We start from the raw sequence: 56,137 nt of genomic DNA on the forward strand, positions 1-56,137 counted from the left end.
CGAGCAGCGGATGTACTCGGACACGGTGATCGGCATCGTCGTGGACATCGGCAACGACATGGTCGAGTCGGCGCTCACACGCACGGAGAACAACCAGCCGCTCTCCGGCCTGGACGCCGACCAGTGGGACACCGCGTCGACGTACACGGTCAATCTCGCCCACCAGGTGCAGCAGGCGCTGCTCGTCCAGCTCCAGGACAAAACGGACGCGCGCGCCGCCAGCGCCCGCGCGTCGACGATCTGGGACGGCGGAATCGTCATCGGCGTCCTGCTGGTCGCCGGGGTGCTTTCGGTGGTGATCGCGCGCTCGCTGCTGCGGCCGTTGCGGATCCTGCGCCGCACCGCGCTGGAGGTCGCCGACCACCGGCTGCCCGAGGCCGTGCAGCGGCTGCTCACCGAGCCCGACCCGGCGCCGGAGAACCTGCGGCACCGGGCGGCGGTCGCTCCGGTGCCGATCTTCACCCGCGAGGAAGTCGGGCAGGTCGCGCGTGCGTTCGACGCGGTGCACGGCGAGGCGGTCCGGCTGGCCGCCGAACAGGCGATGCTGCGCGAGAACGTCAACGCGATGTTCGTCAACCTGTCGCAGCGCAGCCAGGACCTGGTGGAGCGGCAGCTGTCCGTGCTCGACCGGATGGAGGCGGGCGAACAGGACCCGGAGACCCTCGGCGGGCTGTTCGAACTCGACCACCTCGCCACCCGGATGCGGCGCAACAGCGAGAACCTGCTGGTGCTGTCGGGCACCGACCTGGCGCGCGAGGACACCGGACCGGTGGTGGCCGACGAGATCATCGGGGCCGCACTGTCCGAAGTGGAGGATTATCAGCGGATCGAGATCGGCCCGGCCCCGGCGCTCGCGGTGCGCGGCGACGCGGTCAACGACCTCGTGCACGTGGTGTCCGAGCTGCTGGAGAACGCCACCCGGTACTCCGGGCCGCAGACGGCGGTCACCGTGGACAGCGCGCGGACGCCGGAGGGGGCGTGGCGGATCGAGATCACCGACCGCGGCGCGGGCATGCCGCAGGCGGAGATCGACCGCACCAACGCGCGGCTGGCGCATCCGCCCGAGGTCGACGTCGAGGTGTCGCGCCGGATGGGCCTGTTCGTGGTCGCGACGCTGGCCGAACGGCACGCCATCGCGGTGAAGCTGAGCCCGGCCGAGGGACGCGGCCTCACCGCGACGGTCGTCGTTCCGCCCGCGTTGATCACCGAAGCCCCGCCGCTGCCGCAGCTGCCCCCGCCGGTCGAACCGGAGCCCGCGCCGGAGCCGGAGCTGCTCGCCCCGCTCGCGCCGCTGGCCCCGCCCGAGGAACCGGAGGAGCCCGCCGAACTGGTCGCGCCGACCCTCGACGCCGGTCCGCTGCGGCGGGCGCCGGTGGTCGAGGAAACGCCGTCGTGGCCGGTCGAATCGGCGCGGTCGCATCTGGAGATCGACGCGCCGACGGACCGGATGCCCGCGTACCGCGACGTGCTGTCCCGCTGGTTCGATCTCTCCGCCCCGCCGGAGGAGCAGGTGGCCCCGGAGCCGCGCCTGGTCGCGCCGATGCCGGAGGTGCCCGCGTTCGAACCAGAACCAGAACCAGAGCCGGAACCCGCGCCCGAGCCAGCGCCGGAGCCCGACCACCAGGCCGCCGAGCCGCGGCACGCCTACGAAGCGCCGCCGGAGTTTCCGACCGAAGACCCGGACGACGCGGCCCCCGCCTGGCCCACCCCGGCGCACCTGGAACAAGAGGACGGGGCCGAGGACACCTGGCCGTTCCTGCGGGTCGCCGACGTGACCGGCGGCCCCGCCGCGGAGCCCGGGCAGCGGCCGATACTCTCGCTTTCCCCCGACGCGGTGCGCGCCCGGATGACGAGCCTGCAAGGCGGCTTCCGGCGCGGCAGGCACGCCAGGGGGGAAGACACCCCGCCACTGGATCGAAACGGATGAGGCATGAGGTCGAACACCGCCCTGCTGGAAGTGATCGCGCTGGGCGCGCAGGATGCGGAGCGGGCGCAGGAGGGCGGAGCGGACCGGCTCGAACTGGTCGCCGACATGGCCAGCGACGGGCTCACCCCGAGCGAGGCGACGGTGCGCGAGGTGCTCGCGGCCACTGATTTGCCGGTGCGCGTGATGCTGCGCGCGGAGAACACTTTCGACGCTCGCGCGATCGACGACGTGCGTGCCTCGGCGGCCCGGCTGGTGTCCGCGGGTGCGCGGGAATTCGTGTTCGGCTTCCTGACCGAGGAGGGCGAGGTCGACGCCGAAGCGTGCCGCGCGCTGCTGAAGGAGATCGACGGCCAGCTATGGACGTTCCACCGCGCCATCGACCGCTCGCGCGACCCGATCGCCGCGTACGACGTGCTGGCCGAACTCGGCTGCGACACCGTGCTGGCGGCGGGGCACCCGAACGGTGTCGCGAGTGGACTGTCGGTGCTGCAGCAGCTGGCCCGGCGAACCGACGGCCCGGCGCTGTTGGTCGGCGGCGGTCTGCGGGCGCAGCAGGTGCATTTGCTGCGCGCCGGCGGCGTGCGCGGTTTCCACGTGGGCGGCGCGGTGCGTCCGTCCGGGTGGGACGCCCCGGTGGACGCGGCGGCCGTGCGCGAGTGGGCCGAACTCGTCAAAGGCTGACCAGTCCGTGCGGGAAGGGAACCTCGCCGGGAATTCCAATTCCGGCAAGGTTCCCTTTTTTGCTTGACGAGCACAGGGCGCGTGTGTGCGCAACCGGTCCGGAATGTCCGCGGCGACCGTCTTCCGACGTCCGATGGTTTCCGGATGGGGCGGGACATCGCGGCGTCAATCAGTCATAAATCGTGCAAGTGGAAAACAAACCAACCGCGATAAGGTCAGCCAAAAGTAGGTTTCTTTGTTTCGAGGGGTTTTTTAGGGTCAGTGATACGGGTCGGTACCGCGATTTAGCCGGCCTGGTCCCCGCCTCTCGAGAGGAATTCTCATGCGCTTGCGCAAGCTCGTCGCCGCCGCGGTTCCGCTGCCGGCGTTGCTGTGCCTGTCCGTGGCCGGCGTCGCGAACGCCGATCCGCTGGTCGCCCTTCCCGGCAACGCCGCACCGCTCGCCGCCAGCGCGCGATCCGGCGATGTCGCGGCTGACCAGCTCATTCCCGCCGCCCTGTCCCTCAAACTGCACAATCAGCAGGCGCTGGCCCGCTTTCTTTCCGACGTGCAGGACCCGGCGTCGGCGCAGTACCGCCATTTCCTCTCTCCGGAGCAGTTCACTGCTGCATTCGGCCCAACGCAGGCCGAAGCCGACCAGGCGGTGAATTTTCTCAAGCGCAGCGGTGCGCAGGGTATTGAGGTTTCCGGAAACCGGCAGGCGATCACCTTCTCGGCGACTGCCGGACAGCTGGAATCCGCCTTCCATACACGGATCGGCAATTACACCGACACCGTCACCGGCCGGAAGTTCTACGCGAACGACTCCGCGCCGGAACTGCCCGCGTCGGTGTCCTCCGTGGTCGATTCGGTCGTCGGTCTCGACAACCACGCGGTGAAGCACCACGCCAAGGCGACGCAGGCGCCGCGCACGGTCAAGCCGGTGACCCCGACCATCCTCAAGACCGCGTACGGCACCAGCGGCATGTCCGCGACCGGCGCGGGCGTGAACGTCGGCTTCGTGGAGTTCGACGGCTACAAGACGTCCGACATCACCGCCTACGACACCAAGTACGGCCTCAAGGCGGGCACGGTCAGCACGGTGTCGGTCAACGGAGCCAACTACGACTCCAGCCCCGGCCAGGGCGAGACCGAGGTCGACCTGGACATCGAGGTCGTGCACGCACTCGCCGCGCCGGCGAACGACTACGTGTACGAGGCCCCGAACTCCAACGCGGGCGAGCTGGCGATGTACCAGAAGATCGCGTCGGACAAGAAGGTCAGCGTCGTTTCGATCTCGTGGGGCTCCTGCGAGGCGGCGGAAGGCTCGGCCGCGGCCAGCAGCGTCGACAAGGCGCTCGCGACCGGTACCGCCGAGGGCATCAGCTACTTCGCCGCGGCAGGCGACGACGGCACCACCGACTGCGCCCGCCAGACCGGCAGCAAGGCGCAGGCCGTGGACTTCCCGGCGTCGAGCCCGAACGTCTCCGGCGTCGGCGGCACGCAGCTGTCGGTGACCTCGTCGAACGGCTACAGCAGCGAGACGACGTGGAACGACGGCGCCACGGGCGGTGCCGGCGGCGGTGGCATCTCGACGCTCTTCGCCGCGCCGTCGTGGCAGTCCAAGCAGAGCACGACCAAGCGCAAGGTCCCGGACGTCGCCGGCGACGCCGCGCAGGGTTCGGCGTACACGATCATTTCCGGCGGCCAGACCGGGAACGTGTGGGGCACCTCGGGCGCGGCTCCGCTGTGGGCGGGCTTCGCCGCGCTGCAGAACCAGGTCCACAAGGGCAGCCTCGGCAACCTGAACCCGACGTTCTACAGCATCGGCAACGGTTCCTCGTACGGTTCCGGCTTCCACGACGTGACGACCGGCAACAACACCTTCAACGGCACCACCGGCTTCTCCGCCGGCAAGGGCTACGACCAGACGACCGGCTGGGGTTCGTTCAACGGCTCCGGACTGTCCGCCCTGATCGGCTGACCGAGGGCTCTCGCGAGTGCCTGCCCCGGGAGTTCCGGGGCAGGCACTCGCCGTGTCTTGTGGACTGAAGCACTGCGGACAACGGCTGATTGACCAAGATCCGGGACGCTGTTTTGATGACCGGGTGCAGCCTCTCCTGACGCCCAAGCAGCAGGCCCTCGTCGACCGCGCCGCCAAGCTCGCGGACGTTTTCGCCGAGCGCGCGGCCGAGCACGACCGCGACAACACCTTCCCGCACGAGAACTACGACGACCTGCGGGAAGCGGGCTTCCTCCGGCTGTCTGTCCCGGAAGAACTCGGCGGGTTCGGCGCCGGGCTGCCGGAGATCCTGCCGGTGCTGGAACGGCTGGCGATGGGCGACGGCGCGACCGCGCTGGCGTTCACCATGCACCTGTCGCCGCTGGGACAGTGGGCGAGTGTCTGGCGGCGCACGAAGGCGCCCCGGCTGGCGGAACTGCTGCGCAAAGCGGTGGACGGCGAACTGATCTGGGCGTCGATCACCAGCGAAACGGGCTTGCGCAACGACATGACGGACGCGAAAACCCGCGCCGTCCGCGTCGAAGGCGGCTTCGAACTGACCGGCCGCAAGAGCTTCGCGACCAACTCGGCCGTCGCCACGCATTGCTCGACCACCGCCCGCTACGAGGACGCCGACGGCGGCCCTCGGCTGCTGCTGTGTCAGATCGCGCTGGACCAGCCCGGCGTCACGATCCACCAGACGTGGAACACGATGGGCATGCGCGGCACCCAAAGCAACGACGTCGAACTGGACAAGGTGTTCGTCGAGGACGCGGCGGTCGTCCACTCGCTGCCGGTGAAACACCTCGACTCGCGGGTGCTGGAAACTGTCTGGGCCTGGGCGATGCCCGCGTTCTCGGCGGTCTACACGGGAATCGCGGCGGGCGCGCTGGACTGGACCGTGCGAACGCTGGTCCAGCGCGGCAAGGCGGAGGATCCGGTGCTGCAGGACGTGATCGGCGAATGCCAGATCCTGCTGGAAAGCTCCCGCGCGCTCATCTACCGCCAGGCCGACGAGGTGACGAGCCGCCGGTTGTTCACCGGAGACATCCAGGACGGCGTGGCCCGCAGCGCGATCGTGAAGTACACGGCGGCGAACAACGCGGTGCAGATCATGCAGCGGCTGGTCGACGCACTCGGCGGCATGTCCTACACGAAGGCGCTGCCGTTCGAGCGCATGTGGCGGGACGTGCAGGCGAGCACGTTCATGCCGATGGGCAACCTGGCGACCCGGAAACTGGTCGGGGCCAACGTGCTGGGCGTGCGGACGCTGCCGGAGATCGGCCCGGACGAGACCGGACCGGATTCCCGCGCGAAGGGCTGAACGGGTGAACCCGGTCGGAACCGGGTGAGTGTGCGCTGCTCACGGGCTATCTTGATCGCTTCGGTCTTGGTGTCCAGGGGAGGGGCAGCGAGTGGCGAAGCAGAAGTACGCGACCCGTCCGGATGGGACGGTGTACCCGATTACGCCCAAGAAAGGCGGCGGGGCAAAGGTTTTCGTAGCCGGAGCGGCAGTAGCCGTCGTGGTCGGCGGCGGGACCGCGGCCGGACTCGGCGGTGCGGCGAGCGTGGGATCCGGGGCGGTGGAGGCGCTGCCGGGAAATCTCGCCGGAGATGTCGCGGATTCCTTGCCCGGCCGGAGCCTCAAGGCACGCAAAGCCGAGGGCAAGAAGTCAGCTCAGCGTGGCCGCAAGGACGAGACCTTCAGCCGGTTCAAGCTCAAACAGCTGAAGCAGGCGGCGAAACACGAGCTCGACTGCCTGCTGAACTCCACCGACCGCGTCCGCGAGTATCTCGCACAGCACCGCTGCACCTCATTGGACCGAAACCTCTTCGCGGTCGGCGACGGGCACGGCAACGCCGCGGTGATTTCCGTTGCCCGCGTGGGGTTTTCGAAGAGGAGCGAGGCCGAGGGCTGCCAGAAGGTCGAGGAGGTGCAGGGCAGCGGGGACATCAAACCCCTCGGCGCCGCCCTGCTCGGCCTCGACGGCGTGAAATTCTCCGGCCACCACTTTCAGTCCAGAGTGGACGGTCGCGCGATGGTGGTCGCCGAAGCGGAAACCGCTGCCGGAAAACTTGATTCCGAAACCCTGGACGCCCTCGCTGACGTCTCGGTGTGGTTTCCGAAGCTCTGACTACTTCTTCTCCGAGACGACCGCGTCCGATTCGGACGAAGCCGCAGCGTCCGCCGCCTCGTGCTCCGCGAGGTCAGCCGCCGCCTGCACCGCCGGACCGTGCAGCAGCCGGGCCACTTCACCGCGCAGCGAAACGAATTCCGCCGATTCTCGCGTGGTGATCTGGTCCCGCTGGGCAGGCAGATCCACCTTCAAATCCGCCACGATCCGGGCCGGCGACTTCGACAGCACCAGCACCCGGTCGCCCAGGTACACGCTCTCGTCGATGTCGTGCGTCACCAGCAACACCGTCGTGCCCTGTTCGACCTGGACCCGGCGCAGCAGATCCTCCAGCTCAAACCGCGTCTGGGCGTCCACCGACGCGAACGGCTCGTCCATCAGCAGCAGCGCCGGACGGCTGGCCAGCGCACGGGCGATCGACACCCGCTGCTGCATCCCGCCCGACAGCTGCCACGGGTACTTGCTCTCCGCGGCCGACAAACCGACCGCGGCGAGTGCTTCGGCGGCCCGGGCACGCCGGGTCGCCTTGTCGAGTTTGCTCCAGCGCAGCGGGAATTCCACGTTCTTCGCGACCGACAGCCACGGGAACAGGGAGCGGCTGTAGTCCTGGAACACCACGGCGAGATCGTCCGGCACCGAGGTGACGCGGTCGCCGTGCAGGCTCACCGTGCCCGCGGTCGGCGGGATCAGGCCGGCGATCGCGCGCAGCAGCGTGGACTTGCCGCAGCCGGACGGGCCGACGATGCACGCCAGCTGCCCGGTCTCCACCGTGAACGACAGTTCGTTGACCGCGACGTGCGCGGACTCGCCGCTGCCGTAGCGGTGGCTGAGGCCGGAGACCTCGAGCATGGTCGACATAACGGGAAACCTTCCTAGTTCCGGCCGGGCTGCCAGCCGAGCACCCGGCGTTCGATGCCGAGGAGCGCGGCGTTGAACCCGTACCCGAGGATGCCCAGCAGCACGATCCAGGCCCACATCTGGTCGAAGTCGTACGAGCGCTGGGCGGCGAGCAGCGCGTAGCCGATGCCGTTGAGCGCACCCACCAGTTCGGAGATCGCCATCAGGATCAGCGCGATCGAGAGCGACAGCCGCAGCCCGGCGAAGATCTTCGGCAGCGCCGCGGGCAGCACGACCAGCCCGATCCAGTACCGCTTCGGCGTGCGGAACGCGCGCGCCGTCTCCGTCTTGACCTTGTCGACCGACCGGACACCGTCCACTGTGTTCATCAGGACCGGCCAGAGCGAACCGAAAATGATCGTCGCGGTCTGCATGCCCGGCCCGATGCCGAACAGGATGATGAACACCGGCACCAGCGCGGGCGGCGGGATGGCGCGGAAGAACGCGAACAGCGGCCCCACGTAATCCATTCCGGTGCGCGAGCGGCCCAGCGCCGTGCCGAGCGCGACGCCGATGACCACCGACAGCAGCCAGCCCCCGAGCACCCGGCCGAGGCTCGGCAGGATGTGGTCGAACACCGGATCGCCGAGGAACAGCTGCGAAGCCGGGCCGGAGAACCACAGTTTCGCCGCCGCGGCCGCGATCTTCGAAGGCGGCGGGAAGAACACGCTTTCGCTCAGCTGGGTCGCGATCTCCCACAACACCACCAAGATCGCGAACAGCAGCCACTTGCGGGCGAACCCGCTGATGCCGCGGCTCATCCGGCGCGTCACGGTGGACGGCTTCTCGACCACGCTCACGCGGCGGCTCCTTCGACGGCGCTGCTCCAGCGGAACAGCCGGTGGCCCAGCCGTTCCAGGCCCTCGTTGACGAGGTAGCCGAGGACCCCGGCGACGACCGTTCCGGCGAGCACCAGGTCCATCCGGCCCGGTCCGGAACTGGCCTCGAGCACGAACTGCCCGATGCCGAGTTTCGCCCCGGCCAGGAATTCCGTGCTGATCACCAGGATCAGCGAAATCGCCGCGGACAGCCGGATCCCGGTGAACACGAACGGCGCGGCGTGCGGCAGCGCGACCGAAGTCAGCACCCGCGCGCGCGGAGTTCCGTACGTACGCGCGGTTTCCAGCAGCAGCGGGTCGATTTCAGCCAGTGCGTAAATGGTGTTGAAGAGGATCGGCCACACCGCCGCGTACACGGCCAGCGTGATCTTCGCTTCCGGGCCGCCGCCGACCACGATCAGCACCAGCGGAATCAGTGCCACGGAAGGGATCGGCCGCAGGAATTCGACGATCGCCTTGGTCGCGTCGCGGAGCCAGCGGATGCTGCCGAGCAGCAGGCCGGCGGGGACCGCGATGGCGATCGAGATGAGCAGGGCGATCAACCAGGCGAGCACCGAGGCGATCACGTCGCGGACGAATTCGACGTCGCCGAGCAGCTCGCCGATCCGAGCGAACACGACGGTCGGCGGGGGAAGGTCGTTCTGGTCGATCAGACCGGCCCGCACGACGGCCTCCCAGATCAGGAGGAAGCCGAGCAGGCCGGTCAGGTTCCGGACGAGGCGCACGTCAGGACGCGTTCGCCTGCGGGACGATCATCGACTGCACGTCGATCTTCGACTGGATGGAACCGAACTGCTGCAGCAGGTCCGGCACGCGCTGGATGCGCCGGGCGTCCAAAGTGGACTGGAAGGTGAGCAGCGTGGTGAGCTTCGCGGTCGCCTCGTCCACCTTCGAGAACTGGATCATCAGCGGCTCGATCTTGGAGCGGTCGGCCGCTTCCTTGGTGGCCTTGAGCATCGCGCGCTGGAACGCGGCGACCGTCTTCGGGTTCGCGTCGGTGAACTTGCCGAGCGAACCGTAGCCCGCGGTCGGGAAGTCCTTGGTTCCGCCGGAAGCGGTGTCGATGACCTCGACGGTCCCGTTGACCTTCGCCGACTGGGTGATGAACGGCTCAGTCAGGAAGCCCGCGTCGACGTCGCCGCGCTTGACCGCGGGGCCGATGTCCGGGAACCGCAGCGAGACCCACTTCACGTCGTTGTAGTTGACGCCGTTGTCGCGCATGACCGACTTGGTCAGGGTGTCGCAAATCGTGTTGGTGGCGGTGATCGCGATCCGCTTGCCCGCCAGGTCGTGCACGTTCTTGATGTTGCTGTTCGGCATCGCCACGACCTCGGTGCTCTTCGGGCCGGCCGAAGACGCGTCGGCGACGAGCTTGATGTCCGCGGCGCCCTTGCTCTTGGCGATGAAGAACGGCGTGTAGCTGGCGTAGGCGATGTCGACCTCGCCCGCCTGCAGCTTCTGCAGCGACGCGTCACCGCTGGCCGCGTCGACGGCTTCGACGTCGAGCCCCTCGTTCTTGAAGTAGCCGTTCTGGACCGCGAGGTGGAAAGGCGCCACGTCGATCGTCGGCATGATCGAGACCTTGATCTTGGTCTTCTCGACCCCGGAGCCGCCGTTCGAACTGCTTGAACTGTCCGATCCTCCCAGCAGGCCGCAGCCGCTGGCGGTCATCGCGACACCGCCCGCCATCGCGAGCGACAGGAACCCGCGCCTCCCGTAACTGCGCCGGCCGCTCACCGCTTCATCAAACAAGGTCGCTCCTAGCAAATGGGCCCGCGTCTGGGATGGACGCGGGGGGAAGGTGGCTCATTGTCCGGAGTCACGCGGCTACTGTAGAGAACCAGGACGATCACTCACAATGGGTGTTCATATACGATTCAGAAGTGGCACTGGTCACTCGATCAGGTGATCGAATCGCCTGGTATGTGGGGGTATGTGGACGTCCTGTGGGTGCCCGGGAGGCCTTGATCCGCTGCCTGGGTGCTCTCCGGGCAACTTCTGGAGGGTTACAAACGGGCCGGGCGTTCGCTACCCTCTGCTCCTGCAATGTGAGGTGTGGACCACCGATGTAGTGAGAGCGCGACTTGGGAAAAGGCTCTCCGCGCACGCCGGCGACGAGCCGGCGCAGGGTGGCCTCGGCCGAACGGACTAAGAGATCGACCACGTGCGGGGACCGAACGTCATGCCAGACCTGAACCGATTCCGCGCCCGAGGCGACGGGCAGCCGCACCCTGAAGTCGATCTTTTCACTCGAAAGGGTGCACCAGGCCGGGCTGCGGTCCAGACCACTCGGGCGGCGGATTACCTGCCGGGAGCGTGCGCGTAGTGGCCACGGCAGGTTCGGAAACAACGGGCCCCTCGGGCCCGGACGGTGGTGCGGCGGTGCCGAACGAAGACACCGCGGGGGCGGGGGAGGCCTTCGCTCGGGAAGACGCGGGGACCGCGCAGCAGCGGTCCTGGCTCGCGCTCGGCAACTGGCGGTTGCGGTCCAAGCTCGCGCTCATTCTCCTCATCCCCACGATCACCGCGCTGGTGCTCGGCGTGCTGCGCGTGGTCGACGACGTGCGGTCGGCGGTCGACCTCAACCACACCGCCAGCCAGGTCGCCTTCGCCGAGAAGGTCACCGCCGTGGTGCACGACCTGCAGCGCGAGCGCGCGCTGGCCGTGGTCCGGATCTCCTCCGGCGACCCGCTGCGCCAGACCGGCCTCGACGCGCAGATGGCGAAGGTCGACCGCGACGTCGACGACCTGCGCAACGCCGCGGTCAACCTCGAGAACGACAACCAGGCCGCCAGCGACCGCTACGCGCACGGCCTCCAGCGCCTCGACGCGCTGCGCCCGCTGCGCGCGGCGATGACCACGTCGGCCTACTCCGACCGCGCGGTGCTCGACACCTACTCCTCGGTGCTCGACTCGCTGATCCAGCTCGGCCGCGAGGTCTCCACCGCGACCACCGACCGCGACCTGCTCCGCCTCGGCACGAGCACGCAGTCGATCAGCGAGGCGAAGGAGTACATCCTCCGCGGCGACTCCGCGCTGCAGATCGCCGCGTTCCGCGACGGCTTCCCCGGCAACCTGATCGACGAGACCCGGGCCGCCGAGGCCAGCGGCGACGCGTCGATCACCGCGTTCCTCGCCAACGCCACCGGCGACCAGGTCCAGCTCTACAACGACACCTACTCCGGACCCGAGGTCGACGAGCGTCGGCGGCTGCAGACGCAGGCCTTCTCCTTCGCCCAGCAGGGCCAGCCGCTCAACCTCGACGGCACCAAGCTCGGCCAGGACTCCACGGTCGCCGCCGACAAACTGCGCGCGGTCGAGGTCAACCTGCTGACCCAGCTGCGCGCGCAGGCCGACCAACTGGCCAGCAACGCGGTGCGCTCGGCCTGGGTCGGCGGGGTCATCGTCCTCGCCGCACTGGTCGCCGCGCTGATGCTGATGCTCGTCATCGCCCGGCTGATGCTGCGCCCGCTGCGGGTGCTGCGGAAGACCGCGCTGGACGTCGCCTACACCCGGCTGCCGGAAACCGTGCAGGCCATCCTCGACGACCCGGACCCGGTCAACGCCTCGAAGAAGGCGGTCGACCCGGTGCCGGTCCTCACCCGCGACGAGATCGGCGAAGTGGCGCGCTCGTTCGACGTGGTGCACGAGCAGGCGGTCAAGATGGCCGCCGAACAGGCTCTGCTGCGCGAGAACGTCAACGGCATCTTCGTGAACCTCTCCCGGCGGTCGCAGCGGCTGGTGGAACGCCAGCTCGGCGTCATCGACCGGCTCGAGGCCGACGAGCAGGACCCGGACCATCTCGCGAGCCTGTTCGAACTCGACCACCTGGCGACCCGGTTGCGCCGCAACGGCGAATCGCTGCTGGTGCTTTCGGGCGCGGGCCTCGCGAAGTCGGTGCCCAAGCCGGTGCCTGCGGCCGACGTGATCGGCGCGGCGGTGTCGGAGATCGAGCAGTACGCCCGCATCGAGATCGGCATCGTGCCCGAGGTCGCGGTGCAGGGCCTCGCGATCCACGACCTCGTGCACGTGCTCGCGGAACTGCTCGACAACGCGACCTACTTCTCCGAGCCGGAAACCAAGATCACCGTCCGCGCGGTCATCACGCGCAAGAAGGCGCTGGCGATCCAGGTCACCGATCACGGCGTCGGGATGAGCGAGGAACGCCTCGCCGAGGTCAACGAGCGCCTCGCCGACCCGCCGGACCTGGACGTGTCGGTGACCCGGCGGATGGGTCTGTACGTGGTCGCGCGGCTGGCCCAGCGGCACGGCATCGAGGTGCGGCTGCGCGAGAACGAGGACATCGAGGGCGGCGTGATCGCCCGCGTCGTGGTCCCGGCCGAACTGCTCACCCAGGTCCGGACCGTCCCGCCGGCGATGCGGAACACCCCGCCGCCGCAGAACCGCAACGAGGTTTCGCACCCGAGCCTCCCGCCGCTGAACCGCGAACCGGAGCCGCCGAACCCGCTTCCGCTCGCATCGCCGCCCGCGGCCGCCGAGCCGGCCCAAGCCACGGGTTCGACGGGTTCCGGCGGAGCGTCCGAGAACGGCGGCCTGGTCCCGCTCGACCAGCCGATCAGCCTCGACGACCTCGTGGCGGGCAACCGGGCGGCCGGTCCGTTCCTCAGCCCGGCGACGCCCGCGTCCGAAGCCCCGGCGTGGCCGACCGCGGAGGATCTCGCCCCGCTCACTCGCGAGTCGTACGGCGAGGGCGCGAGCATGGCGGAGACCGAATTCCCGCCGCTGGTGCTGCCGAAGCGGGAGCCGAAGTACGTCGCCCCGGAAGCGCCGAAGGAGCAGCCGCCCGCCGAGCCGGACGGTTCCGCCGCGCTCGAGGACGACGTGCCCACCCGGCGGCTGCCGATCTACCAGTCGGTGCTGTCGCGCTGGTTCAGCGAGGGCGAGGACAGCGACACCGGCACCGCCGGTTCCGCCGCGCCGGAGCCGGAAACCGCCGAGTCCGCCGAGTCCGAGGAGACTCCGGCCGAGCAGCCGAGGGAACGGAGGGCCGAAGCCCTCGAATCGACGCCGCTCTACCCCGGTTCCGACGAACCGGAGGACGACAGCTGGCACAGCGTCTCCGACGAGGGCTGGCAGGCGGCGCAGTCGCTGCTCGAATCCAAGAACGAGGAGATCACGCCCGCCGGGCTGCCCAAGCGCGTGCCCAACGCGTACCTGGTCCCCGGCTCGATCGGCAACGCGCCGGAACCGGCGCAGCAGCAGAATTCGTTCACCGACGCGACCGCTGGAATGCCCGGAACGGGTGCGATCACCCGCTCGGCGGCGGCTGCCCGCAGCCGGATGGCAAGCTTCCAGCGTGGGTACAAGTCCGGCAGGCACGCGCTGAAGGAGCGGCCGCCGGAAGCCCGGCTCGACGACGACGGGGTTCGCGTCACCGGGGCCGGGTATGTGAGCGACAGCAGTGAGGAGCGAGAGTGACACGGGCGGGAGTGCAGCCGGGAGGCGGCTCGGTGCAGCCGAACGGCAGGCAGGCCGGTGGCAGCGCGGCGAGCAGCTTCGCGTGGCTGATCACGGACTTCGTCCACCGGGTGCCCGGTGCGGCGCACGCGGTGGTCGTCTCGGCCGACGGTCTGCTGCTCGCGTCTTCGCGCGGGCTGCCGAAGGACCGGGCGGACCAGCTGGCGGCCGTCGCGTCGGGGCTGACCAGCCTCGCGCGCGGCGCGGCGAAGGTGTTCGAGGGCGGCCCGGTCGCGCAGACCGTGGTCGAGATGGCGAACGGGTTTCTCTTCCTGATGTCGGTGTCCGACGGGTCGTGCCTCGCGGTGCTCGGCTCGCCGGAAAGCGACATCGGCTTGGTGGTGTACGAGATGACTCTGCTGGTCGAACGGGTCGGCCAGCAGCTGACACCGGAGATGCGGGCACAACTGCAGGGCGCTGCGGTCCGTCGCTAGGCGGACCTAGGACTACAGGAGTAAACCGTGGACGACGGGCGCTTGCGCGGCGACGGCCGGCTCGGTGACGAGCACACCGGCGGCTGGGGCGATCGGGATCAGAGCCGGGAGGACTGGAAGTCCTTCCGGGACCGGGTCGACCGCGAATGGCGTTCGAGGGACGTCCAAGCCGCGGATTCCGAGCCGGTGCGCGAACCGCCGAACTGGCTGACCGATTCCAACGCCGGGCAGCAACCGGGCATCACCGCGGTGCCCGGGTACCGCGAGCGGCTGCTCGGCGGTCCCGGATCGGAGCTGTTCGGCGGGGCGAGCGGACCGCTCTACGACTCGGCCGAGTTCGCCGCGTTCAGCGCCCAACGCGACGGGTCGCCGGGACCGTCTTCGAACGAGCTGGCCGCCGCGCTGCCGATGCAGGCGGCGGGCGAATACGTGGACGAGCCCGCCGAGGTGGAGACCTCGGGGCTGGTCCGGCCTTACTTCCGCACCCGGGGACGCACGAAACCGACCTACGACCTCGCGATCGAGGCCCTGGTGTCGACGAGCGAGCAGGGCCGGGTGCTCGACCGCGTCCGCGTGCCGGAGCACCGGTCGATCTGCGACCTGTGCCTCGACACCCGGTCGGTCGCCGAGGTGGCCGCGCTGCTGCGGCTGCCGCTCGGCGTGGTGCGGGTGCTGATTGGTGACGTGGCGGGCCTCGGCCTGGTGCTCGTGCACACGAGCAGCAGCACGAACGCGGGCGACCGCCCCAGTATCGAGTTCATGGAAAGGGTGCTCAGTGGGCTTCGGAGAATTTGACTCCGACGCGAACACACCGCATACGGGTCCGACCTCGTCGGCCAAGATCGTGGTCGCGGGTGGGTTCGGTTCGGGCAAGACGACTCTGGTCGGGGCGATCTCCGAGATCGACCCGCTGACCACCGAGGCCATGATGACCGAGGCGAGCGTGGGGCACGACGACGTGTCGGCCACGCCGAACAAGACGACCACCACGGTGGCCATGGACTTCGGCCGGATCTCGCTCGACTCCGACTTGGTGCTGTACGTGTTCGGCACACCGGGCCAGCACCGGTTCTGGTTCATGTGGGACGACCTCGCCGTCGGCGCGATCGGCGCGGTCGTGCTCGTGGACACGCGGCGGCTCGCGGACGCGTTCCCGTCCATCGACTTCTTCGAGAACCGGAAGCTGCCCTACGTCGTGGCGATCAACTGCTTCGACCGGCTGCTGCACCACCAGATCGAGGACGTGCGGCACGCGCTCACCATCTCGCCGTCTGTGCCGATCATGGCGTGCGACGCGCGGGAGCGGGAGTCGGCCAAGCAGGTGCTGATCTCCGTCGTGCAGCACGCGATCGCGCACGACACGGCTTTGCGGGCGGGTTAGTCCCGCCTCCGTCCACCCGCCGCCGTCTGCGAAGGAGGCGCCAGCCGACTCCCAGATTCCCGATCCACCCCGGCTCGGGTGCGGCCGTTGGAGTGAACTCCACGGGCTTCACCCGCTTCGGGGAGTGGCGCCTCCGAGCGGGGCGGGCTGAGTAGTCCTGTCCCCTCGCGGCCGAGGCCGGCAGCCCCCGATCGGGGCGTCGGACCGGCGGTGACCTGCACGGACAACCCGCTGCGCACGGTGGCCGCCGCCACCACCGAGTGACCCGCGAATGCGTGGTTGTGCATGCGTTCGCGCGGCGTTACATCCGGCAGACACGTACCGTGCCCGGGCACACGCTCGACACGACCGGGTGCGTGAATACGCTGGAACGACGACTTCACCGCGGCCGGGCGAGGATGTGGCCTGACAGTGGCGAACGGGCGTCCGGCAGCGTTCGAGGAGCTTGGAGGGGCAGTGACCGATTCCGACCGGCCAGCGGACCAGGGCACGTTCAGCTGGCTGATCTCGGATTTCGTGCGCCGGGTCCCGGGTGCGGCGCACGCGGTGCTGGTGTCGGCGGACGGGCTGATGCTCGCGCCCTCGGAGGGGTTGCCGCAGGAACGCGCCGAACAGCTCTCGGCGGTGGCGTCCGGGCTGATCAGCCTCACCCAGGGCGCCGCGCGGTGCTTCGAGGCGGGCGGCGTGAACCAGACCGTGGTCGAGATGGAGCGCGGGTACCTGTTCCTGATGTCGGTCTCCGACGGTTCCTGCCTGGCCGTGCTCGCCGCGCCGACGTGCGACATCGGAACGGTCGCGTACGAGATGACCCTGCTGGTCGAGCGGGTCGGCGAGCAGATCACGCCGGAACTGCGCGCCCAGCTGCAGGGCGGCGGGGTGCTGGGGTAGCCGATGAAGATCTCGGGTTTCGGAGACCAGGACACGGGCGCCTGGGACGCCCTCCACAAAGGCACGGAACGGGAGTCGTTCGACTCGCCGAGCCGGTACGAGCTGAGTTCGCTGACCCTGCGGTTGCCGCATCGGCAGCCTCGGTCGACGCCTCCGCCGTCTTCGCAGCCTTCTCCGCGTGCTGCCCGGCGTCCGGAGCCCGCGCCTCGACCGGCTCCCGCGCCCGAGCCGCGTCCGGTGCAGCAGGCAGTTGCCCCGCGCCCGGTGGCCCCGCCTCCCGCGCCGGTTCAGGAGGAGAACTGGGACGACGGTTACGAATGGGTCGAGGACGGCGAATCCGGTTACTGGGAGGAGCCCCAGCAGAACCGGTGGGAAGAGCCGCGGCAGAACCACCGCTGGGAAGAGCCAGCGCCTCAGCCCAGCCGTCCCGCGGCACACGACCCGTATTCGTTCGACGAGTACGCCGGGTCGCCCGGCCCGGACGACCGGATGGCGCCGGAAGGCTCCGCGTACCAACCGCAGCACGTCGAACCAGCCCCCCGCAGCAGGCACGCGCTGGCCGAAGAGCCCGCAGCCGAGTACTCCGACCCGGGGCCCGCCTCCGGAGTGTCCGAATTGGACCGGTTCTGGTCCGGCGAGGAGCCCGTGCAGCCGGAACCGCCTGCCCAGCCGACGAAATCGCGCGTGCGGCCGTACGCCCGGACCCGCGGCCGGACCCACTCGGACCACAATCTCGCGCTCGAGGCCCTTGTCTCCACCAGCGACGAGGGCCGCCGCTACCGCGGGGTGCGCTCGATCGAGCACCGGCGGATCTGCGATCTGTGCCTGGAGACCCGGTCGGTCGCGGAGATCGCCGCGCACCTGCACCTGCCGCTCGGCGTGGTGAAGGTACTGGTGGGCGACATGGCCGACATCGGGCTCGTCATGCTGCACCAGACCGATCTGGTGCTGGGCGACCGCTCGTCGCGGGAGTTCATGGAGCGGGTGCTGCAGGGGCTGCGCAACCTCTGACGGCTGGCGCGTTCGCTTCCGCGGCGCGCTGCTTTGTCCTTGTCTTGTTCGGCTCCGCCCCTCTCGCGTCGCCCCCACCGCGGCCGATCAGGTCAGGCACGCCTCGGCAGAAAGCGCCCCAATGCCACATCGGGTGCTCCGCCCATGCCCCCGCCGCCCTCAATGGCGGCTTTCCCCATGCCGCGTTGGGCCGACCTCAGTCCTCGACCAGCGCCGCGGAAGTGATGCGGTGCAACGGATACCGCTCGTGGTTCGCGCCTTCCAGCACTCCGCCGCCGACGCGCAGCGGGCGTACTACTCGTTGGCTCGCCGTGCCGCGGGAGTCGACGAAGCCGATCCACACCTCGCGTTGTTCGAGCGTCGCGCGGGACAGCAGGTCGAGCGTCGCCGTCGTGTCGGCACCGCTGCCGCCTGGCGCGCGCACTGTCGAACCTCGCCGCCGGGCCGACGCTTGGTCGCCTGCGCGGAGATTCGACACGATCCGGGTCGCCTGTTCGTCGGTCAGCACTGCTTGTTCGCCCGGCCGGGCGCGCGCCGCGCGGGTGCGGGCGGGCAGGCGACGTCCAGTGGGCCGCAGGTCGACGACCCGGCCGTCCGGGCCCTCCGCCGCGGGTGCGAAACCCGCGCCGCGCAAGGCTTCCAGTACCTCCGCCAACGGCACGGAGCTGATCAGCACCGTCGGCGCGATCATCCGCAGGTCGTACTCCGCGGCCACCGGATTCGCGAGCACCTCGGCGAGCAGCGCCTCGTCGTCGCAGCGGAGGAAGGACCCCGCGGTACCGCCGCGCAGGCGGCCGTGGCGGCGGGCGACGTCGTCGATCAGGTACGTCAAGCCCTGCGGCACCGGGGTCGCCGACTTGTCGCGGAACATCGCGTGCAGTTCGTCGGCGGTCCGTCCGGTGTCGAGCGCGCGGCGCACGGACGGCTCAGTGACGCGGTAAACCGTTGCGTGGCCAGCGGATTCGACGTCCGCGACCGCGGCCATGTCCGCCGCCAGCTCCGGCTCCAGCGGACCCGGCGCGACGACCGTCAGGTCTGCCTGCACCAGCACGTGGTCGACCGGTGCGGGCAGCGCGTCGTGCATCGCCTCGACCGCGCCGGAACGGTCGTCCTCCAGCAGCAGCCTCGCGGCGGTGGTGAGGGCGCCGAGGCCGACGAGGCCCAGCGCGGTCGCCTCGGCCATCGTCCAGCGGACGGTTTCGTCGCGTAGCCGACCACCTCGCCGCGGTGCGCGCCAGGCAAGCACGGCCACCAGTTCGTCGACGCTTTTCACGCCTGCGCCCGGATTCAGCTCAGCCAGCGCGGAAAGCACGCGGTGCCGCGAAACCGGTGCGAGCGGCCGTCGCAACTCCTCGGACAACGGCGCGATCGGCTTGTCCTTCGCGTCCCGTCCACCGGCGAGACCGGGCAGCCGCGGCAGCTCCAGCCACGCTTGCGCGAGCGTCATCCATCGCTGCACCGACGGCGACGCGAGCCAGCTGTCGGTGAGCGTGGTGGGCACGTACTCCGGGGCGGTGTTTTCGCTGTCCGCGACGAGTCCCGCGCCGACGACCAGCTCCGCGAGCAGCGTCGCGCGGGTCTCGTCGACTTCGAGATCCTTGGCGGCCTTCTTCAGCTCGCGTACTCCGAGCCCGCCCGCCTTGAGCACCGGCGGCGGCGAATCCGACCACATCCGCAGCAGAGATTCCGTCTGCCGCAGAAATTCCATCGCCTCACCGGCGGCCGTCTTGTCCACAGTGTCCGTCCGATGTGGATGGACGGGCAGCTCCGGCTCGACCAGCGCGTCCGGCTCGAACGCGAGCCCGCCGCGCAGCAGCAGGCCGAGTTCGCGGGGCAGTTCGACGGTCTGGTCGTCACGGCGCAGCAACAGGCCGCGCGCGAGGAGCTTCTGCACCGGCGTGGCCGCGTCGGACAACCCGACGTCGAAGCTCGCGTCACGGGTGCGGCCGATCGGCGGCCCAGCGGCCAACGCGGTGAGCACGGCCCGCTCGTCGTCGCCGACCTCCGCGAGCCGCGCGTCGAGGTCGGTGCCGGCCAGCGCGGGCGACGGCGCCCCGAGGCCGGCGGGGAACGGACCGAGCGCGTCGCGGGCCGCGGGCGGCACTCGCAGCTCGTCGTCGGCGCCCCAGACGAGAGCCCGGGCGCGCAGCCGGGCGAGCGGTTCGCTCACGTCCCGGCCGACCAGCGCGGTGACCGCGGACACCGGCGTCGGCTCGACATCGGCACCGGCGACCAGCAGCGCGTCCATCACCGCGAGGGTGAACGTGTCGAGGTCCTCGCAGGCGCGAGCGACCGACCCCGGCGTGCCCGCGCGGGTGGCGAGCACGGTCGTGTCGGACGGAGGAGGGGTGGACAGATCGCGACGCGTGCGCAGCAGTTCGGCGAGTGCGTCGTCGGACTCCGCACGCAGCCAGTCCGCCAGAGAGGTCGCGGGCATAGACACCCAGGATACCGGGCGGGTGCACGCGCACGAGCGGCGTTCGGGCAGACTGGGTGCAGTTTGCCGGACGAGGGCCTCGGAGGAAGCAGTGGCGAAGGGCGACAAGCAGAGCAAGGGCATCGACCCGACGTGGCCGGGCGAGCCGGGCGAGCACCCGGTCACCGAACTGTCGTCGGACCGGCAGGGAGCGCTTTCGCCGTTCGGCGACCTGACCTTCCCGCTCGAGCAGGTGCCCTACGTGCACCCGGAAACCGAGATCAACCGCTGACCTGCGGACCGCGTTCGGGAGCGCCGTCGCGGCGGCGCCCCCGAACCTGAAGTTACTGGTCAGTCACCCGGTTGGGGTCGGGTGGCGCGGGTCACCGGACTAGATTCGAGCCGTCCGAACCCACACCACCTGCGGGGAGTACGTGTCATGCCGGTTCCCGGTCCCGGGTATTCGATCACCGTCCGGGTCGAGGCCCCGGCTTCGTCCACGGCTGCGGGGGACCTCACCACCGCGGTCGGCCGCGTCGGCGGCGTGCTGACGGCGTTCGACGTCGTCGAATCGCACGCGGACTCGATCGTGGTCGACATCAGCGCCAACGCGCTGTCGGAAAACCACGCGCAGGACATCACGGCGGCACTCGATTCGGTGCCGGGCGTGCAGGTGCGCAAGGTCTCCGACCGGACGTTCCTGATCCACCTCGGCGGCAAGATCGAGGTCAGCCCCAAGGTCGCGCTCCGCAACCGTGACGACCTCTCCCGCGCGTACACGCCGGGTGTCGCCCGGGTGTGCCAGGCGATCGCCGCGAACCCCGAGGACGCGCGCCGGCTGACCATCAAGCGCAACACCGTCGCGGTGCTCACCGACGGCTCCGCCGTGCTCGGCCTCGGCAACATCGGCCCGGCCGCCGCGCTTCCGGTGATGGAGGGCAAGGCGGCGCTGTTCAAGAAGTTCGCCGACGTCGACGCGTGGCCGGTTTGCCTGGACACCCAGGACACCGAAGAGATCATCATGATCGCGAAGGCGCTCGCCCCGGTGTACGCGGGCATCAACCTCGAGGACATCGCCGCGCCGCGCTGCTTCGAGATCGAGAAGCGGCTGCGCGAGCAGCTGGACATCCCGGTCTTCCACGACGACCAGCACGGCACCGCCATCGTCGTGGTCGCCGCGCTGCGCAACGCGCTGCGCGTGGTCGGGAAGAACATCGAGGACTGCAAGATCGTGGTCAGCGGCGTCGGCGCGGCCGGGTCCGCGATCATCCGCTTGCTGCTGCGCAAGAACCCGGGCGACATCGTGGCCGCCGACATCGACGGCATCGTCTACCCCGAGCGCGGCAACCTCGACGACAACCTGACCTGGATCGCCGAGCACACGAACTCCGACCGCAAGTCCGGCACCCTGCACGACGCACTGGTCGGCGCGGACGTCTTCATCGGCGTCTCGGCCCCGAACCTGTTCGGCGCGGAGCAGGTCGCCACGATGAACGACGACGCGGTCGTCTTCGCGCTGGCCAACCCGGATCCGGAGATCGACCCGCTGGAGGCGCAGAAGCACGCCGCGGTCGTCGCCACCGGCCGCAGCGACTTCCCGAACCAGATCAACAACGTCCTGGCGTTCCCGGGCGTCTTCCGCGGCCTGCTCGACGCCGCCGCGCACAACATCGACGACAACATGCTGCTGGCCGCCGCCGACGCGATCGCCGACGTGGTGGACAACGGCAAGCTCAACGCGTCGTTCATCGTGCCGAGCGTGTTCGACAGCGCGGTGGCCCCGGCGGTCGCGGAAGCGGTGCGCAAGGCCGTCCGCGCCGAACGCGCCAGCTGATCCAGCCTCGTTCCGTCCGTGAAGGGCTCCTTGAGGGAATCAGATTCCCTCAAGGAGCCCTTCACGGACTTTGGGCGAAGGTGCGCAGTAGCCTCGCGGGCGTGAGTGAACTCAGCCACGTAGACGAGTCCGGGGCGGCCCGGATGGTCGACGTCTCGGACAAGACGGCGTCGAAGCGCACCGCTTTGGCCGGCGGGACGGTCCACACCACCGAAGAGGTGGTGGGCCTCCTGTCGGCCAACGGCCTGCCCAAGGGCGACGCGCTGGCGACCGCGCGGATCGCCGGGATCATGGGCGCCAAACGCGTGCCCGAGCTGATCCCGCTGTGCCACCAGATCGCGCTTTCCGGGGTCAAGGTGGAGTTCGAACTGGCCGGGACCGCCGTGCACATCAGCGCGACGGCCAAGACCACGGACGTCACCGGGGTCGAGATGGAGGCGCTCACCGCCGTCGCGGTCGCCGGGCTCACGCTGCACGACATGATCAAGGCCGTCGACCCGGCCGCGACGCTCGACAACGTGCGGCTGATCCGCAAGGACGGCGGCAAGACCGGGACCTGGGAGCGGCCATGACCGGGACGAAGACCGCCGACGGACTCTCTCCCGCGGAGGCGGCCATGAACACCGCGCGCGTGATCGTCGCGTCCAACCGCGCCGCACGTGGCGTCTACGAGGACAAGACCGGGCCGGTGCTCGTCGCCTGGCTGGCCGGCCGGGGCTACGACGTGCCGCCGCCAGTCGTCGTCGAGGACGGCGACCCGGTGGGCGTCGCGCTGCGGGCCGCGGTGGCCGACGGCGTCCAGGTGATCCTCACGACCGGCGGCACCGGCATCTCGCCGACCGACCGGACCCCGGACGTCACCCGCGCGGTGCTGGACTACGAGCTGCCCGGCGTCGCGGACGCGATCCGCGCGGCCGGCCTGCCGAAGGTGCCCACCGCGGTGCTGTCGCGCGGCGTGGCCGGAGTCGCGGGCCGGACCCTCGTGGTGAACCTTCCGGGGTCGAGCGGCGGCGTGAAGGACGGTCTGCGGGTTCTGGAGGACATTCTCGAGCACGCGGTGGACCAGCTGGCCGGTGGCGACCATCCGCGCGCGGCCGCGCCGTCCGGCCCGGCGGTCCGGATCCTGCGCGCCGAGGTGAGCGACCAGCCGCTGTCGGTCGAGGAACACGCGCGGCTGGTGGAGGACGACGCGGCGGGCGCGGTGGTCACGTTCTCCGGCGTGGTCCGCGACCACGACGGCGGCAAGGGCGTACGCGATCTGACCTACGAAGGCCACCCCACGGCCCGGGACGTGCTCGCCGAGGTGGTGAACGACCTGGCCGCGCGCTGGAAGGGCGTGCGCGCGGTGGCGGTGAGCCATCGCGTCGGCGCGCTGACGATCGGCGACGTCGCGCTGGCCTGCGCGGTCGCCGCCGAGCACCGCGGCCAGGCGTTCACCGCGTGCGCGGAGCTGGTGGACGAGGTCAAGGCGCGGCTTCCGGTGTGGAAGCACCAGCACTTCACCGACGGCACCGACGAATGGGTCAACTCGCCCTGACCCCCGCGAGCGGCAGGCCGCTCACGAGCCCGGACATGACGAAGGGCCCCACCGCCAGGGGATTGACGCGGTGGGGCCCTTCGGCCGTTCTGTCACAGCAGCGGCTGCGCCGGAACCTGCCTCACGAGGAGGCGGGGATTCACTTGGTGGCGAGCTTCTGGCCGACCACGATGAAGTTCGCGTTCGACACGTACTGCTTGTTCAGCTCCTGCAGCTTCTGGTAGCCGCCCTGAACGTTGTGCTCCGTGGCGATCTTCGAAAGCGTGTCGCCCGCCTTGACGGTGTAGTCACCGTTCGGGTTGGAGTTCGCCACCGCGGCCACGGCCTGGGTGACCTCCTTCTTCGGGGCGATGCTCTTCGGGGTCGCCTTCTTGGTGCTCTTCGGGGTCGAGGTGTGCGCGGAGGCCGAGCTGCCGGCCTTCTTGCTGCACACCGGCCACGCGCCCGGGCCCTGGCCCTGCATCACGCGCTCGGCGACAGCGATCTGCTGCTCACGCGACGCGCCCTGCGGGCTGCCGGTGCCGCCGTAGGCCTTCCAGGTGCTCTGGGTGAACTGGAGGCCGCCGTAGAAGCCGTTGCCAGTGTTGGTGTTCCAGTTGCCGCCGCTCTCGCACTGCGCGATCGCGTCCCAGTTGGTCGCCGACGCGGGGGTCGCGGCGATCGCGAAGGGGGCGCCGACCGCGATACCCGCGACTGCGACACGGGCGATGGTGCGGGTGGCGGCGGACATCTTGCGGTGCTTGCCTCGGTAAGACATCTGAAAACTTCTCGCTTCCTGCGCCTACGAGCACAATGCTGCGGGTCGGGTTGGGAGCCCGTCCGCCCGTTGCCGGGCGGCTGACGCGGACGTCGCACGACGCGCCGTCTTCGTCCCCTCGTCTCTGTCCGGAAATGCTTTCGCTCGGGGTATGGGTCCGGGGATCCGTTGGACAGAGCTGGGCGCTACGGATTCCCGGTGTTGCGTGGTCGGTCGGGGCCAACCGAAAAGCGACGGTACGTAATTCGCGGCGTGATCGGAAATCATTCGGGGTGTGACCTACGTCACAGTAACGGCACGCAACCTGTCTCGATCCGCCTGTTTTCGCAGGTCAGAGCGTCGTTATCTGCCCGTTTTCTTGCCGAGATATTTCACGGATCGTGAGGCTTGGGTCACGTCGATAACGCGTCAAGGGACCATTCGCGGCAGATAAGGGCGGGCACTCTAAACCACTCGTCAACGGTCGGCCACTGACCGCCGAGTGGTTCTTTGAGCTGCGGAAATACGCCGTGAGCGAAACGCTTCGGAGAGTAGGGATAAAGCGTGTTGACCGCTCAGCGCGCCATTGCCGCCATTCGCCGTGGTACGGACCAATCGGCTGGAAACCGCCGCTCCGTCCGTCAGCGCGGCGCTCAGCCGCGTGAACGGCGGCTTGCCAGGCGGTCATCCGCCGGCGAACGGCGGAAGGACGTCCAGATGGGCCCCGTCACTGAGCGCGCGGCCGCGATCGCGGACCGCCATCTCGTTGACCAGGAAGCTCGCCGCGTCGAGAACGCGGGAAAGTTGCCCGGGGTGCAGCTCGCGCAGCACCTGGACGGCATCGGCCACCGTCGCGCCTGCCGCCAGCTCCACCTTCTCCTCCTCGGTGCCCGCCGCGGCCCGCGCCGAGGCGAAGTACCGGACGACGACCGTCACCGGGGAAGAGGACGCCGAGGGAGAGGTCATGGGCTCAACCGCCGATCGCGCTCATCGGCCGGATCGGCTGCGCGAAGCCGGCCTCGTTGATCTCGTGGCCCGCGAGCTTGCGCCACATCGTGGCCCGCCACGCGTCCGCCACCTCCTCATCGCGCGCGCCCGCGCGCACGAGGGAGCGCAGGTCCGTCTCGTCGTTCGAGAAGAGGCAGGAGCGGACCGCGCCGTCCGCGGTCAGCCGGGTGCGCTCGCAGGCGGAGCAGAACGGCCTGGTCACCGACGCGATCACGCCCACGTCGCCCGGTCCTCCGTCGACCAGCCAGCGCTCGGCGGGCGCGCCGCCGCGCGGGGCCGGGAACGGGGAGAGGGTGAAGGCCTCGCCGAGCATCGCGAGGATCTCCTCGGCGGTGATCATGTCGCGGCGGCTCCAGCCGTGCTGCGCGTCCAGCGGCATCTGTTCGATGAACCGCAGGTGGTAGCCCTCTTCGAGGCAGAACCGCAGCAGCGGCACCGCCTCGTGCTCGTTGTACCCGCGCATCAGCACGGAGTTGATCTTGACCGGCGACAGCCCGGCGTCGCGGGCGGCGGCGAGGCCGGCCAGCACGTGCGGCAGCCGGTCGCGGCGGGTCAGCTCGGCGAAGCGCTCGCGGTCGATGGTGTCCAGCGACACGTTGATCCGGTCGAGCCCGGCAGCGACCAGGCCGGGGGCGCGCTTGGCCAGCCCGATCCCGTTGGTGGTCATGGACACCCGGGGGCGAGGGTCGAGCGCGGTGATCCGCTCGACGATCTGCTCCAGTCCCGGGCGCAGCAGCGGTTCGCCGCCGGTCAGCCGGATGTCGGTGACGCCGAGCATCTCCACCGCGATCCGCATGAGCCGGACCAGCTCGTCGTCGGTGAGCACCTGCTCGGTCGGCATCCAGTCGAGGCCCTCGGCCGGCATGCAGTACGTGCAGCGCAGATTGCACCGGTCGGTGAGGGAGACCCGCAGGTCGGTCGCGACGCGGCCGAAGGAGTCGACAAGACCGGGGTGCTCGGGCCGGGGCGTGCCGGAAGGGCCTCGGTTGCCGGGGACACGAGGAAACCCGAGATGTACTGCTGTCATTAGGCTCAGGATAGCTTGCGACGTCGGAAAAGGCAGTCTTGCGAAAAACCTGGAAACCACCCTCGGTTCCGATGTGGAGGCACTCGGTGAGCACCGCTGAGACGAATAGTGAGCTGACTCACCTCGCCGCACTGGCGGCGCGGCTGCGCACGCATCTCGTCCTCCAGCATGCTCGCGACGCCGCCCTCGAGGGACTCTCGGCGACCGAGTTGCAAGCCCTCGAGCTCGCCGGGCACGCCGCGGATTCCCTTACCCCAGGCCGAATCGGGCAGCTCACCGGCTTGTCGACGGGTGCGGTGACCGGCGTGCTCGACCGGCTGGAGAAGGCCGGTCTGGTGCTCCGCGAACGCGACCGGACCGATCGCCGGAAGGTGCTCGTGACGATCACCGAGGCCGGTTCCGAACGGCTCGACGCGATCTCCGCGCGGGTCGCGCGGCGCCTTGCCGGGGTGCTCGGAGAGTTCACTTCCGCAGAACGGAAAGTCCTCGGGCGTTATCAGTTCGCAATGCTCGAAGCGTTACGCGAAAATGCGCGCCCCGCATAGCTTTTCCGCATCTGCGGGGATAATGTTCCGGCCATGCCGCAATTTCGGTTGTCCGAGGCCGCTCGGCTGCTCGGCGTCAGCGACGACACCGTCCGCCGGTGGGTTCGCGCGGGTCAGCTGGCCGCGACGGACGACGCCGCCGGCCGCAAGGTCGTCGACGGCGCTCAGCTCGCCGGGTTCGCGCGGGCGCAAGCCAGCGAGCCGGACGACCCGTCGGCGGTCGGCCGCTCCGCCCGCAACCGCTTCGTCGGGCTCGTCACCGAGGTCGTCGCCGACAAGGTGATGGCGCAGGTCGAACTGCAGTGCGGGGCGCACCGAGTGGTGTCACTGATGAGCACCGAGGCGGTCCGCGAACTCGGGCTGCGCCCGGGCGTGCTCGCGGTCGCCGTGGTCAAGGCGACCACCGTCGTGGTGGAAACCCCGGAAGGATCCAGATGAAGAAGCTCGCCCTCGCCGTCGCTGGAACCGCGGCGATCGCGTCGTTCGCCAGTGCCTGCAGCTCCGGCGATCAGCCCAGCTCCAACTCGGGCGCGGGTTCCGCGTCCGCACCCGCCCCGGCGGCCGGCGCGAGCGGCACGCTGACCGTGTACGCCGCGGCGTCGCTCACCGAATCGTTCAACGCGCTGGGCAAGCAGTTCGAGGCCGCGCACCCGGGCGTCAAGGTCACCTTCGACTACGAGGGCTCGTCCGCGCTCGTGCAGAAACTGGACAACGGGGCCAAAGCCGACGTGTTCGCCTCGGCGGACCAGAAGAACATGGACAAGGCCGTGCAGGACGGGGTCATCGACGGCCAGCCGACGGTGTTCGCCACCAACAAGCTCGCGATCGCCGTGGCCAAGGGGAACCCGAAGGGCATCAAGACCTTCGCTGACCTGACCAAGCCCGGCCTGAACGTGGTCGTGTGCGCGCAGCAGGTGCCGTGCGGTTCGGCCACGCAGAAGGTCGAGCAGAGCACCGGCAAGGCGCTCAAGCCGGTGAGCGAGGAGACGAACGTCAAGCAGGTGCTGGCCAAGGTCCAGTCGGGCGACGCCGACGCCGGCCTGGTGTACGTCACCGACGCGACGTCGGCGGCGGGCAAAGTGGACAAGGTCGACTTCCCGGAGTCCTCGGGTGCGGTGAACCAGTATCCGATCGCGGTCGTCAAGAACGCTCCGCAGGCGGCGCTGGCGAAGGAGTTCACCGACTTCATCCTCGGGGCGCAGGGCAAGGCCGAACTGGCCAAGATCGGCTTTGGTCCTGGCAAGTAAGGCGGGCGCGGCGGCCGAAACCCGGCCGCCGCACGCCCGGGTGCCGTTGCTCCTCTGGTTCCCCGCCGTGGCGGCGCTGGCGCTCGTGGTGCTGCCGGTCGTCGGTCTCCTGGTGCGGTCCGATCTCACCCGGCTGCCGTCGCTGCTGGTCACGACCTCGTCGCTGAACGCGCTCCGGCTGTCCCTGGTGACTGCCGCGCTGTCCACAGTGGCCTGTGTGGTGCTCGGCGTTCCGCTGGCGGTCGTGCTGGCCCGCTCCCGGGTGCCGGGCGTGCGGATGCTGCGTTCGATCGTGCTGCTGCCGCTCGTGCTGCCGCCCGTGGTCGGCGGCCTGGCCCTGCTGTACCTGTTGGGGCGCAAGGGTTTCCTCGGTATTCTGATCAACTGGCTGACCGGCGAGCAGGTGCCGTTCACGACGGCCGCGGTGGTCATCGCGCAGACGTTCGTGGCGATGCCCTTCCTCGTGGTCAGCCTGGAAGGTGCGCTGCGCGGCTCCGGCGACCGCTACGAGCAGGTCGCTTCGACGCTCGGCGCGCGTCCGTGGACGGTGTTCCGGCGCGTGACGCTGCCGTTGCTGCTGCCCGCGCTGGGTTCCGGTGTGGTGCTGAGCTTCGCCCGCGCGCTGGGGGAGTTCGGCGCGACCATCACGTTCGCGGGCAGTCTGGAAGGCGTGACCCGGACGCTGCCGCTCGAGGTCTACACACAGGCCGAAGTGGACATCGACAGCGCGGTCGCGCTCGCGCTGCTGCTGATCGTGGTCGCGATTCTCGTCATCGCGGTCGCGCGGCCGCGGTCGTGGGAAGGCGGTCTGCGTTGACCCTCTCCGCGCGGCTCGCGCTGACCCGCGGCGAGTTCTCGCTCGACGTCGAGTTCACTGTGCCGGGCGGCACCGTTCTCGCGCTGCTCGGTCCCAACGGCTCCGGGAAGTCCACTGTGCTTGGCAGCCTCGCCGGTCTGCTGTCGGTGACTTCGGCAGACGTCACGCTCGCCGACCGGCGGCTGGCCGGCAACGGGGTCGACTTGCCGCCGCACGAACGGCGGATCGGTTTGCTGTCCCAGGACGCATTGCTGTTCCCGCATCTGTCCGCAATGGACAACGTCGCGTTCTCGCCGCGCTCGACCGGGACCAGCCGCGCGGAGGCGCGGGCGATCGCCTCGCGGTGGCTGGCCGAAGTGGACGCGGCGGAGTTCGCGAACCGCCGGCCGAGCCAGCTGTCCGGCGGGCAGCAGCAGCGGGTGGCGATCGCGCGGGCGCTGGCGTCCGCGCCGGATCTGCTGCTGCTGGACGAGCCGTTCGCCGCGCTCGACGTGGACTCGGCACCGGCGATCCGCGGCTTGCTGCGCCGAGTGCTGCGCGACGGCCCGACGACGGTGCTGGTCACGCACGACCCGCTGGACGCGTTGGCGTTGGCTGATCATGTCGCGGTGATGAACGGCGGCCGGATCGTCGAACGCGGCCCGACCCGGGAGGTGCTGGCCGCGCCGCGGACGCCATTCACCGCGCGGATCGCCGGGCTGAACCTGGTGTCCGGAGTGGCGGTGGAGGACGGATTGCGCACGCCGCCGGGGGAAGTGGTGACGGGGTTGCTGACGCCCGACACCGTGGTGGGCGAGGCGGCGGTCGCGGTGTTCGCGCCGAACGCGGTCGCGGTTTATCCGCACGACGGCGAGCACCACGGCAGCCCGCGCAACACCATCGACGCAGTCGTCGCGGCACTGGAACCGCACGGGCCGGTGATCCGCGTCCGCACCGAGGGCGGCGGCTGGGCACACGGCCTGACCGCCGACCTCACCCCGGCCGCCGTCGCCGAACTCGCACTGGAGCCCGGCTCGGCGGTGACGCTGTCGGTGAAGGCCGCGACCGTGGCGGTGCATCCGGCCGCGGCCTCCTGATCCGAGCGCCGCACAGTGGCGTTGGTGGGGCTGGACGCGCCGAATACCGCATGGGGACGGAAGAGCCCCGGTCAGCCGCCGTGGTGGTGGCCGCCTCCCGGGTGGACGCGGAACTTCGCCACCTCGGGCGGGTGCACCACGAACGGCCGCATCATGCCCTCGTCCTCGTGGCCGAGGATGTGGCAGTGGTACCTGAACTCGCCGGTGCCGCCGCTGAACTGGCCGGCGACGCTCACCCACTGGCCCGGGTCCACGATGATCGTGTCCTTCCAGCCCTCCTCGTACTTCTCCAGCGGAAGGCCCCCTTGCCGCCCGGATCGGCGTCGACCTGTTCGAGGTCCCGCATCTCCGGGTGCCCGCTCGCGTTGAGCAGGAGCGCGACCCAGACGTGGTCATGGTCTTCCGGCAGCGTCGAACCGTGCTTGATCCGGACGTAGGACGTCGAGAGCTTCTCAGGCAGCTCGAACGCCGCCCAGGCGCGGATCGGCGTTGCGCAGCTTGAGTTTCTGCCCCCGGAACCGGCTGAAGTCGATCAGCACGTCGAACCGTTCGGCGGGCGCGACGGTCAGGCCGCCGGGCGGCAGCGGCGCCGGAGCGGGCAGCAATCCGCTGTCGGTGCCGATCAGGCGAACGGGATCATCGGCCCGTTCGGCACATACGGGAAACTTGTCCAGCAGCTGCCCGGTGAGCCGTCCGGTCGCCGGGTCGGTGTCGAGATTGCGGTCGGTCAGGATCAGCGGCAGTTCGCGATCGCCGCCGGGCAGGTCCGCGACGCCGTCGGCGATCGAGTAGCCGGGCCGGTCGAGCTCGCGGCCGGGGCGGCTGGTCGGCCCGTCGGCCACCGGTCCCCGCACGGCGACCAACGGGAATTTTCCTTCTATTTCATTCGACCACGAAATCGGCAGTTGTTTGCCGCTGCGCACGTCGATTGTCGGCCCGGGAAATGTCCGGCATAGGTCCGCGAGATGCTCGGCGGCAATTGCGAGTGCCTTCGCCGCCATCGGAATGGTGATCATGTCCTGGCTCGACCACGGCGGCCGCAGCACCGGCGGAACCGGCAGCGGGTCAAGGAACTTCGTCAGCCCCCGGTTCGGACCGGCGATCGGGCTCGCGACGGCAGGACGGTCGGCGATTTCTGTCATCAGGTTGTTCCCCCTTCAATGCGAGGGGCGGGAAGAATTGCGCAACGGCGAATACGCCGGTGTTTACGGAAAAGATTCCCCCGAACCCCCTCGGTGACCGGCGGCGCGACTCCCCTCGCGTTACCGGAAATTTCCACTGTAGTCGTTTTCGTCGTATGCCGCAGGCGTCTCGCGCGCGTGATAGGTTTTCGCGCATGAGCGAAGGCCGGTGGACATATCTCTCCGACATGGACGGTGTGCTGGTCAGGGAGGAACATCTCGTCCCGAGGGCGGACGAGTTCCTCGACGAACTGCGAAGCAACGAGATCGATTTCCTGGTGCTCACCAATAACTCGATCTACACCCCGCGCGACCTGCGCGCGCGGCTGCTGCGCACCGGATTGGACATCCCCGAGGAATCGATCTGGACCTCCGCGCTGGCGACCGCGAAGTTCCTCGCGTCGCAGCGGCCCAACGGCTCGGCGTTCGTGATCGGCGAGGCCGGGCTCACCACGGCATTGCACGAGGTCGGCTACGTGCTGACCGAACGCGATCCGGACTACGTCGTGCTCGGTGAGACCCGCACGTACAGCTTCAGCGCGATCACGCGCGCGATCCGGCTGATCGAGGGCGGCGCGAAGTTCATCGCGACCAACCCGGACGCGACCGGCCCGAGCGTCGAGGGCTCGATGCCGGCCACCGGGTCCGTCGCGGCGCTGATCGAGCGGGCCACCGGCCGCTCGCCGTACTACGTCGGCAAGCCGAACCCGCTGATGATGCGGTCCGCGCTGCGCCGGCTGGGCGCGCATTCGGAGTCGACGCTCATGATCGGCGACCGGATGGACACCGACGTGCACTCCGGGATCGAGGCCGGACTGCAGACCATCCTGGTGCTCACCGGCATCTCGAACGAGGAGTCGGTGGAGAGCTACCCCTACCGGCCGACGAAGGTGATCGGCTCGGTCGCCGACCTGATCGGGCGAACGCTCGACCCGTTCGGCGAAGGCTGACCGCCCACCGCCCGGGAACAGGGCATATCGTCGAACAATGAGCGTCTATGTGGTGGGCGACGTCCACGGGCACCGGGACGCCCTGGTTGACGCGCTGCGCGCCGAGGGCCTGGTCGACAGCGACGGCAACTGGGCCGGCGCCGAAGACCGATTGTGGTTCCTCGGCGACTTCACCGACCGCGGCCCGGACGGCGTCGGGGTGATCGACCTCGTGCGCGGGCTGCAGGCGCAGGCGGCCGAGGCGGGCGGGTCGGTGCAGATGCTGCTCGGCAACCACGAGATCCTGCTGCTGGGGATGTACCACTTCGGCGACCGCCCGGTGCCGTCCGACTTCGGGCCGCGCAGTTTCGCGCGCAGCTGGGAGATCAACGGCGGCCTGCTGTCGGACCAGGACCGGCTCACCCCCGAGCACATCGAATGGCTCACCGCTCGCCCGCTGGTCGCGGTCGACGAGGACCACCTGCTGCTGCACTCGGACACCCTCGAGTACCTCGACTGGGGCGAGGACATCGACTCGATCAACGCCACCGCGCACGACATTCTGTCCGGCAGCAACATCGAGGACTGGTGGGACGTGTGGCGGCGGATGACCACCCGCTACGCCTTCCGCGGCCCGGACGGCGAGGAGAACGCCGATCGGCTGCTGGACGCGTTGGGCGGTTCGCGGATCGTGCACGGGCACAGCGTCATCGCCGACCAGCTGGGCATCCACCCGACGCAGATCGAGGGCCCGTACCTCTACGCCGGCGGGAAAGCGTTGGGCATCGACGGCGGGCTGTTCGTCGGCGGGCCGTGCCTCGTGGTGAAGCTGCCTTTCGAGCCGGAGGATTAGCCGGCCGGGGCGTACCGCAGCTCGAGGATTCCAGACGGGAAGGCAGTGCTCTTCACCAGGCGCAGCCGCCGCGCTTCGTCCAGTTCGGGGAACAGCGCCGCGCCCTTGCCGGTGACGGCGGGGAGCACCCAGAGGCGGTACTCGTCGACCACGCCGAGCTTGATCAGCGAGTGCAGGAACGCGGTGCCGCCCGCGGCGACGAGGTCCTTGCCGGGCTCGGCCTTGAGCTTGGCGATCTCCTCCGCGAGGTCGCCGCTGGCGATCCGGGTCTCGGCCCACTCGGCGGTCGTGAGCGTTCTGGAGAACACGACCTTGGGAATCGCGTTCATCGCCTTGGCCGAGGGGTGGTCCGAGGTGGGCCAGAAGCCCGCCATGGCCTCGTACGTGGTGCGGCCCATGAGGAAGGCCCCGGCGTCCCACAGCTGGTCGACGAAGTATTTCTCCTGCTCGGGGTCGTCGATGGACATCATGACGTCCCGGATGCCGTTGTCGGCGTCGGCGCTCTTGCCGTCGAGGGAGACGTAGAAACCGAGGATCAGCTTTCGCGTGGTTGTCATGCGCTTAGGCTGCTGCCGATCGTTTGAGTTGTCAAGACAAAATTATTTTTCGGTCGGACGTGGTGACCTGCCACGAGGTGCACCGGGCAGCCGGTGCACCTCGTGCGAATCAAGCGAAGGCGGACCTCACGCTTCGACGATCTCCTTGCCCAGCGGCATCAGCGAGATCGGGATCATCTTGAAGTTGGCCAGTCCCAGTGGGATGCCGATGATCGTGAGGCACTGCAGGGCACCGGTGATCAGGTGGCCGATGCTGAGCCACAGTCCGGCGACCAGGAACCAGATCACGTTGCCGACGAACGAGCCGGCCCCGGCGTCGCGCCGGTCGATCACCGTCCGGCCGAAGGGCCACAGCGCGTAGTTCGCGATCCGGAACGACGCGATGCCGAACGGGATCGTGACGATCAGGACGCAGCAGACCACTCCGGCCAGCAGGTAGCCCAGCGCCATCCAGAAACCGGCGAGGACCAGCCAGATCACGTTGAGGATCAAGCGCATCAGACGTGCAACTCCCCGCTCACTACGGTGACGGCCTGGCCGCGCAGCAGCACGCGGTCGTCGCGGACTTCGGTGCGTACGGTTCCGCCTCGGGCGGAGATCTGCTGCCCGACGAGCGCGGATTTGCCCAGTTCCCGCGCCCAGTAGGGAGCCAGCGAGCAGTGCGCGGACCCGGTGACCGGATCCTCGTCGACGCCCACGCCAGGCCCGAAGAACCGGCTGACGAAGTCGTCGCCCTCCGCGGTGATGATGAGCCGTCCGGTCCAGGTGGCGCGGAGGGCGTCGAGGTCCGGCTCGGCGTTCCGGACCGCTTCGACGCTGTCGAGCACCGCGAAGAGGTTCTCGCGAGCCCGGCCGGTGAACTTCACGGGTGCCTTGAGGAGGTGGGAGAGGTCTTCACCGGTCTCGACGGGCGGGTCGGCCGGGAAGTCCATCTCGATCCAGCCGTCGGCCTTCGTGCAGGTCAGCTGGCCGCTGAGGGTGTCGTAAACCTGGTGTCCGCCAAGGACGTGCGTGGCCGCGATGGTGGCGTGCCCGCAGAGCGAGACCTCGTCGGTCGGGGTGAACCAGCGGAGCGATTTCGCGCCTTCGCCGGTGTTGACGACGAAAGCGGTCTCGGAGTGCTTCATCTCCGCCGCGACCTGCTGCATCCACGTCGCGTCCGCGGGTTGGTCGAGCACGACGACGCCGGCCGGGTTGCCGGCGAAGGCCTGGTCGGTGAAGGCGTCGACTAGGTGGAATCGCATGAGACCGATCCTGCCTTGCCGCGCGCGGCCGAGGCATCGGGGATTAGCCCTGAATTCTCAGCGCACGCCCTCTTCGATGGTCTCCAGCAGCCACTTCCGCAGGTGCGCGCCCGTCGAAGGCGTGAAGTGCAGCCGGAATCCGCCGTCGGGCAACGGCTCCGAGAACGTCAGGTACCGGCCGCCGTCGGTGTCCACGAACGTCGCCGTCGAGACCGGGCGGAGCGTGCCTTGCCCTGGCCGCAGCGAAAGTTCGACGGTTCCGTGCCTGTGCAGCGGCCACTGCGAGTACCCCGCCAGCGCGTCGCGGTCCCGGCGCGAGGGCGCCGGAGCCTCGCCGTTGCGTTTCGCCGGCGGGGCTTGGGTGATCGCCACCGGGGAGACGGGCATCGCGGGATAAGGCGGGAACATGCTCAGCAGCAGATCGACCAGCCGTTCCGGCCGGACCTGGCGGAAGCGAAGCCCGTCGTCGACCTGTTCCGAGAACACGCCGAGGCCCTCGCCGATGCACGCGCGGTACAGCACGGTCCCGGACGGCAGTTCGGCCGCGCGCACGATGATCAGCACGTCGGGCCTGGTCCAGGCGCGCAGGGTCGCTTCGACGTCCCGGTCGAGTTTCTCCGCGTCGGCGAGGCCGCGGCCGCGCAGCGCGTTCCACGCCTCGTCGGCCAGCCGGTTGTGCTCGGTCATCGTCGCGCCGGCGCTGCGGATCTCGAACGGATGCCACGACGCGGGCAGTCCGGTGCGCCGCACCGCCACGTCGGTCTCGGTCCAGCCCAGGGAGAATTCCTCCGGCAACGTCCCCGTCCCCTCGTGCACGAAACAACCCGCACCGAGGGTAGCGGAACGTGCACGACGATCAGCCGCTCGTGCGAGCGCACCCCACAAGGAGGGTGGCGGAAAGGTCCGAAATCGAGCTTAGACTCGGGCTCGTCGAAGAAGACCGCCACGGGAGGCACCCATGCCTGACGCGCCCGCACTGCCCAGTTACGCCTCCGGGACCTCCAGCGTCCCCCTGCTCGGCGACACGATCGGGGACAATTTCGACCGCACGGTGGCCGCGTTCGGCGACCGGGACGCGCTCGTCGACCGCGAGGCAGGCGCCCGCTGGACCTATCGCGAACTCGCCGCCGAGGTCGACACCCTCGCGCACGGGCTGCTGGCGTCGGGCATCGGCAAGGGCGACCGCGTCGGCATCTGGTCGCCGAACCGGGCGGAATGGACGTTCCTGCAGTACGCGACGGCGAAAATCGGCGCGATCCTGGTCAACATCAACCCGGCCTACCGTTCGCACGAGCTGCAGTACGTGCTCAAGCAGGCCGGCATCCGGATGCTCGTGGCCGCGGACAAGTTCAAAACCTCCGACTACGCCGCGATGATCGAGGAGGTCCGGCCGAACTGTCCCGGACTGGAAGCGGTCGTGCTGCTCGGCACCTCCTCGTGGACCGAGCTGATGGAGTCCGGCCGCGGCGGCGACCCGGAGCGGCTCGCGAAGCAGCAGGCCGGGCTGTCCGCGGACGATCCGATCAACATCCAGTACACCTCGGGCACCACCGGCTTCCCCAAGGGTGCGACGCTCAGCCACCACAACATCCTCAACAACGGCTATTTCGTCGGCGAGCTGTGCAATTACACCGAGGAGGACCGGGTCTGCATCCCGGTGCCCTTCTACCACTGCTTCGGCATGGTGATGGGCAACCTCGCGTGCACCAGCCACGGTGCGTGCATGGTCATCCCGGCCCCGGCGTTCGACCCGAAGGCCACGCTCGCCGCGGTCGCCGCCGAACGCTGCACGTCGCTGTACGGCGTGCCGACGATGTTCATCGCCGAGCTCAACCACCCGGAGTTCGTGACGTTCGACCTCGGCTCGCTGCGCACCGGCATCATGGCCGGGTCGCCATGCCCGGTCGAGGTGATGAAGCAGGTCATCGACCGGATGGGGATGACCGAGGTGTCCATTTGCTACGGGATGACCGAGACTTCGCCGGTGTCCACGCAGACCCGCGCCGACGATTCGGTCGAACGCCGGGTGTCCACCGTCGGCCGGGTCGGCCCGCATCTGGAGTCCAAAGTGGTCGATCCGGAAACCGGGCTGACCGTGCCGCGCGGAACTCCGGGCGAACTGTGCACGCGCGGCTATTCGGTGATGCTCGGTTATTGGGAGGAACCGGAAAAGACCGCCGAGGCGATCGACGCCGCGCGCTGGATGCACACCGGCGACCTCGCGATCATGGACGACGAGGGCTATCTCAACATCACCGGCCGGATCAAGGACATGGTGATCCGCGGCGGCGAGAACATCTACCCGCGCGAGATCGAGGAATTCCTCTACACGCATCCGGACGTGCTGGACGCCCAGGTGATCGGCGTGCCGGACGTGAAGTACGGCGAGGAACTGATGGCCTGGATCCGGATGCGCGAGGGCGCGGAACCGCTGACGACGGAGGCGGTGCGCGAGTTCTGCCAGGGGAAGCTGGCGCATTACAAGATTCCGCGTTACGTCCACGTGGTCGAGGAATTCCCGATGACGGTGACCGGGAAGGTGCGGAAGGTCGAGATGCGCGAGCAGTCGGTGACGTTGCTGGGATTGGAGCAGGCGGCCGCGCAGAAGCACGCGTGAGGGAGTTCGGCGGCCGTCCGATGTGGACGGCCGCCGGGCCCGGTCAGGCGGAAGCGGCCGCGGCGGCTTCGGCGAGTGCCTTTTCGTCCTCCTCGCCGAACGTTTCCTCGAGCTGTTCAGGCGAGTAGTCGAGGTCGATCTGCTCGACCGGCGTGCCCCGCGCGGATTCGATCGCACCGAGGCGGCGCTGGGCGCGGTCGGCGGCGTATTGGACCAATTCCTCGGGGTCGTTGTCGAACGGGACTTCCTCGAATTGGTCCTGCACCCACTGGATCATGCCGAGCGCGTGCGGCAGCAGTTCGCCCATGCGTTGCTGGACGGCGTCCCACATCGCGTCGTCCGCGGCGACGTGCCTGCGGCAGGTGAACGTGCCCCACGCCATGTGGCGGCGTTCGTCGTCGCCGATGCGGCGCACCAATTCCTGCATTCCCGGCAGGATCTGGTTCTGCGTGCAGATCAGCTGCCACGAGTAATACCCGGTGAGCGCGAGGCTGCCTTCGATCACGTGGTTGTACGTCACGCTGGCGCGGATCTGGTTGAGCGGACTGGGATCGTCCTCCAGCGCGCGCAGCGACTGCGGCAGTTCCTCGTAGAAAAGCTTGCGGTAGTGCGGGTTTTCCGCGACGTAGGAGTGCAGGTCGTCGTCCAGCCCGACGGCGTCCATCCAGCGCCGGAAGACCTCGACGTGCTTGGCTTCCTCGAAACAGAACTGCGTCAGGTACATCTCGTCGCCGAACCGGCCGGTGGCCGACATCGCGCGCATGAACGGCTGGATGTCCTCGGTCACCGCTTCCTCGCCCGCGATGAACTGCGCCACGAGGTAGGTGGTCGAGCGTTGCTGTTCCGGCGTCAGGCTTTCCCAGCCTTCGCGTTCCTTGCCGAAATCGAGGTCCGCCGGGTTCCAGAACTTCTTGTTGCCCTTGACGAACAGCCGCAACGGGAACGAGTCCCAGTTCAGCCCGCCCTTGCGCAGGGACGAGAATCCGCTGCGCAGCTCCGGAAGCGTCTCGGTCATGACTGGCCCTCTCGTTTCACTCCATTGTGGACGAATTGGTCGATGGCGGGGGCGAGCACCGCGAGGATCGAATCCGCGGCCTCGGACGCGGAATGCGTCGGCAGCACCAGGTGGCTGAGCGACAGCCGGACCACCGTTTCGGCGAGCAACGCGGCGGACTCGGGCGTGAGCCGTGGTTCGAGCGCGAGGTACTGTCCCGCCGCGAGATCGGCCGCCGCGGTGAGGATCGGCTCGCCGCGCGAGGTCAGCAGCGGGAGCAGGTCCTCGCCGGCCTCGGTGCCGAGCGCCGCCGCGATCAGCCGGTTCTCCCTGGCGTGTTCGATGGTGTAGACGACCGCGCCGCGGATGCCCGTGAGCAAACTCTCGGCGTCCTCGAACCGGCAGCGGATGCCGTCGAGGAATTCCGCCGCGACGCGCAGTGCGACGGCCTGCGTGAGCGCCGCCTTGCTGCCGAACTCGTTGTAGACCGTCTGCCTGCTGACCCCGGCTTTCGCGGCTACGTCAGCCATCCGGAGGCCCTGATGGCCGCGGTCGGGGAGCAGGTCCGCGGCCGCGTCCAGCAGCGTCTCGCGCAGCGTTGCTTTGGTCCGCTCGGTGAAGCTGGTCACACCGTCAGCTTGACACAGGATGAATCTGTGTCAAGAACCTTTACCGGGATGGCGCACGTGTACAGCAGCCGGGCGGAACTGTCGGTGCGGACGGCTACCGTGTGGGACGTGGGCATCACGGTGGGGTTCGACCTCGACATGACATTGATCGACCCGCGGCCGGGCATGGTCGCGGCGATGAACGCGCTGGGCGAGAAGTCCGGGCTGCCGTTCGACGGGGAGGCGTTCGCCTCGAACCTCGGGCCGCCGCTTGATCAGGCGCTGCGCGAGTTCGGCGCGCCGGAGGACCGGATTCCCGAGCTGATCTGGCAGTTCCGCGAGCTGTACCCGGAGCTGGTCGTGCCGAGCACGGTCGCGCTGCCCGGCGCGGCCGAGGCGCTGCGCGCGGTCCGGGCGGCAGGCGGGCGCACGCTCGTGGTCACCGGCAAGTACGCGCCCAACGCGCAGCTGCACCTCGACGCGCTGGGGCTGCGGGTCGACGCACTGGTGGGCGAGCTGTGGTCCACGCAGAAGGCCGCGGCCCTGCTCGAACACGAGGCGCGGGCATACGTCGGCGACCACCTGGGCGACGTCCGGGGCGCGCGAGCGGCCAACGCGGTGTCCGTGGCCGTGGCGACCGGGCCGTGCAGCCGCGAGGAGCTGGCCGAAGAGGGCGCGGACGTCGTCTTCGACTCGCTGGTCGATTTCCCCGAGTGGTTTGCCCGGACGTTCGTCGAGACTGTGGTCTGACTCGGCGGTAACCGCTGGTCAGCCGTGCTTTCCGGCGCGCGCTTCCTGGATCAGGGCGATCAGCCCGAGCAGCAGTCCGAGCGGGGTGATCACGCCGGCGGCCGCGCTGAGCCACACCGGGAGGTTCTCGAATCCGGCGGCGAACAGCACGAACACCGTCGCCACCGCGAGCATGCCGATGGCGAACAGGCCGATGCCGAGCCGCATGAGGATCGGTTTGCCGGTCTGCTTCGCTGCCTTCTCCATGGGGGTGAGAGTAACGGGACTATCCGCTTCTCCCCAGCGGCTGTGGCGAGATACGCTTGTCTGACGCGCGCCTCGAGTTCGCTCGGGGCGCGTTCGTCGTGACCTGCACAGCAGAAGGACTGGTGAGGGAAGTGCCGACCGGCAAGGTCAAGTGGTACGACGCGGAGAAGGGGTTCGGCTTCGTCACGCAAGACGGCGGTGCGGACGTCTACATCCGCAAGGCCGCGCTGCCCCACGGCGTGGAGGGCCTGAAAGCCGGGCAGCGGCTCGAGTTCGGCGTGGCCGACGGCAGGCGCGGACCGCAGGCGCTCTCCGTCCGGCTGCTGGACCCGCCGCCGTCGGTCGCCGAGGCGCGCCGTCGTCCCGCGGAGGAGCTGCACGGCCTCATCGAGGACATGATCAAGCTGCTGGAGCTGAAGGTCCAGCCGGATCTGCGGCGCAACCGGTACCCGGATCGCAAGAACACCAAGCAGATCGCCGAGATCATGCGCGCGGTCGCGCGTGACCTCGACCCGTGATCGCGCACGCCTGAAGAACAGGGAAGGGCTCCGTGCGGAATCTCCCGCGCGGAGCCCTTCCCCGTTGTGCGAAGAATCAAGCAGGCTGTACCTGCAGCGACCACAGCGCCGTCGTGACCGCCTCCGCGTCGTTCGGGTCGCCGGTCCGGCTGATCACCGACGCCTGCGCGATCTCGACCACCACGATCTGGTCGTCCTTCGCGGGCGGGGTCGCGGTGTAGGCGTAGCGGTCGCGGGAGGTGATGATGTCCTCCTTGAGCGGCTGGGGCTGGCCCTTGCCGTTCACGTACTGCACGGTGACCTTCCACGGCGTCTCGGCGATTTCCTTCGGCACCGAGATCTGCACCGACCGGCCCGGCCGCACCTTGAGCTTGCCGGTCGCGCCGGGGTTGGCCGCGCAGACGCCGGATTTGATGTCGCAGTTGCCGATCGGGGCGACGTTGACCGTGTGCCCGTCGGCGTAGAAAGTCACCTCGGCCGGACCCGGCGCGGAACAGCCGGCCACCGCGAAACCACCGGCCGCGAGCACGGCCACCACCCGGGAACGTCGCATGGCCCGAGATTACCGGCGGCCTCGCGCGGGCCCGGGAGCGGGGAAGCTGCCGGTCGGCTCCGGGCGCAAGGGGCGGTTGCCGCCGAGCCCGGGCAGGAGCGAACCGCCGCGCTGCACCAGGAATGTCTGGGCCAGGCCGAGCGCCAGCAGGAGCGTCACGACCAGGAAGCCGATCCAGTACGTCGGCGGCAGGAGCAGCCCGACCGCGCCGCCCATGCACCACGACAGCTGCAGCACCGTCTCCGAACGCCCGAACGCCGAGGCGCGCGACTGCTCCGGCAGGTCCTCCTGGATCACCGCGTCGAGGCTGATCTTCGCCAGCGCACTGGCCGTCGCGCCGATCAGGCCGACGATCGCCGCCGTGGCGAGGCCGGGCAGCAGCGTCGCGACCAACGTCGTCACGACACACGCCGCCACGCAGCCCACGATCACCTGGTCCGCCGAACCGAAGTGCAGCCGCGAACCCAGGGCGTTGCCGATGAACCCGCCGACGCCGGCCGCCGCGCCGATGATGCCCAGCAACAGCAGTTGCACGAACGGGCTGTGTCCGGCGTGCTCGGTCTGCGCTTTCACCGCGAAGGCGGCGAACATCATCAGGAACCCGGTCAGGACGCGCACGGAACCGTTGCCCCACAAGGCAACGACGATGTGCCGGCCCATCGGCTGGCGTCGCCGTTTCTGCTTCGGCTCCGGCCGTGCGGACAGCGACGTCGGGACCTCGCCCTCGGTCACCTCGACCCAGGACGGGATCCGCATCGACTGCACGGCCGCGGCCACGCAGATCACGGCGGTGAACCACAACGCGCCGGAGGAGTTGCTGAGGCTGCTCACACCGCTGGCCAGCGCACCGAACACGCCGCCCGCGACCAGGCCGAACACGGTGATCCGCGCGTTGGTCTTCGACAGCGTGATCTCCGGCGGCACCACGCGCGGCGTGACCGCCGCCTTCAGCACGGTGAACGACTTCGACAGCACCATCATCCCGAGCGCCGCCGGGTACAGCAGCCAGTCGTCGAAGTGCAGCGCCATCACCACGGCCATCAGGCCCTGCCCGATCGACGACACGCACATCGCGAGCCGGCGGCCGCGCTGGATCCGGTCCAGTGCCGGGCCGATCACCGGGGCGACGAGCGCGAACGGCGCGATCGTGATCAGCAGGTACAGCGCGACCTTGCCCTTGCTCTCGCCGCTGGTCGCGGCGAAGAACAGCGTGTTGGCCAGCGCGACCGCCATCGCCGCGTCGCTGGCGTAGTTCAGCATCACCGCGTACATCAGCGAGGTGAGGCCGGACTTGTCCGCGCCGTCCGCCTTGGTGGCGCGCTGGAACGCGCCAATCGCCTGTCCGCTCAGCTGACGGCTGCGCAGCGCGGCGACCCGCGTGACAGTGAGCTTCTTCGGGAGCTTGGGGATCGACCCGGCACCGGGCGCGGCGGTGGTGCGCAGCTCGTCGTCCTGCTCCGGGACGACGCGTGGCTCGCCCGCGTAACCGCCGGTGTCGTAGTGCTCGTAACCGGCGGTGCCGGGACGGTCGTCGTACGGCCGCGGGTGGACGGGCTCAGTGCGGTGCTCGCGCGGCGGGTACGGCCGGGCGCCCCGCGGAGGCGGCGGACGGTGTCCCATCGGGGCGGCGCCGGTGGGCGCCTCCTCGGCGTTCGGCGGGAACGGCGGCACGTCGTCGTAGAACGGGCTGCGTCCGGGATGCGCACGAGGCGGCTCACGACGCGGATCGACGTGCTCGGTCCTCGGTTCGGCCGGGCGGCCGCGCGGCGGTTCGGCCGGGATGTGCTCCGGACGGGCCCTCGGCGGCTCCGGCGCGTACTCCGGCGGATTCTGGCGAAGGCGCTGGTCAGCGGCGTGATCGACCCGGGTCGGCGGGGGCTCGCGCCACGGGCGGGCCTGTGCCGCGCCGGGCTCGGGCGTCCAGCGGCGTTTCTTCCGGCCGCGGCCTTTGCCCGACTGCCCGCCGAGGGGGCTGTCGGAACCGAAGCGCGAGCTGAAGAGGGCCACGGTTCAATCCTGCCTCATCGAGGTCCCGCGCCGCCCGCTCACGTGCCGGTTCGCTGATTTTCCGGGACGAACTTCACGCGGAACGACGACGGCCACAGCTTCCCGGTGAGCAGGAATTCGTCCGTGCCGGGGATGGCGGCGATGCCGTTCAGCACGTCCTCGCCGGGCCGGGCCGGGGTGCGGAGCTTGCTGGCGTCGATCTTCGCGGTGATCCGTCCGGTGTTGGCGTCGATGCGCAGGATGGTGCCGGTCTGCCAGACGTTCGCGTAGACGGTGTCGCCGACGCACTCCAGTTCGTTCAGCTGGTCTTGGCCGACCTCGACGGAACCGGTGACCGCAAACGTTTGCGGATCACGGAAGGTGAGTGTCGACGACCCGTTGCTCATCACCAGCCGCCCGTTGGGCTGGTGACAGAGCCCCCATCCCTCGCCGTCGTATCGCACGCGCCGCAGCTCGGCGAGCGTCTGCGAGTCGCGCTCGATCGCGATTCCGTCGCGCCAGGTCAGCTGCCACAGCTTCGGCCCGAGCACCGTGATGCCCTCGGCGAACAGCGGCGACGGCAGCGTCACCTCCTTGGTCGGCGCGCCACCGGCGGGGCCCGCGGTGAGCGCGGACTGGCCTTCGAGCCCGCGACTCTCGTACAGCGTCGTGCCGGAGTACTCGAGCCCTTCGGTGAAGGCCGTCGAGTCGTGCGGCAGCGTTCCGAGCACCTGAACGGTGAGCTGTTCGGGCTGGACGGGCGGAGGCGGTTGGGTGCCCGCGCACCCGCCGAGCACCGCGGCGGCTACCAGGGGCCAGACGATCCGGGTTCGCACGAGGAACAGCCTGGCACGGGCGGCGCGGATGCGTGCGGCACAATTGGGGGTATGACGCTGCTGTTGACCCTGGACGACGGCTCTCTCCACCGGAAGCTCGCGGACGCCGTGGCGATCGCGCGGGAGGCCGTGCTGGAGGTAGCCCCCGCTGACCAGGTCGGCGAGCACGTCGGAGTGGAGCGCGAGGACGCGGTTTCCGCGAGCCACCTTTTCGAGGCCACGGTGCCCGGATACCGCGGCTGGCGCTGGTCGGTCACCGTCGCGGTGGCCGGGCCGGACGAGCCGGTCACGGTGAGCGAGCTGGTGCTGCAGCCCGGCCCGGAGGCCTTGGTCGCGCCCGCCTGGGTGCCGTGGGAGCGGCGCGTGCGCGCCGGCGACCTCGGCGTCGGCGACCTCTTCCCCGCGGACAAGGACGATCCCCGCCTGTCGCCCGCGTACCTCCAGTCGGACGACCCGGCCGTCGAGGAAACGGCCATGGAGGTCGGCCTCGGCCGGGTCCACGTGCTTTCGCGCTACGGCAGGCTGGACGCGGCCGCCCGCTGGCACAGCGGCGAGTTCGGCCCGCGTTCGGACATGGCCCGCAGCGCGCCCGCGACCTGCGGGACCTGCGGTTTCTTCGTGCCGCTTGCCGGGTCGCTGCGCGGTTCGTTCGGCGCCTGCACGAACGACATCGCGCCCGCGGACGGGCATGTCGTGGACGTGGCTTACGGGTGCGGGGCGCATTCGGAGGTCCGGGTCGAAGTCACTTCCTCGGTCCCGGTCGCGGAACTGGTTTACGACGATTCGCTGATCGACTTCGCGCCGGCGCCAGAGGCAGCTCCTGAGCCGAGTGCGGTCGCGGACCCGGCGGTCGTGGAAGAGGCGGCGGCCGCGGCAGCGGAGGAGACCGCTGAGGTCGCGGTGGTGGAGCCGGAGGCGGCTGCGGAAGTGGCGGTCGAGGAGGCTGCTGCTGACGTGGCTCCGGACGCGATTGCCGAGGAGCCTGCGGTCGAGGCCGAAGAGCCGGTGGAGAGCGCGGACGTCGTCGAGGCTTCGGCGGCGGGCACCGCTGCTGACGTGGTCGTCGAGGCAGTCGCGCCGGAAACTGCTGAACCGGCTGAGACCGAGGGCGAGTCGCCCGCGGCTACGACCGCCGAGCAGGAAGAAGCGCCCGGCCACGAGGACTCCGCGCAGCAGAGCGACTCCGACGGGAGCGATGTCCTCCGGTGAACGAAGTCGCCGGGGGAGCGGCTGATCCTTTCGGGACAGTCCGGTTGCGGGAAGCGGTTCTGAGAGCCTGGCGCGATTCGCCCACCCGCTTCACCGAGGACACCAACTCCGAACGCGACCTGCGCGTCGGCGCTTATCGCGACCGGTTGTTCGTCGAACTGGCACAGAACGCCGCCGACGCCGCGCAACTCGCGGGCGAACCGGGACGCATTCGAGTGTCCGTTGTGGACGGTGAACTGCGGTTCGCCAACACCGGCGCGCCGTTGGACACCCGAGGGGTCGAATCGCTGGCGTCCTTGCGGGCCTCGGCCAAGCAAGGAACCGTCGGCCGCTTCGGAGTCGGATTCGCGGCCGTGCTGACCGTCACCGACGAGCCTCGCGTGGTTTCCACCTCGGGCGGGGTCGCGTTTTCCGCGCAGCGCACGCGGGAGGCATCCGGCCGGGACGGCGACGTTCCGGTGCTGCGGCTGCCGTTTCCCGTCACGGAGCAGCCGGCTGACGGATTCGCCACCGAAGTGCGGTTGCCGCTGCGGGAATCCGGGCAGGGGCTGCTCGACGGCCTGGCGAAGGAGATCGAAGATCTCCTGCTGGCCCTGCCGTGGCTCGCCGAGGCCGAAGTGGACGGTCGCAAGTGGACGCGAAGCGGCGAAGAGATCGTCGAGATCACTTCGCCGACCGGACAACGGCGTTGGCTGAAGCACGGAGTCTGGGCGGTTCCGGTCGACGCCGACGGAGTGCCGCGGCCGCTCGAGGACGATCTGCTGCACGCGCCGACGCCGACCGACGAAGGATTGTCACTCCCGGCTCGGTTGATCGCCGAAGTGCCGCTGGAGCCGTCTCGTCGCCGGGTGCTTCCTGGCGCGGAACTCACTCGCGCGCTGGAGAACGCGGCGAGTGAATACGTCGAGCTGGTTCGGGCGGTCAAGGCAGAGTACCGGCCAATCCTGGTGCCTGCCGCGGGTTTCCCGCAGTCCGCTGTGGACGCGCAGCTGAAAGACCTCGTGTACGCCGCGCTCGCGCAGGAACCCTGGCTGGCCACTGTGGACGGTCGGGAAGTCTCCGGGCAGCAGGCACGGGTGCTCGACGTCGACGGGCTGGCTCCGCTGCTGGCCGACGTCATTCCGGGCCTGGTGCGGGCAGACCCGCGATTGCTCAAGCCGGTGTCCGCGCACGTCCTCGGCATCGGTGACGTCCTCGAAGTCCTGACCGGCATTGACCGCGAACCCGGCTGGTGGCGGAAGCTGTACGCGGAGCTGGCGGTCGCGGTCGAGAGTCATGCGCTCAGCGCGAATCAGCTGGACGGGCTGCCGGTTCCGTTGTCGGACGGGCGGACGTTGCCGGGTGTCAAGGGCGCGCTGCTCGTCGACGGCAGTAGCGAACTACGCGAGCTATTGTCCGATGTGGACGTTCCTGGTCTCCGGCTGGTGCACCCGGGCGCGGCGCACCAATTGCTGGAACTGTTGGGAGCCAAGCACGCTGACGCGCGTCAGCTGCTCGAAGCGGAACAGCTGCAGTACGCGGTGGAGCACAGCGTCGCCGACGTTCAGTCCGGTTTGGACGGAATGAACCTCGCCGGTGCGGTGCTCCGGCTCGTCACGGATTGCGGTGCTCAGGCACCGGAGTGGATCGGCGCGTTGGCACTGCCCGCGGAGGACGGCTGGCGGCGCGCGGACGAGCTGGTGCTGCCGACGTCGCCGTTGCTGGAAGTCATCGACCCCGAGGTATTCGAGCCCGACGGCGCGCTTTCCGTGCTGGACGAGGAATTCGCCGAGGACTGGCCGACCGAAACCCTCGTCGCGGCGAAGGTGCTCGATTCGTTCGCGGTCGTGCTGGACGAGGAACCGCACGAGCCCGACCACAACCTGCCGGACGAAGAGCAGTGGTGGGATTCGTTCGAGCAGCCGCCGACGACCGTCGTGTCCATCCGGGACCTCGACCTCGTCGCGGACGACGCCTGGCCGGACGCGCTCCGGCTGATCGCGTCCCGTCCGGAAACGTGGCAGGCGCTGCACAGCCCGGACGGCCACGCGGGCTGGTGGCTCGCGCGGTACGCCCTGCTGGCCGGGGAAGCCCCCGGCTCGTGGCGGCTCGCTTCGGCGACCGAGCTGGCCGGGCTGTACGACCCGGTGCCGGACCTGGACCTGAGCGACGATCTGCTCCGCGCGGTCGGCGTCCGGACTGGGCTCGATCTGGAGCCCGCGGAAGACGTCACCGATCTGCTCCAACGGCTCGGTGATCCGCAACGGACGCCGACGCCGGGGCTGGTGGCCCGTGCCCACGCGGCGTTGGTGGCCGCGCCGGTAGACATCGCCGAGGTCGACGCGCCCGCACGAGTCCGCGCGGCGGACGGAAGCGTCGTCGAGGACGCCGTGGTGCTGGACGTGCCGTGGGTCGCGGCGGCGCTCGACCCGGCGAAGATCGTCGTCGCGCCGACCGAACCGGAGCGGCTGGCGGAACTCCTCGACGTCCCGGTCGCGAGCAGCCTCAAGGCCGAGGTCGACAGCGCCGGCGAGTACGTCGCGTGGGCCGACCTGCCCGCCCTCGCGCTCGCTGCGGACCAACTCGGCATCGCAGTGCCGGACGGCGGCGTGCTGCTGCACGACCCCCTCACCGTGACGGTCGGCGGCGAAACCGCTGAGGTGCCGTGGTGGTCCGACGACCGGCTGCACGCCGCGGACACGTCCGAAGGGCTGGCGCGTGCCTTCGCCTGGGCGAGCGACCACTGGGCCGAGCGCTACCGCATCACCGCGCTGCTGGAAGACCCCGCGCCGCGCACTTTGCTGAACTGACGTCCGCGAAGCCGGTCAAAACCGGCGATAACCTCAGAGCCGCTGCGCCGACTTCGACCCGCGCCGAGCCGCCGCGCGCTGCCAGAAAATGATCCCGAACCCGATGAACCCGAGCGCGATCCCGGCGAGACACGTCTGCACCCACACGCCCCCGCTGGTGAAGAAAAGCACCACGAGCGCGACAAGCCAGAGCGCAGTACCTACGATCACCACCGGCGTCAGGTCGGTGAGCCGCTTCGGCAGGTCCGGCGTGTGCCGCAAGGCGGCCGGAGCGTCCGGGGCACTGGTCGGTTCGTCCACGACGCAGAGCTTACCCGGACGGAAACAGCGAGACAGGCGGGGAAATGGCGGAGCAGCGCGAACGGACCGGGTCCACTCTGGACCGCTTCTTCCGGATCAGCGAACGCGGATCGAGCCCCGGACGGGAGATCCGCGGCGGCGTGGTCACGTTCGTGACGATGGCCTACATCGTGGTCCTCAACCCGTTGATCATCGGCAGTTTCGCGGCCAACACCCCGTCCGCGCACAAGGACGTGCTCGGCCACATCCTGCCGGTGCCGCAGGTCGCCGCGGTGACCGCGCTGGTCGCCGGCGTGCTGACGATCCTGATGGGCCTGGTCGCGAACTACCCGTTCGGCATCGCCACCGGCCTCGGCATCAACAGCCTGCTCGCGGTCACGATCGCGCCGCAGATGAGCTGGCCGGAGGCGATGGGCCTGGTGGTCATCGAGGGCGTGATCATCGTCCTGCTCGTGCTCACCGGGTTCCGCACCGCGGTGTTCCGCGCCGTGCCGCCGGCGCTGAAATCGGCGATCGCGGTCGGCATCGGACTCTTCATCTGCCTGATCGGCCTGGTCGACGCCGGGTTCGTGCGCCGGCTCCCGGACGACGCGCACACCACGGTGCCGGTCGGGCTCGGCATCGGCGGCTCCATCGCCTCGTGGCCGACCGCGGTGTTCGTCGTCGGGCTGCTGCTCACCGCGGTCCTCGTGGCCAAGCGGATCAAGGGCGCGATCCTGATCGGCGTGCTCGGCTCGACCGTGCTCGCGATCGTGGTCGAAGCGATCGTGAAGGCCGGGCCGTCGAACGGCACCGACCCGAAGGGCTGGAACCTCGGCTACCCGGCATTGCCGCAGAAGGTCGTCGGCCTGCCGGACCTGTCGCTGGTCGGCGACGTGTCCTTCGGCGCGTGGACCCGGCTCCCGATCATCACCGTGGTGCTGCTGGTCTTCACCCTCGTGCTCGCCGATTTCTTCGACGCCATGGGCACGATGACCGGCCTCGGCAAGGAAGCCGGGCTGGTGGACAAGGACGGCCAGCTGCCGAACGTCGGCAAGGCGCTGTTCGTCGAAGGTCTCGCGGGCGCGGCCGGCGGGTTCGGCTCGGCCAGCTCGAACACGGTGTTCGTGGAATCCGCGTCGGGTATCGCGGAGGGCGCGCGGACCGGCCTGGCGAACATCGTGACCGGCCTGTTGTTCATCGCGGCGATGTTCCTGACCCCGCTGTACCAGGTCGTGCCGGTCGAGGCCGCCGCCCCGGCGCTCGTGGTGGTGGGCGCGCTGATGATGGCGCAGGTCCGCGACATCGACTTCACCGATTTCAAGATCGCGCTGCCCGCGTTCCTGACCATCGTGGTCATGCCGTTCACCTATTCGATCGCCAACGGCATCGGCGCCGGATTCGTGAGCTACGTCGTGATCCACGCAGTGACCGGCAACGCCAGGAAGGTGCACCCGCTGATGTGGGTGATCGCGGTGGCGTTCGTCGCCTACTTCGCCGTCGGGCCGATCCAGGCCGCGCTCAGCTGACCGGCGTAAACCGCCGGAGCAGGTCGTGAGGTATGCTAACTATATGTCCGGCGACCCGCACGAGCGTTCCTTGGCGAGCCGCTTGCGTCTCGCGGTGGTGCGGCTCAATCGCAGGCTCCGGGCACAGCGGGTGGCTGACGACGTGTCGCTCACGCAGATCGCGGCGTTGTCCACCCTGCACAAATGCGGTCCGCTGACCCCCGGTCAGCTCGCCGCGAAGGAAGGCGTCCAGCCGCCCTCGATGACGAGGGTCATCGCCGCGCTCGAGGAGATGGGGTTCGTCGAGCGCAGGCCGCACCCGACCGACGGCCGCCAGGCCATCGTCGAGCTGTCCGAGGACGGGCTCGCGTTCGTGCGCAAGGCCATCTCGGTGCGGGAGGCGTGGCTGGACCGGCAACTGGCCGAACTCGGCGAGGAAGAGCTCGAAGTGCTCTCCCGCGCCGCGGAGATCATCGACAGGATGGCGGGGAACTAGCACAGGTGACGACCACGGGTAGCGAAACAGCAGGATGTCCGGCCCAATCCACTGCTACCCGGGACACGGCACCGCCGCCGTCCAGTTCCGCCCCGCCCGGCCCCCTTTCCGCTCCGGCCGGGAAATCGTCTTCCGCGCCGAAGACCGGCGACACCGCGGAAACCGCTGAAACCAAGACCCGGCGCACGATGTTTTCGTCGCTGCGCGTGCGGAACTACCGGCTGTTCTTCAGCGGCCAGGTCATCTCGAACATCGGCACCTGGATGCAGCGCATCGCACAGGACTGGCTGGTGTTCACGCTGTCGGGCAACAACCCGGTGGCGCTCGGCGTCGCGGTCGCGCTGCAGTTCATCCCGACGCTGCTGTTGTCGCTGTGGGCGGGCGTGCTCGCCGACCGCGTCGACAAGCGCAAGCTGCTGATGATCATCCAGTCGGTGAACTGCCTGCAGGCCGTGCTGCTCGGCGTGCTCGACCTGACCGGCGTGGCCCAGCTGTGGCACGTCTACCTGCTCTGCGTGATGCTCGGGACGACGTCGGCGATCGAGGTGCCGACGCGGCAGTCGTTCGTCGCCGAGATGGTCGGCCGCGACCAGGTGGCGAACGCGGTCGCGCTGAACTCGTCGATCTTCAACATGGCCCGCATCGTCGGACCGGCCATCGCCGGATTCGCGATCACCTGGGTCGGCACCGGCTGGCTGTTCATCGCGAACGCGGTGAGCACGGTCGCGGTGATCACCGGGCTCGCGTTGATGAATCCGGCGAAGCTTTTCCGCGGCCCGGCGGTCCCGCGCGCGAAGGGTCAGCTGGCGGAGGGCCTGCGCTACGTGCGCGGGCGGCCGGACCTGGTGACCGTGATGGTGCTGATGTTCTTCGTCAGCACGTTCGGCATCACCTACTTCACGTCGCTGCCGATCGTCGCCGCGAACGTCTTCCACACTCAAGCCGACGGGTACGGCCTGCTGTCGACGCTCGTCGCGGTCGGCACCTTCACCGGCGCGCTGGCGTCCGCGCGGCGCGGGGTCAAGAGCCAGCCCCGGGTGCGGTTGATGCTGGTGTCGGCGGCGCTGCTCGGGGTGTTCGAGTTCGGCACCGCGTACATGCCGACCTACCTGGCGTTCGGGCTCGGGCTGATCCCGCTCGGGTTCGCCACGATCACCTTCCTGAACACGGCGAACGCGCTGGTGCAGACGTCGGTTTCGCCGGAGATGCGCGGTCGCGTGATGGGCATCTACGTGCTGGTGCTGATCGGCGGGAACCCGATCGGCGGGCCGATGACCGGCTGGATGGCCGACGCGTTCGGCGGCCGGTCGCCGTTCTACATCGGCGGCGCGATTTCGGCGATCGCGGCGGTGGTGTGCGCGGTGGTGCTGATCCGGCGCGGCGGCGTCCGGTTGCCCCGACGGCTGGGCAACGGTCTGCGGATCCTGCCGCGGGAACGGGTCTGACCTGCGGGAATGGCTGGCCAGGGCAGCGGAGACCGGCGAAAGTCGTCACTCGCGCGGGTGAGACTGAGGTCTCCGCGGGGACAGCCTTGCTTCTACTGGTGAGGTTAGGCTAACCTCATACATGTCCGCTTCGTGGTGGGAGCGGCAGTCAGTTCGGGAACGGACAGAGCCCCGCAACCTGGGAACCCCGGGAGGCGGGGCTCTGTTCATGGTCGGGGCTGTGCAGCGCGAGGGCAAGGGCGTTCAGAGGGTGGATCGTGAGCGTTCACCGCGGCGAACGCTCACGACGTGGTCAGCGCGTCGCCGGAGGTGCCGAGCGGGTGCTCGCCCGGCCGCATCGGCAGACGGCGCAGCCGCAGGCCGAAGTACACGTGGTACGCCACTCGCACGGCCTCGTCGTTCGGCAGCAGCACTTCGTGCCGCACGCCGTCGACCGTCTCGATCAGCCGGTCTCCGGACAGCGTCACGCGGCCCTGGGCGGTCGGCCGGGAGCAGGTCAGCGTCTGCGTGAAGTGCGACTGCGGCGAAGTCGACTGCCACCACGCCATCGGCGCGAAGTCCGACAACTGCCGCGGGCGGCGCTCGAGGCGGTACTCGGGCTTGCCGTCGCGCAGGACGTCCACGTCGCCGTACGGGGCGTCCAGGAGGAGGTACTCGCCCTCCGCGTCGCACTGGGGTTCGACGGCGGACAGCGCCAGGGGTTGCCGGCTGAACCGGCCGAAACCGACGTCCACCAGATACTGCTCGTCGTCGAGCTGGACGAGGATGGCGGCGTGGTCCAGCGGCGGGCCGGGCACTCCGGAATCGTCGAAAACGCGGGCCGCGTGCAGCGTCGCGGCGAAGCCCAGCTCGCGCAGCAAGGCGGCGAAAAGACCGTTCAGCTCGTAACAGAAGCCGCCGCGGCGGTGGCGCACGAGCTTGTCGAAGAGTGCTTGTTCGGTGAGTTCGATGGGTTCCCCGAGGTGCACGCTCAGGTTCTCGAACGGGACGTGCATCAGGTGCCGCTCCTGCAGCACGCGCAGCGCGGTCAGGTCGGCCGCCGCGGGCACTGGGAGGTCCAGGCGGGCTAGGTAAGCGTCGACGTCCATGGGTTCCACTCTCACACCTCCAGTGCACTCCAGGTCAAGCGAAAAAACGGGGCCCGGCCGTTTCCCGGCCGGGCCCCGGGGGGCCGCGAGGGCCTCAGCTGAGCAGGAGGCCGTTGCCGCCGGCGACGGCGTTGTCGAAGCGCTTGCTGATCTCGGCCCAGTTGAAGATGTTCCACAGGGCGTTGACGTAGTCCGGCTTCACGTTCTTGTAGTCCAGGTAGAACGCGTGCTCCCACACGTCGACCAGCAGGATCGGCACGGTCGGCAGGATCAGGTTGTTGTGGTGGTCGCGCAGCTGCTGGGTGATCAGCGTCTTGCCGATCGGGTCCCACGACAGCGCGCCCCACCCGTTGCCCTGGATGGTGGTCGACACGGCGGTGAACTGGGCCTTGAACTTGTCGAACGAGCCGAACGCCTCGTCGATCGCCGCGGCCAGCTCGCCGGTCGGCTTGTCCCCGCCTTCGGGCGAGAGGATCTTCCACCACACCACGTGGTTGGCGTGCCCGGCCAGGTTGAACGCCAGCGTCGTCTCCAGGCCCACGATCGACCCGAAGTCGCCCGCCTCCCGCGCGGCGGCGAGCTTGTCCAGCGTGTCGTTCGCGCCCTTCACGTAGGTCGCGTGGTGCTTGCTGTGGTGCAGCTCGTTGATCTCGCCCGAAATGTAGGGCGCGAGAGCGCCGTAGTCGTAATCGAGTTCGGGCAGCTCGTACCGGGCCATGGGCCCTCCTTCTGGTTCGACGCGCGGTTTTGCTTGGCGGCTTCCCTCCCGGGAGCCTTCTGAAACCGAGCCTCGTACTTCGAGCTAGGTGGAGGTCAACTCGCTGTGACCCGGGTCATGCGGACGGGGCCCGGTACCGCTCGAGGTCGCGAGCCAGTTCGTCGAACACCGCCACGTTGTGTTCGAACGCGACCACGGATTCGTCGATCACCCGCGCCCGGTCGGTCTCGCTCCACGGCGCCTCGTCCAGCTTCGCGCGGTAGCGGTCGCGGAAGGCGGGGGCGCTGCCGATCTGGTCGAAGCGGTAGAAGAGCGTGCCCGCCTCGGCGAGGTCGAACTTCTTCTCCAGCAGCCGCCGGATGATCTGGCCGCCGGCGATGTCGCCGAGGTAGCGCGTGTAGTGGTGCGCCACGAACCCGCCGGACCAGCGCGACGCCTCGGCGATCCGCGCGGTGTAGGCCTCGGTGGCGGCGAGCGGGGCGATCTCGGTGCGCCAGCCGGGGCCGACCAGGCGGGCGAGGTCGCGCTCCAGCGCGGGCAGCCGGCGCAGCTCCTCGAAGACGAACCGGCCCCCGACCGGATCGCCGGCCATCGCGTCGCCGGCGCGCTCGATGGCCTGGTAGATGAAGTAGTACTGGGTGGCCAGCGCGGTGTAACCGTCCAGCGTCAGCTCGCCGCCGAGCAGCGCGTTCATGTACGTGGAGTGGTTGGCCTTCTCGTGGACCGTCTTCGTGGACGCGCGCAGCTGTCCGGAGAACGGGCCGGCTTCGAGGTCCGCGGTCACCGTCATCAAAGGCCTCCCGACGTCTTTATGACAAGCTGTCAGAAAGAACTGTAGGGCACGACCCCGACTTAGGCTACCCTAAAATCAGGTGTTTTCACTCGAACCGACTGCTCGCCGGACGAACCGCACGGCGACCTCGATGGCGTCTTCCAGCTGGTCAGCGGGCACGTCGATGACCTGACGGCTGCCGAGCGCGGCGGTGATCATCGGGACCACCACATCAAGGTCCTGCGCGGGCCAGCTGCCCGCGTCGACTCCGGCGAGCAGCACCGAGCGCAGCTGTTCGATGATCGGGTCGGCGTGCGCGCTGATCCGCTGATACGCCGCGGGCGCGAGCGCGGACTCCAGCGCGGTGCCCGGCGGAAGATGGCGTTCGGCCAGCACGCGCAGCTGCAGCCGGACGAACGTGGCGAGTTGGGCGACTGGGTCCGGTTCGGCGTCCACCGCTTCGCGCAGCCGCTCGACATACTGCGCGGCCTCGTCCTCCACGAAGGCGACGAGCAGGCTTTCCTTGTCCGGGAAGTGGTTGTACATCGCGGTGCGGCCGAGCCCGGCCTCCGCGGCGACGCCGGCGAGCGTGATCGCGTCGAAACCGCGCTCGTACAGCTGCGTGCGGACGACGTCGAACACCCGTGACCGCACCTCGCGGCGGTGCGCTTCGAGCGAACCGCCCAGCACCTTCGGCACGCGCGCCACCCCCTTCCCGTGCGAAACACTTTAGGGGAATGTGCGAAACGGCTCAGGCGTCGAGCGTCCAGGTGTGCACCGGCTCGCCTTCCGCCGAGAGTTCCAGGTACCTCCGCAGCATCCAGTTGAGCGCGGTTTCACGGTCGGCTCCGCGTTCGTGCGCGCGCAGCACATAGTCGCGCTGCCAGGTCGCTCCGCTGCGGCGGGCAAGGCATCGGCGTTCGATGATGCCGAGGTAGCGCACCCGGGCTTCGTCGGAAACATCCGACCGGCGGAGGCCTTCGTGAGCCAGCGGCAGCAGCACCCGCAACGCCAGCTCGTCCGGCGGGATCCAGCCGATGCCCGGCCAGTACAGCTGTGCTTCGAAACCCTTGCGCGCGCCTTCGTACAGATTTTCTTCCGCTGCCTGGAACGACATCTGCGACCAGACCGGCCGATCCTGCTCCGCCAGCGCGCGCTGGGCGCCGTAGAAAAACGCCGCGTTGGCCACGATGTCGGCGACCGTCGGACCGGCGGGCAGCACGCGGTTTTCCACGCGGAGGTGCGGCAGTCCGTCGACGACGTCGTACACCGGCCGGTTCCAGCGCCAAATCGTTCCGTTGTGCAACCGAAGTTCGGAAAGCTTCGGCGCCTGTCCGGATTCCAGCGCCTCGATCGGGTCCTCGAGATCCGTCTCCGGCAGCAGGCCGGGGAAATAGCGGACGTTTTCCTCGAACAGGTCGAAGATCGACGTGATCCATCGTTCGCCGAATCACACCCGCGGCCGGACGCCCTGGTTTTTCAGTTCCTCCGGCCGGGTGTCGGTGGCCTGCTGGAACAACGGGATCCGGGTTTCGTGCCACAACGCCTTGCCCAGCAGGAAAGGCGAGTTCGAGGCGAGCGCGATCTGCACGCCGGCGAGGCATTGCGCGGCGTTCCAGTGCGCCGCGAATTCCTCCGGCGCGACCTGCAGGTGTAATTGGACTGAAGTACAGGCGGCCTCGGGGAGAATGGACTCCGCGTAGTGCCGCAGCCGCTCCGGCTGGCCCCCGGGCAGTGCCGGACCGTCCATCGCGAGCGCGATCCGCTCGCCGCGGGCGGCGAAGATCTCGTCGTTCAGCGACGAATAGCGCGTTTTGTGGGAAAGCCACTTTTGATCGAAATGCTCCGCGCGCAGGGTCGGCAGAATGCCGATCATGGCCACCGACGAGCCGGTGTGCGCCGCGCTCTCCTGCGCTTTCGCGAGGTAGGCGTGCAGGTCTTCTTCCAGGTGCAGTGCGGAATCCCCGGCGAGCGGGCGCGGCGGCACGTTGAGTTCCAGGTTGTGCTGACCGAGCTCGGTGGTGAACGCGTCGTCGTCGAGCGCCTCCAGCACGACCGAGTTGGTC

The 56,137-nt window shown here is 69.6% G+C and carries 55 protein-coding genes and 1 pseudogene (2 of these 56 only partly in view); 30 read left to right on the forward strand and 26 right to left on the reverse strand.

The genetic code is table 11. The features are described from left to right. From ATK30_RS22640 to ATK30_RS22660, 5 genes are all read left to right on the forward strand, one after another. Positions 1-1,927, forward strand: the 3' portion of a protein-coding gene (locus tag ATK30_RS22640; RefSeq protein WP_101441000.1) for a sensor histidine kinase. Its footprint begins 770 nt before the window's first position; only the last 1,927 of its 2,697 coding nucleotides appear in the window; its start codon lies off the left edge, out of view; it ends in the stop codon at positions 1,925-1,927. 3 nt (positions 1,928-1,930) lie between these two features. Continuing rightward, entirely contained in the window at positions 1,931-2,608 is a 678-nt protein-coding gene (locus ATK30_RS22645) for a copper homeostasis protein CutC (protein ID WP_101437314.1), read from the forward strand. A 322-nt stretch (positions 2,609-2,930) separates the two neighbouring features. After that, positions 2,931-4,571: a S53 family peptidase gene (locus ATK30_RS22650; RefSeq protein ID WP_101437315.1), complete on the forward strand. Its 1,641-nt coding sequence runs from the start codon at positions 2,931-2,933 to the stop codon at positions 4,569-4,571. 124 nt (positions 4,572-4,695) lie between these two features. After that, a complete protein-coding gene (locus ATK30_RS22655; protein WP_208637397.1) occupies positions 4,696-5,913 on the forward strand; it encodes an acyl-CoA dehydrogenase family protein in 1,218 nt (405 codons plus the stop codon). Between the two features lie 91 nt (positions 5,914-6,004). After that, on the forward strand, positions 6,005-6,724 hold the full coding sequence (locus tag ATK30_RS22660) for a hypothetical protein (protein ID WP_244194696.1): 720 nt from the start codon (positions 6,005-6,007) through the stop codon (positions 6,722-6,724). Here ATK30_RS22660 and ATK30_RS22665 read toward each other — a convergent pair whose 3' ends face one another. Genes ATK30_RS22665 through ATK30_RS22680 form a run of 4 tightly spaced genes read right to left on the reverse strand, consistent with a single transcriptional unit; the run spans position 6,725 to position 10,149 of the window. Next, complete coding sequence (locus tag ATK30_RS22665) at positions 6,725-7,582, reverse strand: ABC transporter ATP-binding protein (protein ID WP_101437316.1); 858 nt, start codon at positions 7,580-7,582, stop codon at positions 6,725-6,727. Positions 7,583-7,596: 14 nt separating this feature from the next. Beyond that, a complete protein-coding gene (locus ATK30_RS22670; protein ID WP_376772259.1) occupies positions 7,597-8,421 on the reverse strand; it encodes an ABC transporter permease in 825 nt (274 codons plus the stop codon). Then, on the reverse strand, positions 8,418-9,185 hold the full coding sequence (locus tag ATK30_RS22675) for an ABC transporter permease (RefSeq protein WP_101437317.1): 768 nt from the start codon (positions 9,183-9,185) through the stop codon (positions 8,418-8,420). The genes ATK30_RS22670 and ATK30_RS22675 overlap by 4 nt, the downstream gene beginning before the upstream one ends. A gap of 1 nt (position 9,186) precedes the next feature. Then, positions 9,187-10,149 carry an ABC transporter substrate-binding protein gene (locus tag ATK30_RS22680; RefSeq protein WP_183126045.1) on the reverse strand — a complete coding sequence of 321 codons (963 nt, stop codon included), beginning with the start codon at positions 10,147-10,149 and terminating at the stop codon, positions 9,187-9,189. 693 nt (positions 10,150-10,842) lie between these two features. On the opposite strand from ATK30_RS22680, the gene ATK30_RS22685 reads away from it, so the two are divergent. From ATK30_RS22685 to ATK30_RS22710, 6 genes are all read left to right on the forward strand, one after another. Next, on the forward strand, positions 10,843-13,899 hold the full coding sequence (locus ATK30_RS22685) for a sensor histidine kinase (RefSeq protein WP_208637398.1): 3,057 nt from the start codon (positions 10,843-10,845) through the stop codon (positions 13,897-13,899). Then, positions 13,896-14,372, forward strand: a complete 477-nt coding sequence (locus tag ATK30_RS22690; protein ID WP_369871052.1) for a roadblock/LC7 domain-containing protein — start codon at positions 13,896-13,898, stop codon at positions 14,370-14,372. Before ATK30_RS22685 ends, ATK30_RS22690 begins: the two co-directional genes overlap by 4 nt. 27 nt (positions 14,373-14,399) lie before the next feature. Next, complete coding sequence (locus ATK30_RS22695) at positions 14,400-15,167, forward strand: DUF742 domain-containing protein (RefSeq protein WP_101437320.1); 768 nt, start codon at positions 14,400-14,402, stop codon at positions 15,165-15,167. Further along, positions 15,148-15,753, forward strand: coding sequence for a GTP-binding protein (locus tag ATK30_RS22700; protein ID WP_101437321.1), 606 nt, complete (start codon positions 15,148-15,150; stop codon positions 15,751-15,753). Before ATK30_RS22695 ends, ATK30_RS22700 begins: the two co-directional genes overlap by 20 nt. 456 nt (positions 15,754-16,209) lie before the next feature. Continuing rightward, positions 16,210-16,641, forward strand: a complete 432-nt coding sequence (locus ATK30_RS22705; RefSeq protein ID WP_009083953.1) for a roadblock/LC7 domain-containing protein — start codon at positions 16,210-16,212, stop codon at positions 16,639-16,641. A 3-nt stretch (positions 16,642-16,644) separates the two neighbouring features. Beyond that, a complete protein-coding gene (locus ATK30_RS22710; RefSeq protein WP_101437322.1) occupies positions 16,645-17,652 on the forward strand; it encodes a DUF742 domain-containing protein in 1,008 nt (335 codons plus the stop codon). Between the two features lie 196 nt (positions 17,653-17,848). Here the strand turns inward: ATK30_RS22710 and ATK30_RS22715 are convergent, their stop codons facing one another. Beyond that, positions 17,849-20,089, reverse strand: a complete 2,241-nt coding sequence (locus tag ATK30_RS22715) for a helicase-associated domain-containing protein (protein ID WP_101437323.1) — start codon at positions 20,087-20,089, stop codon at positions 17,849-17,851. A gap of 91 nt (positions 20,090-20,180) precedes the next feature. Between ATK30_RS22715 and ATK30_RS22720 the strand changes: the two genes are divergently transcribed. From ATK30_RS22720 to ATK30_RS22735, 4 genes are all read left to right on the forward strand, one after another. Beyond that, on the forward strand, positions 20,181-20,360 hold the full coding sequence (locus ATK30_RS22720; protein WP_037361511.1) for a hypothetical protein: 180 nt from the start codon (positions 20,181-20,183) through the stop codon (positions 20,358-20,360). 147 nt (positions 20,361-20,507) lie between these two features. Continuing rightward, entirely contained in the window at positions 20,508-21,902 is a 1,395-nt protein-coding gene (locus tag ATK30_RS22725) for an NAD-dependent malic enzyme (protein ID WP_101437324.1), read from the forward strand. Positions 21,903-22,003: 101 nt separating this feature from the next. Continuing rightward, positions 22,004-22,474: a cyclic pyranopterin monophosphate synthase MoaC gene (gene moaC, locus ATK30_RS22730; RefSeq protein ID WP_101437325.1), complete on the forward strand. Its 471-nt coding sequence runs from the start codon at positions 22,004-22,006 to the stop codon at positions 22,472-22,474. After that, positions 22,471-23,439 carry a molybdenum cofactor biosynthesis protein MoaE gene (locus ATK30_RS22735; RefSeq protein WP_416332767.1) on the forward strand — a complete coding sequence of 323 codons (969 nt, stop codon included), beginning with the start codon at positions 22,471-22,473 and terminating at the stop codon, positions 23,437-23,439. The genes moaC and ATK30_RS22735 overlap by 4 nt, the downstream gene beginning before the upstream one ends. Before the next feature lie 139 nt (positions 23,440-23,578). Here the strand turns inward: ATK30_RS22735 and ATK30_RS22740 are convergent, their stop codons facing one another. From ATK30_RS22740 to moaA, 3 genes are all read right to left on the reverse strand, one after another. Beyond that, a complete protein-coding gene (locus tag ATK30_RS22740; RefSeq protein WP_101437326.1) occupies positions 23,579-24,196 on the reverse strand; it encodes a LysM peptidoglycan-binding domain-containing protein in 618 nt (205 codons plus the stop codon). A 663-nt stretch (positions 24,197-24,859) separates the two neighbouring features. Next, positions 24,860-25,141, reverse strand: a complete 282-nt coding sequence (locus tag ATK30_RS22745; RefSeq protein ID WP_101437327.1) for a MoaD/ThiS family protein — start codon at positions 25,139-25,141, stop codon at positions 24,860-24,862. A gap of 4 nt (positions 25,142-25,145) precedes the next feature. Next, the gene (gene moaA, locus ATK30_RS22750) at positions 25,146-26,210 is read right to left on the reverse strand and encodes a GTP 3',8-cyclase MoaA (RefSeq protein WP_101437328.1); all 1,065 of its coding nucleotides are present in this window, start codon (positions 26,208-26,210) and stop codon (positions 25,146-25,148) included. An 86-nt stretch (positions 26,211-26,296) separates the two neighbouring features. Here moaA and ATK30_RS22755 point away from each other — a divergent pair, with 86 nt between their 5' ends. Genes ATK30_RS22755 through ATK30_RS22775 form a run of 5 tightly spaced genes read left to right on the forward strand, consistent with a single transcriptional unit; the run spans position 26,297 to position 29,895 of the window. Continuing rightward, on the forward strand, positions 26,297-26,755 hold the full coding sequence (locus tag ATK30_RS22755) for a MarR family winged helix-turn-helix transcriptional regulator (RefSeq protein ID WP_244194697.1): 459 nt from the start codon (positions 26,297-26,299) through the stop codon (positions 26,753-26,755). A 33-nt stretch (positions 26,756-26,788) separates the two neighbouring features. Beyond that, positions 26,789-27,193, forward strand: coding sequence for a TOBE domain-containing protein (locus ATK30_RS22760; protein ID WP_101437330.1), 405 nt, complete (start codon positions 26,789-26,791; stop codon positions 27,191-27,193). Beyond that, positions 27,190-28,002: a molybdate ABC transporter substrate-binding protein gene (gene modA, locus ATK30_RS22765; protein WP_101437331.1), complete on the forward strand. Its 813-nt coding sequence runs from the start codon at positions 27,190-27,192 to the stop codon at positions 28,000-28,002. Before ATK30_RS22760 ends, modA begins: the two co-directional genes overlap by 4 nt. A 40-nt stretch (positions 28,003-28,042) precedes the next feature. Continuing rightward, on the forward strand, positions 28,043-28,819 hold the full coding sequence (locus tag ATK30_RS22770) for an ABC transporter permease (protein WP_101437332.1): 777 nt from the start codon (positions 28,043-28,045) through the stop codon (positions 28,817-28,819). Then, complete coding sequence (locus tag ATK30_RS22775) at positions 28,816-29,895, forward strand: sulfate/molybdate ABC transporter ATP-binding protein (protein ID WP_101437333.1); 1,080 nt, start codon at positions 28,816-28,818, stop codon at positions 29,893-29,895. Before ATK30_RS22770 ends, ATK30_RS22775 begins: the two co-directional genes overlap by 4 nt. Positions 29,896-29,966: 71 nt before the next feature. Here the strand turns inward: ATK30_RS22775 and ATK30_RS47745 are convergent, their stop codons facing one another. Together ATK30_RS47745 and ATK30_RS46300 are read right to left on the reverse strand one after the other, a co-directional pair. Continuing rightward, on the reverse strand, positions 29,967-30,149 hold the full coding sequence (locus ATK30_RS47745; protein ID WP_244194698.1) for a multicopper oxidase domain-containing protein: 183 nt from the start codon (positions 30,147-30,149) through the stop codon (positions 29,967-29,969). 198 nt (positions 30,150-30,347) lie between these two features. Further along, positions 30,348-31,037 carry a cupredoxin domain-containing protein gene (locus tag ATK30_RS46300; protein ID WP_244194699.1) on the reverse strand — a complete coding sequence of 230 codons (690 nt, stop codon included), beginning with the start codon at positions 31,035-31,037 and terminating at the stop codon, positions 30,348-30,350. 194 nt (positions 31,038-31,231) lie between these two features. On the opposite strand from ATK30_RS46300, the gene ATK30_RS22785 reads away from it, so the two are divergent. Together ATK30_RS22785 and ATK30_RS22790 are read left to right on the forward strand one after the other, a co-directional pair. Next, on the forward strand, positions 31,232-32,026 hold the full coding sequence (locus tag ATK30_RS22785) for an HAD-IIA family hydrolase (RefSeq protein ID WP_101437334.1): 795 nt from the start codon (positions 31,232-31,234) through the stop codon (positions 32,024-32,026). 37 nt (positions 32,027-32,063) lie between these two features. Then, on the forward strand, positions 32,064-32,858 hold the full coding sequence (locus ATK30_RS22790; RefSeq protein WP_101437335.1) for a metallophosphoesterase family protein: 795 nt from the start codon (positions 32,064-32,066) through the stop codon (positions 32,856-32,858). Here the strand turns inward: ATK30_RS22790 and ATK30_RS22795 are convergent. The 4 genes from ATK30_RS22795 to ATK30_RS22810 all read right to left on the reverse strand — a co-directional run bounded on the left by ATK30_RS22795 (position 32,855) and on the right by ATK30_RS22810 (position 35,475). After that, complete coding sequence (locus ATK30_RS22795) at positions 32,855-33,415, reverse strand: dihydrofolate reductase family protein (protein WP_101437336.1); 561 nt, start codon at positions 33,413-33,415, stop codon at positions 32,855-32,857. The genes ATK30_RS22790 and ATK30_RS22795 overlap by 4 nt on opposite strands. A gap of 126 nt (positions 33,416-33,541) precedes the next feature. Continuing rightward, positions 33,542-33,913: a YccF domain-containing protein gene (locus ATK30_RS22800; protein ID WP_101437337.1), complete on the reverse strand. Its 372-nt coding sequence runs from the start codon at positions 33,911-33,913 to the stop codon at positions 33,542-33,544. Next, positions 33,913-34,659 (reverse strand): PhzF family phenazine biosynthesis protein, encoded by a 747-nt coding sequence (locus ATK30_RS22805; RefSeq protein ID WP_101437338.1) that lies wholly within the window; start codon positions 34,657-34,659, stop codon positions 33,913-33,915. Before ATK30_RS22805 ends, ATK30_RS22800 begins: the two co-directional genes overlap by 1 nt. 57 nt (positions 34,660-34,716) lie before the next feature. After that, on the reverse strand, positions 34,717-35,475 hold the full coding sequence (locus ATK30_RS22810) for an ESX secretion-associated protein EspG (RefSeq protein WP_101437339.1): 759 nt from the start codon (positions 35,473-35,475) through the stop codon (positions 34,717-34,719). Between the two features lie 142 nt (positions 35,476-35,617). Between ATK30_RS22810 and ATK30_RS22815 the strand changes: the two genes are divergently transcribed. Then, entirely contained in the window at positions 35,618-37,276 is a 1,659-nt protein-coding gene (locus ATK30_RS22815; protein WP_101437340.1) for an AMP-binding protein, read from the forward strand. A gap of 43 nt (positions 37,277-37,319) precedes the next feature. Here the strand turns inward: ATK30_RS22815 and ATK30_RS22820 are convergent, their stop codons facing one another. Both ATK30_RS22820 and ATK30_RS22825 read right to left on the reverse strand, forming a co-directional pair. Continuing rightward, positions 37,320-38,291, reverse strand: coding sequence for a R2-like ligand-binding oxidase (locus ATK30_RS22820; protein WP_101437341.1), 972 nt, complete (start codon positions 38,289-38,291; stop codon positions 37,320-37,322). Next, on the reverse strand, positions 38,288-38,899 hold the full coding sequence (locus ATK30_RS22825) for a TetR/AcrR family transcriptional regulator (RefSeq protein ID WP_101437342.1): 612 nt from the start codon (positions 38,897-38,899) through the stop codon (positions 38,288-38,290). Before ATK30_RS22825 ends, ATK30_RS22820 begins: the two co-directional genes overlap by 4 nt. 108 nt (positions 38,900-39,007) lie before the next feature. On the opposite strand from ATK30_RS22825, the gene ATK30_RS22830 reads away from it, so the two are divergent. Continuing rightward, positions 39,008-39,628, forward strand: a complete 621-nt coding sequence (locus tag ATK30_RS22830; protein WP_101441005.1) for an HAD family hydrolase — start codon at positions 39,008-39,010, stop codon at positions 39,626-39,628. Between the two features lie 18 nt (positions 39,629-39,646). Here the strand turns inward: ATK30_RS22830 and ATK30_RS22835 are convergent, their stop codons facing one another. Beyond that, positions 39,647-39,874 (reverse strand): hypothetical protein, encoded by a 228-nt coding sequence (locus tag ATK30_RS22835; protein ID WP_101437343.1) that lies wholly within the window; start codon positions 39,872-39,874, stop codon positions 39,647-39,649. 131 nt (positions 39,875-40,005) lie between these two features. Here ATK30_RS22835 and ATK30_RS22840 point away from each other — a divergent pair, with 131 nt between their 5' ends. Beyond that, entirely contained in the window at positions 40,006-40,392 is a 387-nt protein-coding gene (locus ATK30_RS22840; protein WP_101437344.1) for a cold-shock protein, read from the forward strand. 76 nt (positions 40,393-40,468) lie between these two features. Here ATK30_RS22840 and ATK30_RS22845 read toward each other — a convergent pair whose 3' ends face one another. From ATK30_RS22845 to ATK30_RS22855, 3 genes are read right to left on the reverse strand one after another with little or no spacing between them, the layout of a single operon-like run. Next, positions 40,469-40,945, reverse strand: a complete 477-nt coding sequence (locus ATK30_RS22845; RefSeq protein ID WP_208637399.1) for a DUF2771 family protein — start codon at positions 40,943-40,945, stop codon at positions 40,469-40,471. Between the two features lie 9 nt (positions 40,946-40,954). After that, a complete protein-coding gene (locus ATK30_RS22850) occupies positions 40,955-42,952 on the reverse strand; it encodes an MFS transporter (RefSeq protein WP_101437345.1) in 1,998 nt (665 codons plus the stop codon). A 38-nt stretch (positions 42,953-42,990) separates the two neighbouring features. Then, positions 42,991-43,767 (reverse strand): glutaminyl-peptide cyclotransferase, encoded by a 777-nt coding sequence (locus ATK30_RS22855; RefSeq protein WP_101437346.1) that lies wholly within the window; start codon positions 43,765-43,767, stop codon positions 42,991-42,993. 51 nt (positions 43,768-43,818) lie between these two features. Here ATK30_RS22855 and ATK30_RS22860 point away from each other — a divergent pair, with 51 nt between their 5' ends. Together ATK30_RS22860 and ATK30_RS22865 are read left to right on the forward strand one after the other, a co-directional pair. Further along, positions 43,819-44,976: a DUF3027 domain-containing protein gene (locus ATK30_RS22860; RefSeq protein ID WP_101437347.1), complete on the forward strand. Its 1,158-nt coding sequence runs from the start codon at positions 43,819-43,821 to the stop codon at positions 44,974-44,976. Continuing rightward, entirely contained in the window at positions 44,973-47,765 is a 2,793-nt protein-coding gene (locus tag ATK30_RS22865) for a sacsin N-terminal ATP-binding-like domain-containing protein (RefSeq protein WP_101437348.1), read from the forward strand. Before ATK30_RS22860 ends, ATK30_RS22865 begins: the two co-directional genes overlap by 4 nt. Positions 47,766-47,798: 33 nt before the next feature. Here ATK30_RS22865 and ATK30_RS22870 read toward each other — a convergent pair whose 3' ends face one another. After that, on the reverse strand, positions 47,799-48,026 hold the full coding sequence (locus ATK30_RS22870) for a DUF2530 domain-containing protein (protein ID WP_043827386.1): 228 nt from the start codon (positions 48,024-48,026) through the stop codon (positions 47,799-47,801). Between the two features lie 83 nt (positions 48,027-48,109). Here ATK30_RS22870 and ATK30_RS22875 point away from each other — a divergent pair, with 83 nt between their 5' ends. The 3 genes from ATK30_RS22875 to ATK30_RS22885 all read left to right on the forward strand — a co-directional run bounded on the left by ATK30_RS22875 (position 48,110) and on the right by ATK30_RS22885 (position 51,493). Continuing rightward, positions 48,110-49,573: an NCS2 family permease gene (locus ATK30_RS22875; protein WP_101437349.1), complete on the forward strand. Its 1,464-nt coding sequence runs from the start codon at positions 48,110-48,112 to the stop codon at positions 49,571-49,573. 43 nt (positions 49,574-49,616) lie between these two features. Then, on the forward strand, positions 49,617-50,048 hold the full coding sequence (locus ATK30_RS22880) for a MarR family winged helix-turn-helix transcriptional regulator (RefSeq protein WP_101437350.1): 432 nt from the start codon (positions 49,617-49,619) through the stop codon (positions 50,046-50,048). A 188-nt stretch (positions 50,049-50,236) separates the two neighbouring features. After that, complete coding sequence (locus ATK30_RS22885) at positions 50,237-51,493, forward strand: MFS transporter (protein WP_101437351.1); 1,257 nt, start codon at positions 50,237-50,239, stop codon at positions 51,491-51,493. A 281-nt stretch (positions 51,494-51,774) separates the two neighbouring features. Here the strand turns inward: ATK30_RS22885 and ATK30_RS22890 are convergent, their stop codons facing one another. From ATK30_RS22890 to ATK30_RS47750, 5 genes and pseudogenes are all read right to left on the reverse strand, one after another. After that, positions 51,775-52,581 (reverse strand): arylamine N-acetyltransferase family protein, encoded by an 807-nt coding sequence (locus tag ATK30_RS22890; protein WP_101437352.1) that lies wholly within the window; start codon positions 52,579-52,581, stop codon positions 51,775-51,777. Positions 52,582-52,675: 94 nt separating this feature from the next. Continuing rightward, positions 52,676-53,299: a superoxide dismutase gene (locus ATK30_RS22895; protein WP_009083877.1), complete on the reverse strand. Its 624-nt coding sequence runs from the start codon at positions 53,297-53,299 to the stop codon at positions 52,676-52,678. Between the two features lie 115 nt (positions 53,300-53,414). Continuing rightward, complete coding sequence (locus ATK30_RS22900) at positions 53,415-54,089, reverse strand: biliverdin-producing heme oxygenase (protein WP_101437353.1); 675 nt, start codon at positions 54,087-54,089, stop codon at positions 53,415-53,417. Between the two features lie 78 nt (positions 54,090-54,167). Beyond that, positions 54,168-54,770: a TetR/AcrR family transcriptional regulator gene (locus ATK30_RS22905; RefSeq protein WP_101441007.1), complete on the reverse strand. Its 603-nt coding sequence runs from the start codon at positions 54,768-54,770 to the stop codon at positions 54,168-54,170. Positions 54,771-54,822: 52 nt separating this feature from the next. Next, positions 54,823-56,137, reverse strand: a pseudogene (locus ATK30_RS47750) (glutamate-cysteine ligase family protein) (it continues 182 nt past the right edge of the window).

Origin of the sequence: Amycolatopsis echigonensis (assembly GCF_002846615.1) — a bacterium.
In the GTDB taxonomy this organism is placed as follows: Bacteria; Actinomycetota; Actinomycetes; order Mycobacteriales; family Pseudonocardiaceae; genus Amycolatopsis; species Amycolatopsis echigonensis.

Bases quoted from the DNA above. Each gene is read 5' to 3' on its own strand.
- ATK30_RS22645 (WP_101437314.1), top strand. From the start codon at position 1,931: ATGAGGTCGAACACCGCCCTGCTGGAAGTGATCGCGCTGGGCGCGCAG.
- ATK30_RS22650 (WP_101437315.1), top strand. From the start codon at position 2,931: ATGCGCTTGCGCAAGCTCGTCGCCGCCGCGGTTCCGCTGCCGGCGTTG.
- ATK30_RS22665 (WP_101437316.1), bottom strand. From the start codon at position 7,582: ATGTCGACCATGCTCGAGGTCTCCGGCCTCAGCCACCGCTACGGCAGC.
- ATK30_RS22680 (WP_183126045.1), bottom strand. From the start codon at position 10,149: ATGGCGGGCGGTGTCGCGATGACCGCCAGCGGCTGCGGCCTGCTGGGA.
- ATK30_RS22710 (WP_101437322.1), top strand. From the start codon at position 16,645: ATGAAGATCTCGGGTTTCGGAGACCAGGACACGGGCGCCTGGGACGCC.
- ATK30_RS22715 (WP_101437323.1), bottom strand. From the start codon at position 20,089: ATGCCCGCGACCTCTCTGGCGGACTGGCTGCGTGCGGAGTCCGACGAC.
- ATK30_RS22725 (WP_101437324.1), top strand. From the start codon at position 20,508: ATGCCGGTTCCCGGTCCCGGGTATTCGATCACCGTCCGGGTCGAGGCC.
- ATK30_RS22735 (WP_416332767.1), top strand. From the start codon at position 22,471: ATGACCGGGACGAAGACCGCCGACGGACTCTCTCCCGCGGAGGCGGCC.
- ATK30_RS22740 (WP_101437326.1), bottom strand. From the start codon at position 24,196: ATGTCTTACCGAGGCAAGCACCGCAAGATGTCCGCCGCCACCCGCACC.
- ATK30_RS22745 (WP_101437327.1), bottom strand. From the start codon at position 25,141: ATGACCTCTCCCTCGGCGTCCTCTTCCCCGGTGACGGTCGTCGTCCGG.
- moaA (WP_101437328.1), bottom strand. From the start codon at position 26,210: ATGACAGCAGTACATCTCGGGTTTCCTCGTGTCCCCGGCAACCGAGGC.
- ATK30_RS22760 (WP_101437330.1), top strand. From the start codon at position 26,789: ATGCCGCAATTTCGGTTGTCCGAGGCCGCTCGGCTGCTCGGCGTCAGC.
- modA (WP_101437331.1), top strand. From the start codon at position 27,190: ATGAAGAAGCTCGCCCTCGCCGTCGCTGGAACCGCGGCGATCGCGTCG.
- ATK30_RS46300 (WP_244194699.1), bottom strand. From the start codon at position 31,037: ATGACAGAAATCGCCGACCGTCCTGCCGTCGCGAGCCCGATCGCCGGT.
- ATK30_RS22785 (WP_101437334.1), top strand. From the start codon at position 31,232: ATGAGCGAAGGCCGGTGGACATATCTCTCCGACATGGACGGTGTGCTG.
- ATK30_RS22790 (WP_101437335.1), top strand. From the start codon at position 32,064: ATGAGCGTCTATGTGGTGGGCGACGTCCACGGGCACCGGGACGCCCTG.
- ATK30_RS22795 (WP_101437336.1), bottom strand. From the start codon at position 33,415: ATGACAACCACGCGAAAGCTGATCCTCGGTTTCTACGTCTCCCTCGAC.
- ATK30_RS22800 (WP_101437337.1), bottom strand. From the start codon at position 33,913: ATGCGCTTGATCCTCAACGTGATCTGGCTGGTCCTCGCCGGTTTCTGG.
- ATK30_RS22805 (WP_101437338.1), bottom strand. From the start codon at position 34,659: ATGCGATTCCACCTAGTCGACGCCTTCACCGACCAGGCCTTCGCCGGC.
- ATK30_RS22815 (WP_101437340.1), top strand. From the start codon at position 35,618: ATGCCTGACGCGCCCGCACTGCCCAGTTACGCCTCCGGGACCTCCAGC.
- ATK30_RS22820 (WP_101437341.1), bottom strand. From the start codon at position 38,291: ATGACCGAGACGCTTCCGGAGCTGCGCAGCGGATTCTCGTCCCTGCGC.
- ATK30_RS22835 (WP_101437343.1), bottom strand. From the start codon at position 39,874: ATGGAGAAGGCAGCGAAGCAGACCGGCAAACCGATCCTCATGCGGCTC.
- ATK30_RS22845 (WP_208637399.1), bottom strand. From the start codon at position 40,945: ATGCGACGTTCCCGGGTGGTGGCCGTGCTCGCGGCCGGTGGTTTCGCG.
- ATK30_RS22860 (WP_101437347.1), top strand. From the start codon at position 43,819: ATGACGCTGCTGTTGACCCTGGACGACGGCTCTCTCCACCGGAAGCTC.
- ATK30_RS22875 (WP_101437349.1), top strand. From the start codon at position 48,110: ATGGCGGAGCAGCGCGAACGGACCGGGTCCACTCTGGACCGCTTCTTC.
- ATK30_RS22880 (WP_101437350.1), top strand. From the start codon at position 49,617: ATGTCCGGCGACCCGCACGAGCGTTCCTTGGCGAGCCGCTTGCGTCTC.
- ATK30_RS22885 (WP_101437351.1), top strand. From the start codon at position 50,237: ATGTTTTCGTCGCTGCGCGTGCGGAACTACCGGCTGTTCTTCAGCGGC.
- ATK30_RS22890 (WP_101437352.1), bottom strand. From the start codon at position 52,581: ATGGACGTCGACGCTTACCTAGCCCGCCTGGACCTCCCAGTGCCCGCG.
- ATK30_RS22895 (WP_009083877.1), bottom strand. From the start codon at position 53,299: ATGGCCCGGTACGAGCTGCCCGAACTCGATTACGACTACGGCGCTCTC.
- ATK30_RS22900 (WP_101437353.1), bottom strand. From the start codon at position 54,089: ATGACGGTGACCGCGGACCTCGAAGCCGGCCCGTTCTCCGGACAGCTG.